The sequence below is a fragment of the Helicobacter ailurogastricus genome (assembly GCF_001282945.1).
GTDB lineage: Bacteria > Campylobacterota > Campylobacteria > Campylobacterales > Helicobacteraceae > Helicobacter > Helicobacter ailurogastricus.
On the sequence record NZ_CDMG01000002.1, the window covers coordinates 512917 to 570587 of the forward strand.

Sequence of the window (57671 nt, forward strand, 5' to 3'; positions counted from 1 at the left end):
CTCAAAGTTGTCGCCCTCAAAAAGAAAAAGTTGCATCTGAAAGATGAAATTTACCGCATGATCCAAGAACATAGGGGTGCGCATTAGCTACAAGTTTTTGAGAATTTTATAAGCTTCCATCACTTCCAAAAAGCGTTGCTTACGGATGTTGTGGTGGGGGGATTTCGTGGAGGGGGCTGTGTCGGGGTGGTAGAGCTTGGCTAGCTCTAGATACCGGCGCTTGATCTCTTCTTTAGAGTGCATCACACCCAAGCCTAGCGTGCGCAAGGCCTTTAAAATCAATTCTTCTTGCCTTGTGAGAAAAAGTTTTTGTGTGGGGTAGATGAACTGGATATAAGCGTGCTTGAAGTGCGGGTTTTTTAAGGACATCAAAACTTGCAAAGCATCCAGATGGGCGTGGGTTTCGTGTAAAAAGCCTCTTTTGTTAGACGGGTCTTTAAAGGGGGTTTCTAGCAAAATGAAAGGGGCAAACAGGCCGTGTAAAAATTCCCTAGCTAAAAAATGTGTGTAGTAAAACACCAAGCGCGAGTGCATGTAGATGGCTTGGATTTCTACTTTTGGCACAAGGGCTAAGAGGGGTTTGGCCCTGATTTTAGGGGTGTAACTCTCTTTAAAAACAACGGGCAAATGGGCGTTGCTTAGGATTTTCTCTAGCAAGAGGTTAAACATATCAGGGGAGTTAAAGGGGTGCAAAGCGTATTTGGCATAGAGCAAGCGGTTGAGCAAATAGGCTTTCTTAAGACTCGTTTTTTCAAGCAAAATCAAGGTGTGCTTAAATTTTACATGCTCGGGGAAGTGTTTTTTAAGGTAAATGCTCGTTTTGGCGTATAAAAAGGGATCCAAGCACACCTCGATGAACTGGCTAGTCGCAGAGGTTTTTTGAGGAGCTGGGAGGGTTTTGGCGGCTTTGGTTTTGATTTGCATGGCGTATTATAGCATGTTTTTTTTGGGGTGTATTGTGTGGAAAGTCCCCCTCTTGTGCTCGTAACGCACCACAAACACCGCCACCACTAAAGCCAAAAATTGCGAAAGCGGGTAGGCGATCCAAATCCCCTTAAGCCCATAAAAACGACTGAGAATCGGTAACAACAGCGCAATGAACACAATCGTTTCGCAAATGGTGATGAGAAACGAGCTTTTGGTGCGCTGTATGGACTGGAAAAAGACCGCACAAAAAAGATTGACCCCCAAGAAAATATGCCCCAAATAATAAACATCCATGGCACTTTTGGTGTCTGCTAAAAAGGCGGTATCCTCTAACAGGCGTTTTTTGTCTATATAGAGTTTAATGAGGCAGGTATCAAAGAAATAAAAGACGATGTAGAGCACTATGCCCACGCATAGAGCCATTCTAAGCCCAAAGTCAAAAGCGGCACGCACCCGATCGAGTTGCCCCGCCCCATAGCTAAAACTTGCGATCGGCTGTATCCCCTGCCCGATTGAGAGTAAAGTTGTCCAAAAAACGATCCCATTGTACATGATGATCGCATAAATCGACACCCCCCGCTCCCCCACCGTGTGCATGATCGTCCAGTTAAAGAGTAACATCACCACAGCAGCACTAAGCTCGGACACGCTTTGGGGCACGCCGCTTTTAGCCGAGGACACCACGCTTGCCCAGTTGAAGCGCCGCACAAAGTGCAACTGCCCTTTTTTTAAGAGAAAATGCGAGAGCAACACAAAGAAACCCACCGCATGCCCCACTACAGTGGCGATCGCGCTCCCGTGTATGCCGATCTCAAAGACATAGAGCAAGAGGTAATTAAAAAGGATATTTGTGAGCGAGCCAACCAGCATGGCAACCATCGCCAAAATGGGGCGTTTGTCATTCACCACAAAGACATCGGCTAGGGGGTGCAAGACCATAAAAACCGCCCCCATTAAAATCATTTTGAGGTAAATAGATGCCATCGGCAAGAGCAAATCAGAGCTGCCCAACATTTTAGCAATGTGGCTGCTAAAGGGCACAAGCGACCAGCTGATGAGCGTGATGCTAATGGCGACAAAATAAAAAACAGAGCTAAAGACCAAACGGGCGCGCTTGGCTTGGCTTTTGCCCAAAAAGTATGAGGCAATCGAAGCCGCTCCCAAACCAAAAAGCAGTTCAAAGGCGATGAGTGTAGGGAAAATGGGCCAGCACACCCCGATGGCAGCGAGGGCATTTTTGCCCAGCTTGTTGCCGACAAAGATGCCATCGATCGTTGAGTAGGTCGATAGCGAGATCATGGAAAAGGCGAGGGGGATAAAATAATAGAAAAAAAGCCTAGGGACTGGCGTGGCTTTTAAATCAATGGACACACGCCCCCCCTTATGCGCTCCCTAGCGTTTAGAGAATTGTGGGCTGCGGCGCGCCTTGCGTTTGCCATATTTTTTCCGCTCTACCACGCGAGAATCCCTTGTCAAAAGCCCTTTGGGTTTTAAAATTGCCCTAAAGGCACTATCGTAGAGATTCAAGGCTTTAGAAATGCCATGCCTTAAAGCTTCGGCTTGTGCGCTGTAGCCGCCCCCAAAGACCACCGCCTTCACACTCACCAAGCCCTCTTGTTTGGTAAGCACTAAAGGCTGCATCACTTTCATTTTAATGGACTCATGCCCACCTAGCCAAGTGTTTAAGTCCATGCCATTGATGTCTAATTGCCCATCCCCGTGCGTGAGCCAAACTTTGGCAATCGCACTCTTTCTTTTGCCTGTGGCGTAAATTTTTGTCATCTATTTAGTCCTTCTTGCCCACTTGAGCCGTGTGGGGGTGTTTTTCATCTTTATAGACTTTCAGCTTTTTAATCATCGCACGCCCGAGCTTTGTCTTAGGCAACATGCCCCGCACCGCCAAATAAAAGAGCTTTTCTGGGTTTTTCTCCAGCATCTCCTCTAAAGTCTTGCTCTTAGTGCTGCCAAAATAGCCCGAGTGTGTAAAATATTCTTTGTCCTTGAGCTTGTTTAGCCCTGAAAACTTCACATGGCTGGCATTGACAACCACCACAAAATCCCCACAATCCACATTGGGGGTGTAGTAGGGGCGGTGCTTGCCCCTAAGCAAAGTGGCTGCTCGTGTAACCAAACGCCCAAAAATTTGGTCTTTTGCATCCAGCACGACCCAATCGCGCTTGATGTCTGTAACTTTCATTGACTGCGTGGTGTTCATCTACTTTCCTTTTTACAGATCAAAAGTCGCCATTTTAGCCACTAAAGCTGAATTAAGCCTGAATTTAAGCTATTTTGAAGTTATCTTTTAAAGAGGCGCATTTGGTAGGACAGAGCCCTTTGACTCTCTGCATCTAGGCTATAACGCTTGTCGTAAGCGTTTTGCACCGCGATTTTTAAAATGTCTCTCTGGTCTTGGTACATTTCATCCTCCCAAATGTCTAGCACAATTTGATAAAGTTGGATGTTTTGCACCAAGAGCTCAAACACACGCATGCGATCTTTTAAATACAAGTGTTCGTCTAGGGCGTAATCTGCCACATTGACACAAATGCGCTCAAAGACCCTAGAAGCTAAACGCCCGCTTAAAATGCCCTCAAGGTAGTTTTTGGCTTTTTCTAGTTGCGCTTGCAAATTACACCGATCCGAAAAAAGCAACACAGACAAGATTAAAATATAAACATTTAGGCGTTTGCCTAAAGAACGGGTCTGCCATTTAATGAGCCATTTTCTGACTTTGGATATTTGGTTGGTTGTGGTTTGCATGCACTGCCTTTTTTGTCTATTTTAGCACTTTATTGCTAGGCTTAATGGGTGTGGATAAAGTGTGGGTTTCTTGTGTTAGACTATGGTTTTTGAGTTTAATTTCACTGGGGGCACTCTGTTGAGGTTTTTTTTAGTGCTGTGGGCCTGTCTTTGTTGTCTTGGGGCGCAAGAAAATACACAAATCCAACACTTGCAAGCAGAGGCGGCGCATTTAGAACACAAGCTCCAAACGAGCGACAACATTTGGCTTAAAAAATTCAGCAATTTTGAGAGTTACGAGCAAATTTATGAGGAAATCCAAACCATACAGCACCAAATCAAAGCCCTAAAGCACAAAAAGAACGGCGACACTTTAAAAATCAGCACTCTAAACCACACCTTGCAAGCCCTAAAATACCAAGAGGCGCTGTTAGAGCAATATAAAATGAACCCCTTTAAAGAGTTGGTCGAAAAGCCCAACATCGCCAATATCCCAAGCATCACAAACCCCATTGCCATCGTTACAGGGATCTCTTTTATCAAGCAAATCAAAGCCAAATACACCACCATGAAGCACCACAAAAAGAGCTTGCGCGAAGTGCTGGACTTGATTAATCAAGAGTTAGAAGTTTTGATGCAGTTAGAAAAATTGCAAAAAGAAGGCGATCAAGAACAAGAGGGTTTAGCCAAGAAGATTTACCAAGAACAAGTCAAAAAAATCGAATTACAGGGGGCGCAAAATCTTTTAAAAACGAGCATGGATGTCTATGCTAAGGACATTGAAGAGGCCGAATCGAACATTAAATCCCAAATCAAAGACCAAATTTTTAAATTAATTTATGTGGTTTTAATCGCCCTTGTCAGCATTGTTTTGGCGTGGGTGTTGAAAGTGATTAGCCACAAATACATCCACAGCAACGAGCGCGCCTACACCATCAACAAGGCGATTAACTTTGTCAATGCTAATGTGGTGGTGTTGATTTTTCTTTTTGCTTATTTAGAAAATGTGTCCTATCTTGTAACCGTGCTGGGTTTTGCCAGTGCCGGGATCGCCATCGCCATGCGCGATTTGTTCATGAGCGTGCTGGGGTGGTTTACGATCTTAATTGAGGGCAATATCCATGTGGGCGATCGCATTAAGGTGATGAAAGATGGGCACACTTATGTGGGCGATGTGCTGGACATCTCCGCCCTTTACACCACGATCTTAGAGGATGTGACGCTCACAAGTTACAAAGAAAACAACTGCCGCGCGGGGCGCATCATTTTTATCCCCAACAACTACATTTTTAGCAATTTGCTTTGCAATTACAGCCACTTTGGCATGAAGACCGTTTGGGATGGGATTGCCTTTTGCATCACCTTCGACTCCAACTATAAAAAAGCCATGCAAATCGCCCTAGATATCGCCAACACCCACGCCAAACAATACACCGAGATGACCTACAAGCAAATGAGCAACATGCGCACCAAGTACTCCCTGCGCAGCACCAGCGCAAACCCGAGGGTGTTTATGATCTTAGAGCAAGAGGGCATCCACATCAGCGTGTGGTACCAAACCAACGCTTATGCCACGCTTGCGCTAAAATCTAAGATTTCTAGTGATATTATCGAGGCGCTTTTAAAAGAGCCAGACATTTTTGTCGCTTACAGCACAACTAAATTTGTGCAAGGCGGGGGCGATGGGTTTGGGAACAAAAACAGCGTTTTTGAAAACAAGGATTTACGCCATGAAACAAAAAGTCTATTTTAAAACCTTTGGTTGCCGCACCAATTTATTTGACACACAGGTCATGTTGGCACACTTAAAGGATTTTGAGCACACCAATAGCGAGGAGTTGGCCGACATTGTGGTGCTAAACTCTTGTACGGTAACAAACGATGCGGATTACAGCGCAAGGGCTTACGCTAAGAAAATGCACGCTTTGAATAAAAAGGTCTATTTTACAGGTTGCGGGGCCAACAAAGAGGGGCGCAAACTCTTAGAAAATAAGCAAGTGAGCGGGGTTTTTGGGCACGACCACAAGGCACAAATCAACCGCCTCTTAAGCCAAGAGGGGTTTTTTTATGAGGATAAACAAACAGAGCTAGAAAGCACGCTTTTAACAAACTTTGTAGGCAAAACTAGGGCTTTTGTGAAAATCCAAGAGGGGTGCGATTTTAAATGCAGTTATTGCATCATCCCTTTGGTGCGCGGCAAGTCGCGCAGTCTAGAGCGCACACACATTTTAAAACAAATCGATTTGCTCGCCCAAGCGGGGATTTTAGAAGTGGTTTTAACCGGGACCAATGTGGGCAGCTTCGGGCTAGATAGGGGCGATAGCCTAGCCAAACTCGTTAAAGAGATCGCCAAAACCCCCATAAAACGGGTGCGTATTGGCAGCCTAGAGCCCGCCCAAATCGATGCCGAATTTTTAGAGCTCTTAGATCACCCCATTTTAGAGAAGCACTTACACATCGCGCTGCAACACAGCCATGACACCATGCTACGCTGGATGCGCCGGCGCAACCGCACACACACAGACATGGCCCTTTTGGAAAAGGTCGCTTCTAAGGGTTTTGCCATCGGCACGGATTTTATCGTAGGACACCCCCATGAGGACGAAAATATTTGGCAAGAGGCGTTAGACAACTTTAAAAAACTCCCCCTAACCCACATCCACCCTTTCATTTACAGCGTGCGATCAGGTACACCATCAAGCAAAATGCCAAACCGGGTCAATGGCAACATTGCCAAAGAGCGTTTAAACCAAATCAAAAATTGTGTGCAAAATAATAACCTAGCCTTTAGGCAGAGTTTAAAGGCACAGGGCGTGGCCTTAGAGGTGTTGGTCGAGGGGTTTAAGGGGGGGGTTTATTTAGGGCACGATCAATTCTTTAACCCCGTGCGCTTGAGCTCCCAAGAGGATTTAAGCGGGCGGTGGGTGGTGCTGACAGATTATGAGGTGCGCGCTGATGCTAGCTTTGCGGCGTTATAAAAAGGCCATCATTGGCGGCCTTGCGCTCTTGGTGGGGGTGATCTTTGTGGTCTTTCTCTTTTTCAAAGAACCCACGAGCCTAGTGAGTATCCAAGATTTTAATGCCCTGCTACGCACTGAAAAAATCCAAAGCATTAAAATCGATAGCCGTTACATTTACCTAAAAACCCGCTTTAAAATCTACAAAACTGCGCGGCTAGGCTGGAGCGATTCCATGCAATTTCCCACAAATATTCCCATTGAGGTACTGCAAGAGGACAACACCACGCAACAACTCTTAAACTTAGTGATCATCTTTTTCTTTTTGGTGTTGTTGGCCGTGATTTTGCGTTTCGCGTGGAACAGAAAAGCCCTATTGCAACCCTCTTTAGACACCGTCCAAAGATCGCAAAGCGCGCCACAGCCCCCGTTGCACGCCACTTTGCCGCGTGTGCGCTTTAAAGATGTGGCGGGCACAAAAGAGGTCAAAGAGGAATTGTACGAGATTGTGGATTATTTGAAAAACCCAAAAAAATACCAAGATTTAAAAATCAAGTTGCCTAAAGGCGTGCTCTTGGTAGGGCCCCCCGGGGTGGGTAAAACGATGATCGCTAAAGCCTTGGCCTCTGAAGCCAAAGTGCCTTTCTTTTATCACAGCGGGAGCGCGTTTGTGCAAATTTATGTGGGGGTGGGGGCTAAAAGGGTGCGCGAGCTCTTTGCTAAGGCCAAAGCCTTTAGCCCCTCGATTGTGTTTATCGATGAAATCGATGCTGTGGGTAAGGCTAGAGGACACCAGCGCAACGATGAGAGGGAGGCCACGCTTAACCAGCTTTTAACCGAAATGGATGGCTTTGAGGAGAGCGCACAGGTGATTGTGATTGGGGCAACCAATAAAATCGATGTGATGGATGAGGCGCTCTTAAGAAGCGGGCGGTTTGATCGGCGCATTTTCATCTCTTTGCCGGATTTAGAGGAGAGGGTGCAGATTTTAGAATCCTATTTGCAGGACAAACAGCACAGCCTAGATTGCAAGGAGGTGGCCAAAATTTGTGTGGGTTTTAGCGGAGCAATGCTCTCTTCTTTAGTCAATGAGAGCGCGCTCAATGCGCTCAGGCGCAACAGCGCACAAATCACCATGCAAGACATTTTAGAGGTCAAGGATAAGATCGCCTTTGGCAAAAAGAAAAATGTAACCTTGAGCGAACAAGAAAAAAATTTATACGCCCTTTACCAAAGCGCAAAGGCTTTAAGCGCGTATTGGCTAGAAGTGGAGTTTGATAAAGTGCTGTTGTTTGGGGAGTTTTTGGTGGCAAGCGATCGGCGCATTTTAAGCAAAAGCGAGATGAACAACAGCATCAAGGTGCATTTAAGCGGGATGATTGTCTTAGACCTTTTCTTTAAGGAAAGCTACACTTTGGCAAAAGATGACCTAAAATACGCTTTAGAGACCGCTAAAAAGATGTGTGAAGAGTACGGCATGGGGCATAAATTCATCGGGGATCGCGCCGATGTGGAAGCACTGCTGAGTGCCCTCTACACCGAGCAACGGGAGTTTTTAGGCAATTTTAAAGCACAGGTGCAGGCAATGGCGCAGGCCCTGTTAGACAAAGAGAAGTTAAGCAAAGCCCAAATCCAAGAGATTTTGCGCTCTTTTGTGTGATGGTCTATTTTAGTGGCTTTGGCTTTTGTGAGGAAAGTGGCCTTTTTTCGTGGATTTTAGAAAATAGCGGGGTCTATGACATGGCCGGCTTTAGCTATGGCGCGCTCAAAGCGTTAGATCACGCCTACAAGCAAGTGCAGGCGGGGCGCAGAGTACAAAAGTTGATCTTAATCTCCCCGTGCATGCTCGCCTTTAAATCCACAGCCTTTAAACGCCTGCAAATCTTGAGCTACAAAAAAGACCCCAAAGCCTATATGCAAGCTTTTTTGAAAAACATAGGCTGGGATGCATTGTTGCAACAAGACCCGAGCTTAAAAAAGTGTGTGCATCTGGGCAGTTTAGAGGCCTTAGAGGAATTGCTTTTTTCGCCCCTAGCTTCTGAAAAATTGGCATTTTTGCAATCTAAAGGCGTGGTTATCGAGGTGTTTTTAGGTTTAAAAGACCCGCTCTTAGAGCCCCAAACTGCTTTAGAGTTTTTTAAACCCTATGCCTGTGTGTGGCAGTTTAAGCAAGTGGGCCACTTCTTGCGCTAGCAAAATTAAAAGCCCTCAGAAAGGCTAATTGCGTTATAATGAAGCCTTAGCTTTTGTAGCACGGCCGTGGAGCGTTTATGAACTTGGATGTGAAACTGGGGTTTAAAGCGAAAATCATTTCGGCGTTGGCGGTGTTGCTTGTGCTTGTATTTAGTACAGCAATCGTGATCATCGGGGTAAAAGTCCGCGACAACCTCACCAAGAAAGCGCGCGACTCCCTAACCAAAGACACCAGAGTTCTGTCCGTGACCATTAAAGAGTGGGACAAGCATGTCCGCACCATTTTGCGCCAGACCGCTCGCTCTTTTGAGGCTTTCGATTTAAAAGATTCGAGGCAGATTCAAAGAATCATTGAGGTTGTGCATGATAATTTGGTTTCGGCGGATTTGTATGTCGCCTTTGAAAATGGGAGCATCATTAAATTACGCGGGGAAATCCCCGCCGGCTACGACCCAAGAACGCGCGCTTGGTACAAAAACGCCAAGGCCAAAGGGGGTATCTTTGTATCTAAACCCTATGTGGATGCTTACACCAAAAAAAATGTGGTGACTTACTCCCTTCCCTTGTACCAAGACAAAGTGTTTAAGGGAGTTTTGGGCTTAGATATAAATTTGGATAAACTCTTAGAGACCATCATCGGGGCTTATTTTACCAAACAGCGGGTGCATTTATTAGACAATCGTGGCGTGGTTTTAGGTTCGTCTGTCTATTCTGAAGGGAGCGAGTACCACGCCGACGACCCCGAGTTGCGCCAACAAATTTTGAGCACCCATAGTGGCTTTCGCCAAAAATGGAGCAAAGAAGGGGTGAAATTTTATGTCTATGACACCATCGATCGTTTGGGTTGGAAAGTGGTTTCTGTTGTCTTTAAAAAAGATGTGTTTAGGGACTTCTATAATCTCCAATCGACAATGTCTATCGTCGCTGTGATTGCCTTGCTATTGATCACCTTTATTCTCTTTGGGGTGATTGAGATCTTGTGTCGCCCGCTCATACAACTGCGCGACCTGATCGTCCAATTGGTCTCGGACAATGGAGACTTGACCAAGCGCTTAGAGGTCAAGGGCAAGGATGAAATTGCCTCGATCTCGGCCAACATCAACCTTTTGTTAGACAAAATACAGGGCATGGTGTCTAACATTAAACAACTCAGCACCCAAAACAATCAAATAGCCAACACCCTTTATGCCAACTTTAACGATGTGGAGGAACACTCCAAAAAGGGCAAGGATTTTATCCAAGCAGCCCTAGAAAATGGGGACAACATCATCGACAACATCTTAAAGGGCGTGGAGAATGCAGACAAAAACAACCAAAATCTCTTGCAAACCGACAACACTTTAGAGGAAATCCGCTCCCAAATCCAAGCCTTTAGCAAGAATTTAGCCGACAACGCCCAGCTGGCTGTGGAGTTTTCTAACCGCTTGGACCAAACTTCTAAAAACACCGAAAACATCAAGGCAGTTTTAACTTTAATTGTAGATATCGCGGGGCAAACAAATTTATTGGCCCTGAATGCGGCCATCGAGGCCGCGCGCGCGGGCGAGCACGGGCGAGGCTTTGCGGTGGTGGCCGATGAAGTGAGAAAGCTAGCTGAGAAAACCCAAAACAGCCTAGCCCAGATCAACAACACCATTAACGAAGTGGTGAAAAGTGTGGGCGACATCAGCACAGATTTGCACACCAACGCCCAAGAGATATTAAAAACTTCTGAGCTCACCCATTCTTTACAAGAAATGGTCGATGCCAATGTGGAAAATATCCGAAGCGTGATCAACGCCACAAGTGCGGATGTCAAGGAGTTTAAGGAAATTGCCAACACCACTAAAATGCTGGTGCAAATCATTGAAGAGATCAACAACATTGCCGTGATGAATTATACAAGTGTGCAGAATGTGCAGGGAGCTAGCGATTCCTTAAACGAAGTGGCGCGGGTGCTCGATGTCGAAGTGGCTAAATTTAAGGTCTAGTGTGCGTTTTGCGCTGGGTTTGGCTGTGCTTTTAGCCTTAGCGGGGTGTGAAAACAAACAAGAAAAACCCAAAGAGAGTGCCCCGCCCGTTTGGCACTTTTTGGATCAAAACCACCAAGAATTGCAATTAAAAGGCACAGGCGAGTCTTTAGAAATTTTAGCCAAAGCCTCCATGCCCGCCTTGATCATGATCTTAGATTTGAGCCCCAAAAACACCGCCTACATCCCGCTTTTTAACCACCTGCAAGCGCAGTTTAAAGAGGTGCATTTTTTGGCTCTTTTAAATAAAGCCTACACCCAAGAGCAAATAGACAACTACGCCAAGACCCACAAACCGCATTTTGCGCTCTTTAACCCTATGGATCAATCCCCCTTTGCAGTGGCGTTTAAAAATCGTGCTTGGTCCTTGCCCTATTTTTTGCTCTACGACAAACAGGGGCACTTGGTGCAAACCTACAGGGGGGTAATCTTAGAGGAAATGCTGGCAAAAGACTTGCAAGATTTAATAGAGACAGAGAGAAAATAATGTTTAACTTTTTCAAAAAGACGATTCAAAATGTCGCCTCTTTGCTTAAATCTAAGGACGCGACCTTTAGCAAAGAAGAGATGGAGGAAATCTTAATCGGCTTTGATGTGCAATTTGATCTAGTCGAAAAGCTCTTAGAACATCTGCCCGATCAAATCAAGCGCAACCACCTAGAAGTCGCCCTCATGCGTTTTTTACGCAAAGAGAGTTATTACGACCAAGTGCGCTTAAAGCCCTTAGACACCAAACCCTTGGTTTCTTTAATCTTGGGGGTCAATGGGGCGGGCAAGACCACCACCATCGCTAAACTCGCTAAACAGCACCTATTAAACAAACAAAAAGTCTTGCTCGGCGCGGGGGACACCTTTAGGGCTGCTGCGGTCAAACAACTCCAACTTTGGGGGGAGAAGTTGCAATTAGAGGTGATTAGCGCGGGGCAAAATAGCGATCCTAGCGCGCTCGCTTTCAACACCATTGAGGCGGGGATTGCTAGAGGGGCAGATCAGATCATCATAGACACCGCCGGCAGACTACATAACCAAACCAATCTCAAAAATGAGTTGTTAAAAATCTCAAGGGTGTGTAGCAAGGCACTAAACAACGCCCCCTACTATAAAATCCTAATACTAGATGGCACGCAGGGCAGCTCGGCCCTAGAGCAGGCTAAGATTTTTCACGAGAGTTTAGAGTTAGATGGGGTGATTGTTACGAAGTTGGATGGCACGAGCAAGGGGGGGTGTATCTTAAGCATTCTTTATGAGTTGCAACTGCCTATTTTATATCTAGGCGTGGGAGAAAAAGAAAACGACTTGATCGCTTTTGAGGAAATGGAGTATGTCAAAAGCCTTTTAGATGCAATCTTTAAAGATGGCAAAGAAGACTAGGGTCTTTGAGTGCCAACATTGCGGATTTGTCAGCCCTAAGTGGCTGGGTAAGTGCAATAATTGCCAGCAATGGGAAAGTTTTGTTGAACTGAGTAGCCCACAAAAAGAGAGTCTCAAACCCTTTAAAAACACGCCCACACTTTCAGCGGTTTCGATCACTAAAGTAGAACAGGAGAGCATTAGCACCTTTAGCTCCACCCAAAAGGAATTAGACATTGTGCTAGGCGGGGGGATTGTGCCCGGGGGGTTGTATCTCATTGGGGGAGCTCCCGGGGTGGGTAAAAGCACGCTGTTATTAAAAGTGGCAGGCGGGCTAGCGGGCACGGGTTTAAGCGTGCTGTATGTGAGCGGGGAGGAGAGCGCGGGGCAGATTCGCCTAAGAGCCGATCGCTTGCAATGCGTGCAAGAAAAGCTGTATCTACTCAATGAAATTGATTTAGACACGATCAAGGCACATTTACTCGGGCAGACCTACGCCGTGTGTGTGATCGACTCGGTCCAAACCCTTTATTCCAGTGCCATTAGCTCGGCTCCCGGCTCGATCTCTCAAGTGCGCGAGATCACCTTTGATCTGATGCGCCTAGCCAAACAAGAGCAAATTGCCATTTTTATCATCGGGCACATCACCAAAGAGGGCTCAATCGCCGGCCCTAGGGTTTTAGAGCACATGGTCGATTCTGTGCTTTACTTTGAAGGCGATCCTAGTCGAGAACTTAGGATTTTAAGGAGTTTTAAAAACCGCTTTGGGGCAACCAGCGAAGTGGGGATTTTTGAAATGCATCAAGAGGGCTTGATGAGCGCTAAAGAGGCTTCTAAACTCTTTTTCTCTCAAAAGCAAAGCCTAGCGGGCAGTGCGTTAAGTGTGGTGCTTGAGGGCTCAAGGGCGTTGATTTTAGAAATCCAAGCCTTAGTGTGTGAAAGCTCTTTAGCCAACCCTAAGAGATTAGCCACGAGCTTTGACACCAACCGCCTGCACATGCTCTTAGCCTTGCTAGAAAAAAAGCTAGAAATCCCCTTAAACCGCTACGATGTGTTTATTAATGTTTCTGGGGGGATTAAAATCAGCGAAACGAGCGCAGATTTAGCTGTGATCGCCAGCATACTATCGAGCTTTAGAAACCGCCCGATCAGCAATAAAACCGCCTTCATCGGGGAGGTGGGCTTAACCGGCTCGGTGCAAGAAGTGCCGAATTTAAATGTGCGCTTAAAAGAAATGGAGAATTACGGCTTTTTAAAGGCGATTGTGCCTAAAAAACCTAGTTTAAACACGCCCATCGCCTGCTACGAAGCCAAGGATGTCGCCCAAATCATTGAGTGGATGTAGGAGATTTTGTTTTTTAGAGTAGAATTTGGCTTATTCTTTAAGGAGCTGGCATGCGCTGTTTGGCAAGAGTGGATTTAGACCTAGTCAATGGAGAAAGCGATCAAGAGAGCCAAACCTTTACACTTGGCAACGATGAATACACTTTGATCTTGCAACGCCTTAAAAAGGGCTACTATGTCAGCGCACAGGTTTTTAGGCGTGAGGTCATGGGGATGTATTCTGTCAGCTGTTTAGCCCGGGTGGATTTAGACGGGAGCTATGTTTCTACAGAACAGCAAGATTTTAGCCCCAATAATTATAGTGGCGACAAACTCACTTTATTTGTGCAAAACACGTTCAGCAATCAAGTGAGCGCACAGGTTTTAAGCCATAAGGAGGAGTGAGCCGCATGGCACAAGCAGAAATAGAAAAAGTGGAGTGGAGCACGGAGCAGAAAGCAGAGTTTTTAGAGTTGTTGCAAGAGTTTGTAGATTTGGTGGATAAAGTCGTGGGGGAGTGGGAGGCGCAGGGGAAGCACGAGAACTCCAAGTCTTTCTTAAAGAGGGAGCGCGATGCGCTTGAAAAGAGACTAGATACTTTTGCGCAGGGGTGGGGATATGAGTGTTGCATCAGTATTCCTGGTCTTTATAAACCTCATGACAAGACACCTCCTTCAGGGATTGGCTTTTTTCGCAAAGAGGTTTTAGGAAAAGAATTTATCAATACTGAAAAAGCAAACCTTGAGTATGGCTTCGATATTTGGGTTGGCTATAATTGGCATGGACATGTGGTGGGAGTTGTGCCCCCAAAAGGATTTATCTGTTGTATAGGTTTATCTGGTGGAAAAAACAAGAAAAACTGCAAAAAATGCCAAGCGTATGCCGAGATTTTTTCTAGCGACGAGAATTATTTTTACCATTACGACAATTTGGAGAAGTTTAAGGCGGAGATTGTAGAGGAGTTTCTTAAGTGTGTCGGTAAGCTTAATGAAATCCCCAAAGAATATTTTATACCCATCAGTGATCCACACACCCCCCAAGACAAACACAAAGGAGCGATCATGACCGATAAAATCCCCCTAAACCAAATCCTCTTTGGACCTCCGGGCACGGGCAAGACTTATAACACCATTGATAAGGCGTTAGAGATTTTGGGTTTTACAGGCGATCGAGCTATCATAGAGAAGCTTAAGAGATTAGAAGAACAGGGGGATTTTAAGAAACAAATTCCTCAAGAGGACAGCAAGGAAGATAAAAGAGCCCGCGCTAAACTCTTGTTTGATCATTACAAGGATCAAGGGCGCATTGACTTTGTCACCTTCCACCAAAGCTATGGCTATGAGGAATTTGTGGAGGGGATCAAGCCAGAGATGGATAGTAAACAAGAGGACAGTGGGCAGGTGCGTTATAAAGTTGAGGACGGGATTTTTAAGAGAATGTGCCAAAAGGCGCAAGAGACTTTAGGGTGCCCAGATGCACCTAGAGAAAAAGCACGGGTAGATACAAATTACTGGCACGCTTTGTTAAAAGCCTTTTTGGTTTCCTTAAGTCAAGAACAGAGGGCTAAGGGGAAGTGTTATATTGAGCTTTACCAAGGTGTGCAAAAAGAACTTACATGGACACAAACAGAGAAAGGGCTTAGATTTGCCACCACTTATAACCAAGAAAAAGGACCGGCCTTTGTTGAGGAGAGCGCGTTAAAAGGCTTGTATTTGGAGGACAAGGTAAGGAGAATTGAAAAACCTAAAGACTTACAGGTGTCCAACACTTCCTATCATTACGCACTTCTTAAAAAGCTCACTACATTTGAAGTAGATTACCTTAAAGCCCAAAACCTAACGACACCACCCATTGAAATTGTGTCACCCCAACCAAACCCCAAAGCCCCCGCCAAGCAACCTTATATCCTCATCATTGACGAGATCAATCGGGGCAATATCTCTAAGATTTTTGGGGAGCTCATCACGCTGATCGAGCCTAGCAAACGCATAGGGCGGGAGGAGGAATTGCGGGTGACTCTGCCCTATGACAAAAAGATTCCTTTTGGGGTGCCCGATAATCTTTACATCATCGGCACGATGAACACCGCCGATCGCTCTATCGCCCTGCTAGACACCGCTTTGCGCCGTAGATTTACCTTTGAGGAAATCATGCCTAACCCAAAATTGCTTGACATAAATTGTGCGGGCGTTAATTTGTCAGCCCTCTTAGAAGCGATGAATACACGCATAGAGTTTTTGCTCGACCAAAACCACACCATCGGACATAGTTACTTTTTGGGGTTAAAAGACCTAGAGAGTTTGCAAGATTGTTTTAAAAACAAAATCATCCCGCTTTTGCAAGAGTATTTTTATGACGACCACGCCAAAGTCAATGCGGTGTTGAATGATAATACAATGTTATTGTCTAAAACAATGCACGGATTTAAGAAAGAGAATGAAGCCCTAGTCAATACGGATATAGCGCGATCCCTTAAGGATTTTGTGGATTCCGATAAAAAAGTCTATCAAATCAAACCGGGTCCATGGCAAGTTGCTATGTTTGAAAAAATATACAACGATCAGGTGGAGGTAAAAGATGGAGAGGATAAGGAATCGATAGAGGATAACAATATATCCACGGAATCTAACGCACCAACCCCTAACCCATGAAAACCACGCCCACGCTGTATTTAGCCGAATATCAAGAATTCAACCGAGCGGACATCGAGGAGCGTCTAGGGGCGCAAAAGGAGAAAGCCCCCAAAATATGGGAGGCCATTTTAGACTTCGCCCACCAAGAGGGCAACCACGCCTTTTTGAGGTTTAAAAATAAGCACACCCTCAAAACCCAAAATTATGTGGGCTTGATCCAAATTCAGGGCTTTTGCATTGAGATACTGCCTAAGATTTGCGGGCGGGATTTAAAAAAAGAGGATTTAAAGAAACATTGCGCCTGCAAAATAAAAATCCCTAGACTCGATCACACAAAGTTTCAAGATCAAGTAAAAGAGTTTATCAAGCCACAGACCAACCTAGAACCCCTACAAAAGCCTGATTGCCCCCTCTGCCATGCTAAACAGGTTTTGTATAATTGCCTAGTTACTCTCAAAGACGCGCCCTTTAAACAGAGCCAATTTTCTCAGCTCCATAGCGCACATTTGCCCCTGCTAGATGTTTTTATTCAGATGTTTTTAGAGGAATGCACCCAGCTTATCAAACGGGGATTGAAGCGGGATTATTTGAGCGTGTCGCAAAATCGCCCCTTCCTTAAGGGTAAGTTAGAGTTTGCCAACCATCTCAAAACCAACATGATTCACAAAGAACGCTTTTACACGACCAGCGATGAATATAGCCTAGATAACCCGCCCAATCGCCTCATTAAATCCACGCTTGGAATGCTTAAAACCTTGAGCCTGAGTCCTAAGAGCCAAGAAAAGTTAAATGCTGTGCGCTTTGTCTTTGATGAGGTGAATCCTAGCAAAAACATCGATGTAGATTTTGCCAAGAGCGCGCATGCCAGCCGTTTTAAAGAGTATGAAAATCTTTTGGCATGGTGTGATCTTTTCTTGCGTAAAAAGAGCTTAACCCCTTATAGTGGGGCAAGCCATGCCTATGCGTTGCTATTCCCTATGGAAAGACTTTTTGAGTCCTTTGTGGGGTATTGGCTTAAAAAGAGTTGTCAAGGTGAAAATGCGAGCGTGTGCTTACAAGAGCAAAGGAAATTTTTAGCAAAAAATAAGAACTCCCAAAGTTATTTCCCTATGCGCCCGGACATTGTGCTGAGGCAAGAGGAAGCAATCACCATTTTAGACACAAAATGGAAAACCATAAACACACAACAAGACATCACACATGCCGACCTTTACCAAATGTGGGCGTATGCGAGCAAATACGCCACTTGTGCGTCTAATAAAGAGGTGAGTGTGTGGTTGGTTTATCCACAACAAGAAACCCAAAAGATACAAGATTTAACCTTTAAACCTAGAGTTTTTGAGGACAAAGGGATCAAACTTTTGGTGAAATTTTTCCCCTTATCACTTTTGACATTTTAGGTCTTTGGCTAGGGGGTTTTAAAGATAGAGGCTGAATAAATATGCTAAAATGGGGCATTGATTTTTGGCTGTGCGCTAAAATAAGGAGCGAGATTGAAAATTTTAATTGTGGATGACAGTTCGACCATGAGAAGAATCATCAGAAACACCTTGCAACGCTTGGGCTATGAGGACATTTTGGAGGCAGAGCATGGCGTGGAGGCGTGGGGAAAGTTGGACGCTAACGACACCACGGGAGTACTCATCACCGATTGGAACATGCCCGAAATGAATGGGCTAGACTTGGTCAAAAAGGTGCGTGCAGACGGGCGTTTTAAAGATCTGCCCATCATTATGATCACCACAGAGGGGGGCAAGGCGGAGGTCATCACCGCCCTAAAAGCGGGGGTGAATAACTACATTGTTAAACCTTTCACTCCGCAGGTGCTCAAGGAAAAATTAGAGGTCGTGTTGGGGACAAATGACTAAATAGGCCGTCTCTTGCAAGAAGTCTATTTTAAAACGATCATCCTACCCACACGCCACCCCGATCTTTTTGTTGCCTTTTTGCTCGACTTTACACAAGAGGCGATTGAAGAGAGTTTAGCTCCTAACCTGCCCTATGAACATTTTGGTGCAAGCGCGCCCTTGCCTCAAGAGGGCTTTATTGTCTATTCACAGCACGATCCCAAGCCCCTTTTAAAGGCTCTAAAAGAATTTTGTACCGACTTATCCGAGCGTACGGGAGATTTGATCGGCTTTTACCACCACAGTGCACAGCACGAAAATAAAGACTGGATCGAGGCTTACAAGGCGGGCGTGTCGCCCATTGTTTGCGGGGATTTTGCCATTAATCCAAGCTGGGCGGCCGACCCTTTAAGCGCGCCCATTTGTCTAAGCCTTGATCCGAGCCTAGCCTTTGGCACGGGGCACCACGAAAGCACCCGCCTACTCTTACAAGCCTTTAGCCCCCTTGAGCTGAGCGGGCAAGTGGCCCTAGATGTGGGCTGCGGGAGCGGGATTTTAGGGCTCGCCCTAGCCAAAAAGGGCGCAAGGGTGCATTTATGCGACACAGACCCGCTAGCCCTTGAAGAAACCCAAAAGAATTTTGCCAAAAACCACGCCACCTATGAAAAGCTTTGGCTGGGTTCTGTGGCGGGGGAAGACTACGATTTGATCGTGGTGAATATTGTGGCAAGCGTGATTGTAGAGCTTTACCCGGCGATTTTAAAGGCAAGCCACGCCAAAACACAGATTTTTTTATCAGGGATTTTAAACGAGCACACCGAGCGCGTTTTAGAAACATACACAAACGCCTTTAACCTAAAGAAACGCACCCAAGAAAACGAGTGGGTGTGTTTGCATTTATCTAAAAGTTAATTACTGTAAGGAATTCTATGGAAAACAACAAAGGACCGGGCGATCCAAGCCCCAAAAAGCCCATTTTGCAAAATCCCTTGGTCTTGATCGTGGTGTTTATCATCGTGGCGATCGTGGCGATGCGGGTGATGAACAGCGATGATGGCTTTGGGGAACGCTTTTTATCCACAAGCACCAAGAACATTAGCTACCACGAGATGAAAGAGCTCATTGAGAAAAAGGAAGTGGATAGTGTCAGCATCGGGCAGACTTTGATTAAAGCCACGAGCAAAGAGGGCGGAACCAAGACGATTTATGTGGCTAAGAGGGTGCCCGATCTCTCTTTAGTCCCGCTTTTGGATGCGCAAAAAATCAACTACTCTGGTTTTAGCGAGTCTAATTTTTTCACCGAGATTTTAGGCTGGCTCTTGCCCGTGTTGGTGATCTTGGGACTGTGGATGTTCATGGCAAGCCGCATGCAAAAGAACATGGGCGGGGGGATTTTTGGCATGGGCAGCTCTAAAAAGCTCATCAACGCTGAAAAGCCCAAAGTGCGCTTCAACGACATGGCAGGCAATGAAGAGGCCAAAGAAGAGGTGGTCGAGATCGTGGATTTTTTAAAATACCCCGATCGCTACGCCTCTTTGGGGGCGAAAATCCCTAAGGGCGTGCTCTTAGTGGGCCCTCCTGGCACGGGCAAGACTTTACTAGCTAAGGCTGTAGCAGGGGAGGCAAGTGTGCCTTTCTTTTCAATGGGGGGCAGTAGCTTCATTGAAATGTTTGTGGGGCTGGGGGCAAGCCGGGTGCGTGATCTCTTTGACATCGCTAAAAAAGAAGCCCCGAGCATCATTTTTATCGATGAGATCGATGCGATCGGCAAGAGCCGGGCAGCTGGTGGGATGATTAGCGGCAATGATGAAAGGGAGCAAACCTTAAATCAGCTTTTAGCCGAGATGGATGGCTTTGGTTCAGAAAATGCGCCCGTGATCGTGCTTGCCGCCACAAACCGCCCCGAGATTTTAGACCCCGCCCTTTTGCGCCCCGGGCGCTTTGACCGCCAAGTGTTGGTGGATAAACCCGACTTCAATGGCAGGGTGGAGATTTTAAAGGTGCATATCAAGCCCGTGAAACTCGCTAACGATGTGGATTTGCAAGAAATCGCCAAGCTCACCGCTGGGCTGGCCGGGGCGGATTTGGCAAATATCATTAATGAAGCCGCGTTGTTGGCAGGACGCAATAACCAAAAAGAAGTCAAGCAACAGCATTTAAAAGAAGCGGTAGAAAGAGGCATTGCAGGCTTAGAGAAAAAAAGTCGGCGCATTTCGCCCAAAGAGAAAAAGATTGTCGCCTACCACGAGAGCGGACACGCCGTGATCTCCGAGATGACAAAGGGTTCAGCGCGGGTGAATAAAGTATCCATTATCCCAAGGGGCATGGCAGCTTTAGGCTACACGCTAAACACCCCAGAGGAGAATAAATATTTAATGCAAAAACACGAGCTGATCGCCGAGATCGATGTGCTTTTAGGCGGGCGCGCGGCTGAGGATGTGTTTTTACAAGAGATTTCTACGGGGGCAAGCAACGATTTAGAAAGAGCGACCGACATCATCAAGGGCATGGTGAGTTACTATGGCATGAGCGATGTGAGCGGGTTGATGGTGCTAGAAAAACAGCGCAATTCCTTTTTAGGGGGGGGCTTTGGTAGCCCCAGAGAGTTTAGCGAGAAAACCGCCGAGCAAATGGATCACTTCATTAAAACCTTGCTGGAGGAGCGCTACACGCATGTCAAGCAGACCTTAAGCGACTATAAAGAGGCGATTGAGGTGATGGTGGGCGAGTTGTTTGATAAAGAGGTCATCACGGGCGAGCGGGTGCGTGAGATCATCAGCGATTACGAGACAAGCCACAATTTAAAGAGCCGTTTAGTCCCCCTAGAAGAGCACGCAAGCTAGTGAAACCGCTTTATCTCTTCCCCAATCTTTTCACGGCCAGTAGCATTTTTTTGGGCGTGATGGCGATGCTTCACGCTTCGCATGGGGAGTTTATCGTGGCCTGCTGGATGGTGGTGGGCAGTTTAGTTTTAGATGGGCTAGATGGGCGCATTGCTAGGCTTACCAACACCACGAGCAAGTTTGGCCTAGAGTTTGACTCGCTGGCCGATGCCGTGGCTTTTGGGGTGGCCCCTAGTTTGATTGCCTACTTTTATGTGGGGCATTTTTATGGGCGCTGGGGCATGGCAGCTTGTGCCTTGTTTGTGATTTTTGGGGCGATCCGCCTAGCCCGTTTCAATGTTACGACCCAAACCACAGACCCCTATTCTTTCATTGGTATCCCCATTCCTAGCGCGGCGGTGCTGGTGGTGCTGGGGGTGCTGATAGACACCAAATACGGCATTTTGCGGGCGGGTTGGGGCAAATTCTTTTTAGCCTACACCGTGTTTTTAGGGGTGTTGATGGTGAGCAATATCCGCTACCCGAACTTTAAAAAAGTGCAGTGGAATTTAAAACTTTTTGTCTTGTTGCTCTTGCTCTTGCTCTTGCTCTTTGTGCGCCCCTTAGAGGTACTAGGCGCTTTTATGTTTGGTTATCTCTTTTATGGGCTGGCGCGTTGGGTGTTTTTAATGGCTAGGATTGTCTTTAAGCACAAATGACAAAGGCACAGTTTTACATTGAGGGCATGACTTGCAGCGCGTGCTCTAGTGGGATCGAGCGCTCTTTGGGGCGCAAGGCGTACGTCAAAGAAGTGGGGGTGGATTTACTCAGTAAAAAAGCCTTTGTGGTCTATGATGAAAGCCAAGCAAGTTTAGAGGACATTTTTAAGCAAATTTCCAAACTGGGCTACACCGCCCAAAAAAAGCCGCTCAAGGACTTGCTAGAGCCGTCCTTTTTAACCCCCAATCTAAAACTGCTTTTCACCATGTTTAGCGCGCTTGGGGTGCTGTGTCTATCCATGTTTGCCCCGCTTTTGCCCTTGCCTGCTTTGTTAAAGAACCCCTTTAACAATGGTTTAGTGCAACTGGTCTTAACTTTGATCGCCATGCACATGGGGCGCAATTTCTACATCCACGGCTTTAAGGCACTGTTTGCGCGCCAGCCCAATATGGATAGCTTGATCGCGCTTGGAACGAGCGCGGCCTTTGTGTATAGCCTAGTGCTGCTCTTGCGCGCCTACAACCACGCCCTGATAGAGGGCTACTATTTTGAGAGTGTGTGCGTGATTTTGCTCTTTGTGATGGGGGGTAAGCGGGTCGAAGAATCTTCTAAAGACAAAGCCCTAAGGGCGATGCAAGAGCTGATGCAAGAGCACAACAGCTCAGCCCTTAAGGTGGAAAACGGGCAAGATGTAGAGGTGGCGATTGAGAGCCTACGACAGGGCGACATTTTACGAGTCTTGCCAGGAGCTTATGTCCCCGTAGATGGCGTGCTTGTTGAGGGGGCGAGCGAGATAGACGAGTCGATGCTTAGTGGGGAGAGCATGCCCGTGCTCAAAAAAGAGGGCTCTCAGGTGTTTGCGGGCACACTCAACACCAACACCCCCTTTTTAATGCAAGCCACCCACAACAAGGCGCAAAGCACTTTGGCTAAGATTTTAGATTTAATCGCCAAAGCGCAGGGCTCTAAAGCCCCCATTGCAAGGCTGGCCGATAAAGTTGCTGGGGTCTTTGTCCCCACTGTGATCGCCATTGCAAGTTTGGCGTTCATTGTGTGGGTGTTTAAGGGGGGCTTTAAAGAGGCTTTGGAGGTGTTTATCGCCGTGTTGGTGATCTCTTGCCCCTGTGCGCTAGGGCTAGCCACCCCTATGGCGCTCTTGGTGGCGCAAAAAGAGGCGGGCTTATTGGGGCTCTTTTTTAAAGACGCAAAGAGTTTAGAGCGTGCCAAAGACATTAGCCATGTGCTCTTAGACAAGACGGGCACCATCACGCTAGGCAAGCCTGTGGTTAAAGAGGTGCGCCCCGCTGATGGTGTGGAGGTTTTAGACTTGCTTAGTCTATGTGCCAGTTTGGAGGCGCAGAGCGAACATGTCATTGCTAAGGGCATTTTAGAATATGCCAAAGAACAGGGGGCAAGCTTATTAGAGGCGCAAGAAGTGAGGGCGACCCCGGGGCTTGGCTTAAGCGGCACAATTGCTGGGCAACTTTACCAAGCGGGCAGTTTAGAGTTTTTTAAAGACACAAGCGATTTAGGCGACTTTGAGGGGATCGGAGTGTTTTTTGGCACGCCTGCTAAAATCTTGGGGCTGATTGTGTTAGAGGATCGTTTAAAAGAGGGGGCTAAAGAGGCCATCGCAGACATGCATGCCTATGGGTTAAAAACCTTGCTTTTAAGTGGGGATAGAGAGCCAAGCGTGGCAAAAATGGCGGGCGCGCTAAATTTAGATTACAAAGCTGAGGCAAAACCCCAAGACAAGCTAGCCACCCTTGAAGACTTGCAAAAAAGCGGGGCGGTGGTGATGATGGTGGGCGACGGGCTAAATGATGCCCCCGCTTTGGCTAAAAGCGATGTGGGGGTGGTGATGGGGCTAGGCAGCGGGGCGAGTTTGGAGGTGGCAGATATTTTAAGCCTAAATAACCATCCAAGCGCAGCTTTGCAGGCGATCAAGTTAAGCAAGATCACCATTAGAAACATTAAACAAAATTTGTTTTGGGCTTTTTGTTATAATGCGCTGGCAATCCCTCTAGCCTGTGGTGTGGCAGCCCCCTTTATGCTAAATCCTATGCTAGCTAGCCTAGCGATGAGTCTTAGCAGCTTAAGCGTGGTGTTTAACGCCCAAAGGCTTAGGGGCGCACATAAAAAAATCAAAAAGGAAAACGATGCAAGAAGTGCTTAAAGTGAGTGGGATGACCTGCGATCATTGTGTGGATAAAATTGAAAAGTTTATCGGGGAGTTAGAGGGCATCGAACATATTGAAGTGAATTTAGATAAACAAGAAGTGACGGTAACTTTCAACGCCCCCGCCACCAAAGCGCAAATTGAGGAGGCAATCTTAGACGCGGGCTACACCCTCGCGTGAAGCTCTTTTTTAGGCGTTTTGCCCCCTTTTTAAAGGGGCATATAGGCTCGTTTGTGTGGATCGTTTTGGCCTCTCTCATCGTGGCTCTTAGCACGGCGTGGGGGACTTATTTAGTCAAGCCCACTTTAGATGGCATTTTCATTAACAAAGACACACAAATGCTAAGTGTTTTGCCTTTTTTAGTGATTGTGGCCTACTTAGGCAAGAGTGGAGGGGTCTATATCCAAACTTATTTTACCAATTACATAGGCTTAGACATCATTAAAAACCTACGCCATAAAATGCTAGAAACCATGCTCTGTATGGAGATTGGCTTTTTTGAGCGCACTAAAAAAGGCGAATTGATCTCTAGAATCACGAACGACATTGCTTTGGTGCGGGCGAGTTTGTCAAACTACCTAGCCGAGAGCGTGCGCGAGTTTTTAAGCGTGGTGGGTTTAATTTGCGTGGTGATTTACCAAAGCCCCGAACTTTCCATGATAGGGTTGGTGATCATGCCCTTAGCGGCCATCCCCTTAAGCAAAATCATTAAAAAAGTCAAAAAACTTTCCAAAGAAAACCAAGAAACCAACGCCTGCATGACTGCGAGGTTGTCTGAGATTTTTCACAGCGTGGAGGTCATTAAAACTTCTAATGGGGAAGACCTAGAATTACAGGCCTTTCAAAAAGAAAACCAAACCTGTTTTAACTTGAGCCTAAAGAGCATTAAATACGCTGAAATCTCCAGCCCCTTAATGGAGTTTTTAGGCTCGATTGCCATTGCTTTAATCATTTATTTGGGCGGGCTGGAGGTGATTAAAGGGCACATCAGCGTGGGGGCGTTTTTCTCTTTCATCACCGCCCTTTTTATGCTCTACACCCCCTTAAAACGGCTCGTGCGCATCGCCTCAAACTTTCAAGAGGCACTGGTGGCGGGCGAGCGCATTTATGAGATTTTAGAGCGCAAACCCGCTATTTGTGATGGCGCAAACACCCTAGAGGGCCCCATCACCAACATCACTTTTACTCATGTTGATTTGGCTTATAGAGACAACAGCGCCCCAGCGTTGCAGGGCATTAACTTAAACCTACACTCTAACCAAATTGTTGCCCTTCAGGGCAAGAGCGGAAGCGGTAAAAGCTCGCTTGTCAATCTCATCCTGCGTCTACACAAGCCCACGAGCGGACAAATCACCATCAACAACATCCCTCTACAAGATTTGCAACAAAAGAGCCTAAGGGCACAAATCGGCATTGTGACACAAAAGGTCTTTATCTTTAGTGGCTCAGTGGCGGAGAATGTCGCCTATGGTTTAGACATTGACGAGGATAGGGTCATAAAATGCCTAGAGCAGGCGCAGGCGTGGGAGTTTGTGGCGCATTTGGGCGGGTTAAACGCCCTTTTGGAGGAATTTGGGGCAAATTTGAGCGGGGGGCAAAGGCAACGAATTGCCATTGCACGGGCTTTGTATAAAGAGGCGAGCGTGCTGATTTTTGATGAGGCCACCTCCGCCCTAGATCGCGACACAGAGGAAAACATCAAACAAACCATTTACAGCCTTAAAGAAAATCGCCTCATCATCATGATTTCGCACAACCCCGCTAGCCTGCAAATGGCGACTCACATTTACAACCTAGAGGGAGGAAGATTGGTTTAGCCGCCTGCGCTCTCAAATGAAACGCGCTAAATCAAGCAAAAACGCCTGACACACGGGCAATAAGCAAAAAGACTTGATCTAAAACCCCCTAAGCGTTCATGTGTTAGAATGGGCCTTTTGTGGTTAGATTGAATAAGTGAGGAATTTTGTGGTTGTTTTATTTTGCACGGAGCAGTATTACCCTTTACAGACTGGTACGGCGGTGGCGGATTATAATTTGACCCGTGCTTTGAGCCAAGCGGGGCACCAAGTCTTTGTGCTGACAAGCGGTAGTTTTGCCCACCAAAAGCTGACAAGAGAGGGCGCAAAACAGACGATACAAAGCGGCACTATGCAAAGAGAAGCCATACAAATCGCCCCCAATTTGTCCGTGATCGCCTTTAACATTTACGCGGGAGTGGGGGGCTGGCAAGGGGAGTTGCAGGCTTATAAAGACTTTGTGCAAAACTTCGCGTGTGATCTCCTCATCAATGTGACGTTACTCACTTGGAACAGCAATTTAATCATCTCCCTTTTGCCTAGCCTCAAAGCCCATAAAAAGGTTTTGATCAACCACGGCGAGCAGGCCTTTATGAGTTGTTGCTTTGGCTTTAAACGCTTTGTTAAAGACAGCGTGAAGTTTCTTTTAACCACGCTTAAACTCTACCCCAAGGGGATTTATCCGTGGTGGTTTAAAGAACAAGTGAAAAGACACATTAAACATTATGATAGGGTGTTTTTCTTACACAACAAGAGTCATGGCTATGCTTACTTAAAGCCCTTTTGCTCGAGTGTGGGGATTTTGCCTAATGGGGTCTTTGCTAAGGACATTTGCCCGCCTAAGAGCCTTGAGGTGAGCTTAATGGACCAAAACGCCAAAGCGCAACCAGACCCTAAATTGTCCGCTTTGCTCGACACGCCTTATGTCCTCAACGTGTCAAATTACTACCCCGAAAAAGGACAAGACTTTGTTTTGAGGGCCTACTATTTAAGCCAAGCACGCCTGCCTTTAATTTTCATTGGGGCTTTAGACAAAGACCACACCTTAAGCAGACTCAAAGCGTCAAAGGCGCAATTGGATGCAGACTTTGGCTTTAAGGAGGTGTTTTTTTACTACGCTTTGGCTAGAGATGAAGTGTTGGAGGCCTCTAAAAGAGCCACTTTATTTTTACACGCCAGCCACGCTCCCTATGAAGCCTTTCCTATGGTGATTTTAGAGTGCCTGCAATTTGCTACGCCCTTTGTCTGCACCCCCATAGGCAATGTCAAGGAATTGTGCCCCGATCTCATCGCGCACACCCCCCAAGAGATGGCAGAGAAAATAAACACTTTGCTTAACGACCCCGCTCACTACGCTAAAGTTTCTACTGGTTTGCACGAAAAAGTGCAAGCTTTTTGCTACGATCAATTGGTGAAGTTGTTAGAGGAGGTTTGATCGCCCGCATCGGTAGCAACTATTATTGATGTTGTGCTAGACTTCTAAGATCAATGTTTTAAGGAAGATTATGCCAAGTTCAAGTCTTTATGTCAAAAATCGTATCCGAGGTAAAATTTCTTTGCACGAAAGGGGGCAGGGGCGTTGGCGGGTGCATTTTGAGGCCGAGGATGTCGTGGTACAAGCCAAATGCAGCCGCTTAGAAGTGGAGAATTGCCAAATCGATGATGAGATCACCATTATTTTGAAAGTTTTAGAGGTTTTGATTCCCAGTTTCACACAGCGCATCACTTTAGACCCCATGGCCTTCACGGGGAGGATTTTAACCATGAAGCGCGACCCCAAAGAGGAACAAATGGTGCGCGTGGAGGTGGCGGTGAGCGATTGTAGCGTGGATTTTGTGCTCGATCAGGGGCACATCGACCTATACCGCTTCAATGATGGCAAAGAGCTGGTGCTCTTTTGCAAACCCGAGCATGTAACGATCTACTGATCTCCAGCCCCAAAGGGCTTGAAAAGCTTAAAACGACTTTTTCATGTCGATGACATAGCGGAATTGGGCGTTAGAGTGGGTGAGGTCGTGATAAACCCGATCGATGTCTTGACCCGTAACAAGCTCGATTTCAGGATAAATGTTGTGCAAAATGGAAAAGTCTAGCATTTCTTGGGTTTCTTTAATCCCTCCGATCAAAGAGCCATAGACTTTTTTATGCCCGTGCCAGATGAGAGCAGAGGCACTTAAAGAGGGGGGGTTGTCTCTTGGGGGCAAGCCCACAATGGCAAGCTCGCCTCCATAGGCGAGCACATTTAAGTAATCTGCCATGTTGTAGGGCGTGGGGATGGTTGAGAGGATTAAATCTAAATTTGCCCCCTTAGCATCCTTCACATCGCTATAATAGTGCTTTGCGCCCATTTTTAACGCCATTTCCTTTTTGGCCTCAGAGCGCCCAATCACACTCACCTCTGCGCCCATCGCTAAGGCGTATTTTAAGCCCATGTGCCCCAAGCCACCAAAGCCTGCAATCCCCACCTTAGTGCCGGCTTTGACTTTGGAAAATTTTAAAGGCGAGTAGGTGGTGATGCCCGCACAAAAGAGGGGGGCGATCTTGTCTAGGGGCGCATCGTGGGGGATGCGGATGATGTAGTCCTCATCCACGACAATGCAATTAGAATAGCCCCCCATATGTGGCTCGCCATTGTGGAAGTGATCGGGGCAATCGTAGGTGTACACCGCTTTTTTACAAAATTGTTCGTAGTGATCGTGGCAGGGGGCGCATTCTTTACAAGAATTGACAAAGCAACCCACGCCCACTTTATCCCCCACTCTGAATTTGCGCGCGTGCGCGCCCACTTCTTTAACCACACCTGCGATCTCGTGTCCGGGGATCATGGGGTAAATGCCATCGTGCCATTCGCTGTAAGCAGAATGTACATCGCTGTGGCAAATCCCACAATAATGAATGTCGATCAAAACATCTTTTTCGCCTAAAGCGTGGCGGGTGAAATCATGGGGTTGGAACTTGCCCTCTTTGGAGTGAATCGCAAAACCTTTAGCCTCAATGCGTTGCATAAAAATCCTTTGTGTTGGAATGAGGGCACATTCTAGCACAATAAAAGGCAATGGGCGCATTTGCTTAAACAAAGTTTGCTTTTAGAAAAAAGCACTATAATAGAAAATTTGCAACAAACGAAAAGGAACGCCATGACAATTGTACGACTTACCCGCAGTGGGCGCAAGAAAAAGCCCTTTTACCGCATTGTGGTGACAGACTCGCGCAAACGCCGCGATGGGGGTTGGATCGAGTCCATCGGGTATTACAACCCTTTAAGCAACCCTAAGGTGGTACAAATCGATCACGAGAGATTGAGCTACTGGAAAAGTGTGGGGGCTAAAATGAGCGAGAGAGTGGAAAAGCTCTCTAAACAATAAGCCCAAAATCTTTTTAAGGGGGTGGTCGCCATGCAAGAGCCAAACCCACAAGAGGGCCCATTGCAAGAGAGCCACAAGGGAGAGGGTGTTACGGGAGAAAACTCTATGGGAGAAAACCCTATGGGTTTTCCCATAGAAAACTTTGTCGTCGAGTATTGTAAAAAGATCGTGTCTTATCCGCAGGTGTTGCGGGTGCAAGTGCGCCTCATTGAGCCGGGAATTAAAGAAGTTTGCATTTGCGCTAACCCGCTGGATATGGGGCGAGTGATTGGCAAAGACGGCAAAATGGTGAGCGCGATCAAGGCCTTCATCTCTGGAGTCAAGGCCAAAGATGGCTTTGGTTATAAAATCGTGGTCGTGGCTTCTGAAAACCCCTATGTCCTCTGATCTCTTAGTGGTCGGGCTGTTGGGACGGGCTGTGGGCTTAAAGGGTGGCCTCAAGCTCAACTTGCAAAGCAATTGTTTAGAGTGCCTAACTCAAGGTGCGAGCGTGCAAGTTTATAGCTCCCTCAAACCCGCCCAAACTTACACCATCCGCGCTTATGTTTCTAAAACCTCTTGGCTTTTTTTAGAGGGTGTGGCCACGAAAGAACAGGCTTTAGAGCTTACAGGTTGCACTCTAGCGATGAGCGAGGCAGAAACCTTAAAACATTGCCGCCTCAAAGAGGGGGAATTTTTGGTCTCTCAGCTCATTGGGCTAGAAGTTGTGGATAGTGGGGAGGTTTTGGGCGTGATCTTAGGCGTGGAAACTTTGGCGGGCATGGATTATTTGCGGGTACAAGCCCCCGCTAAAGTTTTTTTAATCCCCTACATCCCCCGTTATGTCCTTAGCACGGATTTAAACAATAAGCGCATTGAAACCAAGGACGCTTTGGGGCTTTTAGAGGAAAGCTAGTGCGCTTTAGTGTCCTTAGCCTTTTCCCTAACCTATTGTCCTTTTACTTTGAGGACTCCATTTTAAAAAGGGCCTTAGTGCAAGGCATTTTTAGCCTTGATTTAGTGGATATGCGCCCCTTTTCACCCCATAAATTTAAAAGAGCGGACTTCCCCTTAGTGGGTGGGGGGGCGGGGCAAATTTTAGACCCCTACATGGTCGAAAGCGCCCTAGAGAGCCTAGAAAGCGGGCATGTCATTTTTTTAAGCCCTGTGGGCAAACCCTACACCCAACAAGATGCCAAGAGGCTTGCCACCTACCGACATCTGATCTTGGTCTGTGGGCGTTACGATGGCTTTGATGAGCGCTTGATCGAAGCGCACGCCGATGAGGTCTTTAGTGTAGGCGATTTCGTGCTTACAGGCGGGGAGTTGCCCGCCCTATGTGTGTGCGATAGCGTGGCGCGGCTTTTAAAGGGGACTTTAGGCAACGCCCACTCGCTCGAGAATGAAAGTTTTAGCCAAAATCTCTTAGAAGCCCCGAATTTTGCCAACACCTATGACCTAGCAAAAAAACCCAGTTGTACGCAACTGCCCGTAATTTCAGAGTATTCAAAGGGAAACCATGCTAGAATAGGCGCGATTATGCACGATTTATCTATCCAGAGGACTAAATATTTTCGTCCCCCTTTTTATTGTTTAGATAGGTCTTTGCAAAATTTCTGCCAAAACAACAAGAAAGGTCCATCCAAATGAAAAACCGCTATTTGCAGTCTTTTGAAGACACTCAAATCAAGGCACAACCTCCCCGCTTTAAAGCTGGCGACACTCTGCGCTTAGGGATTCGCATCCAAGAAGGCGATAAAATGCGTACCCAAAACTTTGAGGGTGTTTGCATTAGTCTGCGGGGCAGTGGGGTTGGCAAGACCTTTTGTGTCCGCAAAGTGGGCGCAAATGGCGTGGGTGTGGAGCGGATTTTTCCTCTTTATTCGGCAAGCTTGGCGAGCATTGAGGTTTTAAGAGTGGGGCGTGTGCGCCGCGCCAAACTCTACTACTTGCGCCACAGAAAAGGCAAGGCCGCCCGCATCAAAGAAGTGCGTAAATTAGAAAAGGGTAAAGAAGTGGGGGTATAGCCCCCACTTCGGGGGTTAGCCCCACCTTTGGGCATAGCCCATCTTTGGTATAGTCTCACCTCTGCGTGTAGTCTCACTTGTAAGCATAGTCTCACCTCCGAGTCTCGTTTCACTTGTGGGTGTAAGCCTCGTTTTTGAGGTTTAGCCTTTCACTTTTTGGTTAGCGCCTCTATGCTCTCTTTATCTTTTTTAAATTGGCTCCTTAAAAATTTAAACATAACCCACCAAGAAGACACACCCGCATTTAGCCTAAAATCTATTTTAACCCCCCCTATGGGTGTTTAGTTAGGACCTAAAAGGTTTTAGAGTGCGCCTTAAAAGCCCTAAAACCCCCTAAGGGGTTAGTGCTTTTTAAAACTTCTTCTTGCTCGTGTCCTCTAAAATGTCGCTAGCGATGTGTTCGATCTCTTGGCTGATGTTTAAGCAATTTTTGGCAATGTCTAAGTTGTGCGTCAAGCTCGCATCAAATTCCCCCATCGCTTTGTTGATGTCTAGCACCGCAGAGGCTTGGGCTTTAATGGCAGTCGAGTTGTCGGCAATGCTTTGGAGCAATACATTGATGTTGCTTTCAATCTCGCTCAAAGACTTTTGCGTGCGCTCGGCTAATTTTCTCACTTCATCGGCCACGACCGCAAAGCCTCGCCCGTGCTCGCCCGCTCGGGCGGCTTCAATGGCGGCGTTTAGGGCCAATAAGTTTGTTTGATCGGCGATGTCTCTGATGATCTCCACAATGCTCTTAATGTCTTGGCTTTGGGCGATCATCTCATCGCTCTTGGCGCTCACATCGGTGATGTTTTGCGTGATGCCCTCAATGTTTTGTGTGGCTTGTTTGATCTCAGTCGATTGCTTGGTCGAGCTAGAGGAGAGCTTTTCCATGCTCTCTTTTAAATCTGAAGCCTTGGTGTTGAGCTGGTTAGCAAAAGCCAAAGAGGTGTTTAACATGTCGATGATCTCAGAACCTAGCTGGTTGATAGAAACTTCAATCTCCCCGCTTGCACCTTTAATTTGGGGCGTGAAGTCTAAGTTTTGGTAGGCATGCACCACCGATAAAATTTTATTCAAATCCGCGCCCACTTTTTTCTCTAGGGTATCGACCATCGAGTGTGTCACCTTGATGAGCTCTAAGAGTTTAGGCGTGTTAGCCTTGTTTTGCGCTTCTTTGGCGACAATGATGCCTTGTTGGACATCTAGGGCTAATTGTGTGGTCTCCACAACGGCGGCATTGTCGTCGCGGAAAACTTGTTGTATCTTCGTGATGTTGGCATTGATGGAGTTAAGCATCCAGCCTATTTCATCTCTTTGGCTAGAATGGTAGATTTCCAACTGGACATTTTCTTCGTGATTAAGTAGTCTAAAAAAGCTGTTGAGCGTGGCGACCACTTTATGCACACGTGCCACGATTTGCTTTTTGATGTAAAGATTCATCACAACGATGGCAATCAGCAAGGCGATGAGGCCGATGACAGCAATTATAAATTGCACATGGTGCACACGGCTATAGACCTGCTTTTTTTCGATGGCCGAGCCCACCACCCAATTGTGATTCATAAGTTCGCCATAGGGTTTAAAGGCATACAAGGATAAAATGATGTCCTCTTTCAACACATCGGAGTAAAAGGAGGTGATGAGTTTATCTCCCGGGCGTGCATTTCTTCTAAAATCCACGATAGATTGCGCCTCTTTGGCTTGCATGATTTTTCTGAAAGGCTGGCCTTGTAAGCTGTGGTCGCGGTTAATGGCAAAAATGCGATCGCCAGAGCCCAATAAAAATCCATTTTCTCCATTATCTCTAGGGAAATAGTGCTCTTGGATGTAATCAAAACTCACAAAGAGGCCGACAACGGCTCTTAAATGATGCAGATCATCAAAAATGGGGGCAGCTAGGGTGAAACCAAAGTATCTAGTTCCACCGGGTAAAGTCGCAAAGTTACTGCTACTGCGACCCATGCTTTGTGTGCGAATCACTTGAGAGACAATGGTGGGGTTAAAAACATCGATGACTCCATTACGCACGATCAAGCTTTGATCGGATTGCTGGGCCACTTCATAACTAGAAGAGGGTTGATTGTTTTTAAGCAACACCAAAAACGCGCCCCGCACAAACTGGTTGTGCGCGCACAATTTGCGGATATTGTCTATGATTCCTTTTCCATCTGAGTTTTTAAGAAAATCGTAACCATCCCCTGAAAAATAGTCGGCGTAGTTCCTTAAAGTTTCTTTAACATTTTGCAATTCTAAAGAAATTTTTGTGGCTTGGCTTATGGCCCGGACACCCACCGTGTCGTTTGCATTTTTCACCAACACACTGCTCATCTCATTGATGTAGTATGCACTCAAGACTAAAAACGACAAAACTAAAATCGTAGAAATGGCCAAAGCTGTTTTGGCACCCAGTTTTAACTTGCGAAAAAACCCCATAGGACCTCCATCTTTAATCTTTGTGTGGCATGCTTTCGATATAAACACTTTGAGAGGGGAAAGCAAAACTTAAGCCGCAACTTTCCACCACTTCCATGATTTTTAATATGACATCTTCTTTAATGGCGAGCCACTCCCCCCACACCACGCTTTTAGAGAAGCAATAAATAAAAATGTTGATCGAGCTGTCTCCAAAGCTGTCTAAATAGACAAAGAGATTCGACTTATACCCCATTAAATCGTTGAAAGACACGATGTGTTGGCGGTCCATGATGTAGTCGTGGTGTTCATGATCTGAGATGCCGTCTAAATCGCTGTCTTTGGCAATGTAGGGGTGTTGCTCGAGCATTTGGCGGATACCAGCCACGCATTTTTGTAGGGATTCTCTGGGCGAGTCGTAAGTTACACCTATGATCATTTTAATGCGCCGCCCCATTTTGCGCCGATTCCAGTTGCGAATCGACTTGCCCGCCAGCTCAGAGTTGGGTACAAAGAAAAGGGCGTTGTCAAACCCTCTAATTGTGGTGCGTCTAAGCCCCATTTCCACAACCGTACCCTCTACATCGCCACACACAATCCAATCACCCTGGTTAAAAGAATTGTCTAAAAGCAAAATCACAGAAGCAAAGAAATTTGCCAAGACATCTTTAACGGCCAGCGCCACCGCCAAACCTCCGATGCCAAGAGAGGCAATGATGGTCGAGATGTTAAAACCTATCTGTTTAAGCACCCCTAAAATGGTGAGGACAAAAATAAAGAAGTAGGCGATCTTTAAAATCAGGTTGATGACTTCTTTGCGAAAGCCATTTTTCTTAGAAGCTAAAGTGGCCAAGATCGCTGCTCCATAGGCTTTAAACAGCGCAATCACCAGCCACGCCACGAGCGAAATGTAAATCACGCCCAAATACATGTCAAATTTAGCGGGGGCGGGGTGGGGGTAGTAAAGAATGTCTATGGAGATGTCGAAGCTGTAAATGAACAAGAAGGTCGAAATGGGGGCTAGAATGCTGTCGCGGATTTTTGCTTGGATGTTGATGTTGGCACTTTTACGGCTAAAGCGCACGCAATAATCAAGAGCCTTGACAAAGAGCGCTGTAACAACTTGACGCAAAGCGAGCAAAAACACCAAGAGCCCTAAAGAGAGCAAGATTTTGGCGTTTTGTAAGCCATTCGTGTTAGGGAAAATGTGGTTAATGGCCCCGGCAATGCGCTCTAAAACCCATTGCATGTTGATGTTAAAAACAATGTTTCTCGCCAAAACTTCCTTGGGATTCTTTTGGATATAGCGCAGCACATCGGTGTAGGTCTTTAATCTGATTTGGTATTGATCTAGGGCGGTCTGCAACTCGTGTTGTTTGACTTCATCTAGGTGCTTGGGGATGGTGTAGGTCTTGGCCGCGAAATCTTCTAATTTGACCAAGTAAGATGTGCTGATGCCTTTCACATCTTTTTCTTGACTAAAAAGGTCTGTGGAGGTGCGCATTTTTTCCAAAAAGCCGTACATCTGCATCTCGACTTCTAAATTTTTGAGCTTAAAGGTGTTGGCTAGGTAGGTGTAAATGTCGTTGTTCTTGCTGCTCTTGATCAAGGCCTTTTGCAAGACTCCTTGTTCTCTTTGGTTTTGATCGATGTCTATGCCTATCTTTTCTTGAGGGTTTAAAAGTTTTAGAGCGAAAGTGTGCATGAGTTCGTTTTTTTGGTCGCTATATAGAGAAACTTCGGTGTGCTTGTCTGGGTCTTTTTGGTAGCGGATGATGGCTTGGTTTAATTGGTTGATCTGCTTAAGCAACAAGTGCAAATCAATTAAATCTAAGTCCCCTCCCTCGTGGGTTTCAGCCCGCCCCAAACCCATAAAAATCACAAGAAAAAGTAAAACGATAAAACGCATTGTTATCCTAATACACATTGTTTAAAAGCCATTCCTCTGTGTTTATAAGAGGCAAATTGATCCAAGCTAGCCGCGCTGGGCGAGAGCATGCCAATGTCGCCCTGCCGTAAATTTTTTCTGATTTCTTGTACGGCGATGTCGATTTTACGGCACAAGTGGGCGGGGATATTGCGCTCTTGTGCCATTTGCATGATCGCAGGCGCGCTCACTCCGATCACATACACTTCAGCCTGCAATTTAGAGAGCGTCCCAAACAAAGGCTCTAAATCCACGCCCTTTGTGTCGCCTCCCAAGATCAAATGGATGTAGTTGTCTTGGAAGCACTCTAGGGCCTTTAAGGTTGCATCCACATTGGTGGCCTTGCTATCATCCACCCAAGTGTAGCCCTCTTTGTCTGTAAAAATTTCAATGCGGTGCGGCTGAATGACATAGCTATTGAGCAAGTCATAATCGGCCACGCCGGCGTGTAACTTGGCCGCGCTCAAAGCCAAGAGCGCATCGAGCAAAAAGGGCTCTTTAAAGCGCAATTTAGAAATGTCTAGCCCCATTTTTTGCGCCAAGTTTTGAGAGTTTTTATAAAAGAGCAGTTGCGCCTTTGTGCCCTGCACGATGGGGTGATCTTTTAGGGATTCGTGTATAAAGGCGTGGGTGTGTGCGCCCATTAAACTTAGAGGCTTTAACTTGGCCGCGACGTAGTTTTCATAGTTGCCATGCCAACTTAAATGGTCCTCAGCTAGGGGCAGTAAGATATAAGTTTGCGGGCTTAGGTGGTTGGTGTAGTGCAAAGTAAAGGAGCTGGTTTCAAGTACCCAAGTGTAGGGGGGATCTTTTTTTTGGCTTTGGGTGTAGAGTTGGATCAAAGGCGTGCCAATGTTGCCCCCCACTTGGGCGTTTTTAAACAAGAGCCCTAGCATTTCTGTGGTCGTGGTCTTGCCATTGGTCCCGCTGATAAAAATCGTGGTGGGTAGGGGGTCTTTTCTATTGCTCTGCCAAAGCCGCTGGATGTAGTCGTATTCGCTGCAAAGGTGCTTGCTGGCCACCACTAGGGGGTGGTTAAAGGGAATACCCGGGCTTACAATCTCCAAACTAGAGGTGTAGGGGTTAAACATCTTAGAGGGCAACCATTTCTGCTGGTTAGTGTCTAAAGAGGGGGTCAGCACATGGTCGTCATAAACGCAGTAAGGGACATTCTTGCTGTGTAAATAGGTGGCAAAAGCCCGATTAGTTTGGCCGTATCCAAGTAAAGAGATCATCCAACACCTTCAAGTCAAATATTTTTGTTTAGGATAACACACTAGGCTAACTCCAAGCAAATTTAGCGCACTTTTAAACTAAGCAACGCCACAATATTACTCAAAAGCGCAATGATCCAAAAACGCAGGATGATTTTATTCTCCGGCCAGCCCTTGGATTCAAAATGGTGGTGCAAGGGAGCCATGCGGAAAATGCGCTTTTTACGGGTCTTGTAGCTTGTGATTTGCAAGATCACCGAGCCAGCCTCTAGCACAAACACAGACCCCATTAAGATCAAAAGAATTTCGTTGTTTGTGATGATCGCCATGTAAGCGATGAAACCCCCGATTGCTAAACTCCCACTATCGCCCATGAACACCTCAGCCGGAAAAGAGTTAAACCACAAAAAGCCCAAGAGCGCGCCCACTAAAGCCATGGCCACCACCATGACCTCTCCGCTGTGGCTCACCTTTGGGTAGAGCAAATATTTACTAAACTCGGCATTGCCCACGACATAGATGAACACGCTAAGGCCCACAATCACGCAAATGCTAGGCACAGTCGCCAAGCCATCCAAGCCATCGGTTAAATTCACGGCGTTAGAGGTGGAGAGGAAAACCAACATCCAAAAGCCCACGAGCAAAAAAGCATGCCCTTCAAAGGAAAAAATGGGGTTCTTTAAAAAGGGGAAGTAAAGGCTTTTGACCTCCACAAGCCCTGCAAGGGCTAGAGTGATGAGAAAAGAGAGCAGGGCGAGCATGCCAAATTTGTAGCGAGAAGTTACGCCGGCATTGCTTTTGCGGCTGATTTTTGTGTAGTCATCTTGCATCCCAATGAGCCCAAAGCCCACGAGCGTCACCAAGCCCAACAGCACAAAGAGATTGTCTAGCCGAGCGGTTAAGAGTGAAGCGGCTAAAGTGGTGGCGATGAAAACCACCCCGCCCATTGTGGGGGTGTTTTGTTTGTTTTGGTGAGGGATATAAACAGAGATGGGCTGGTTTGCTTTCTTTGCTTTAGCCCACGCGATGAATTTAGGCATCGCAAAAACGCAACCAAAGAAACCTAAGAAAAACGCCAAACCTGAGCGGAAAGTCAAATACTGAAAAAGGTTGATGTGCAAGAGCGGATAAAGATAGTAGAGCATCGCCAAACTTTAGGGTAAATTAGGGCAAAATTATAGCATAAAGGCACTTTTACACCAAGTTAAAGGAAATCAAGCTAGAATTGGAGCCTTATAGTCGTTTCAAGGAGTTTTAGCGTGCGGTTTGTGAGGGGCTTTAAAGCGCATTTTTTGTTGTCTATGGCGGGGCTTGCCGTGTTGCTCACGGGCTGCGTGCTGGTGCGTTTTTTTAATAAAAACTTCAACCACAGCCAATACCAAATTGTGCGGGTGGTCTTAGATGGGCAGACTTTTGATTTTAAAGACTTGATCGCAGAAGCCCAGCAGCCCCAGTCTCCAACCCCAGCCCCAAACCCCAGCCCTAGCCTTAAAAATCCACCTAAAGATAAACTCGAGCTCTTGCAAGAGGAGCTAGAGCAACGCATTAAAAACCTAGACACCAAAGACCTGCCCCCCGATGCTTCCATGATTAAAACCGACATGAAACACCTAGAAAGCGACATCCAGCGCAACAAATCCCTAAAGCCCCCCGTTTTGATTAAAAGCCCGATGGGGCACATTGAATTTGACCAAAGACAGCTGAGGGCTTATGGCATGATTTACTGTAATAAGTACTTTTTTAGCTATACCTTTAGAGACGATGACCACGTCGTTTTAGACGATAAGGGCATTGCGCGAAAAGTTTGTGGAAACGAGAAGCTCATGGCATTTGAATTGGCGTTTTACAACCATTTAACGGGCGTTTTCAACATCACGCGGGGCAAGAACTCGCTTTTATTTGAAAGCCCTAAAATGAAAATCTACATGCAACACTGATGCAGACTTTATTAAACACTCCCACTTCTAAGCACCAAATCAAGGGCTCGGTATTTTTAGGCTTTTTAGTGCCCGTGTGCGATTTTGCCACCACTTTAAAGCAACTGCAAAAAGAGCACTTCAAAGCCCGCCACATTGTCTATGCCTACCGCCGTCTAGAGGACAACACGATTAAGGAGGCGTTGCATGAGGATAGAGAGCCAAGAAACAGCACCAAGCCCTTATTAGACATGTTGCGTAGAGAGGATTTGATCGATGTGGCTGTTTTTGTGGTGCGCTACTTTGGGGGGGTGCTTTTGGGCGTGGGCGGGCTGATGAAAGCCTATGGGCTGGCTTTGCAGCTTTGCCTAGAGCAGGCTAAATTAGAGCCCTTTGTTGTGCCCATGCAAGTTTGCGAGTGGGTGGGCTTGGGCGCGCTGGAGGCTTTAAAGGCGCGGGGGTTAAAGTATGGCGTGCAAGTGGTGGTGAAAGAATGCCAAAGCACGGGGGCGTGGGTGGATTTAATCGGCGCGCCCCATCTTTTAGAAAAAGCATTAGGACATTGACATGCAAACTCTGTATTTGTGGCTTAAAATCGTACATATCGTGGCTGTCATCTCGTGGATGGCGGCTTTGCTTTATTTACCCCGCTTGTTTGTTTATCATAGAGAAAACCACGACAAGCCCGATTTTGTGGCGGTGGTGCGGGTGCAAGAGGGGCGCTTGTTTAACGCCATTGCCATGCCCGCTATGGTTTTAAGCGTCCTTAGTGGCCTTGGTTTGTTTTATGTCTCAGGCGGGCTAGAGTTGTTTCACTATGGCTGGGTGCATTTAAAACTGCTCTTCGTGCTTTTGCTCTTGCATTTTCATTTTATGTGCCGTAAGTGGATGCGCGCGCTCAAAAATGAGGGGACCTATAAAAGCTCGCGCTTTTTTAGGGTGATGAATGAAGTCCCCACAGTGTGCATGGCCGTGATTGTCTTTGCCGTGGTGGGGAAATTCTTTTAATGGCAAAGCACGCAGACAAGCAACAGCAAATCATTGGCATGTTCGACTCCATTGCCAAGACCTACGACACCGCAAATAAGGTCGTCAGCTTCAAGCAAGATCATAAATGGCGCAAAGAGAGCGTGCAAGAAGCCCTGCGCCATGTCTATGCCTTTAGGGGGGATTTACAGGGGTTAAATGTCGCCGACATTGCTTGCGGGACGGCAGATATGCTCTTGTGTATCCTAGAAAACATTGCGCAGTTTAGGGGGAGTGTAGCGGAAGTGTGCGGGATCGACCCTTCTACTGAAATGCTGCGTCTAGCCGAGCAAAAGATCGCCACAAATCCCATCAGCCAAAACGCCCGCATCCGCCTAGATTGCTTGGAAGCCAAAAATTTACGCACCCTAGCCGATCACAGCATAGACTTGCTCTCCATCGCCTATGGTTTGCGTAATGTTGTGGAGCGCCTACAGGCACTCGAAGAGTTTAGCCGTGTGTTGAAAAAAGGGGGGGTGTTGTTGGTGTTGGATTTCATGCGCCAAGACAAGCGGGGGATTTTAGGCCATTTAGCGCACCTCTACACTTCTAAGATTTTGCCCTTTGTGGGGATGCTCATCAGCCGCAACTACAAAGCCTATGCCTATTTGCCCGATTCCATTGAAAAGTTTATCAGTGCAGACGAGCTAGAAGAGGAGATCAACAGCGTGGGGCTAGAGGTCGTGGGCAAGAGCCACTACATGTATAAGAGCGTGTCGGGCATTTTTGCGGTGAAACTCTAATGCACTTATTCTTGTTGCAAATGGCAGGGTTTGATTGGGAGTTTATCCAAAAGAGCGTGCGCCAAATGCCCCCTAGCGCTGTGGTGGTTTTGCCCGAGTATGTGCTCACCCCCTTTTTCTTAGAGCTTTTAAACCTCACCCCTGAGAAAATCGACAGCTACAGCCAAGCCCGCTTAGAGCAACTGCAAACCTTGAGCCTCAAACACCAAATCACCATCAGCGCGCCCCTTGTTTTGCTCAAAGAGCAAAAGCTCTTTAAACAAATCGCTCTAATCAGCCCACAGGACACGCAATTTTACCACCAGCAAAGGTTGGTGCATTTTGAGCACTGGGCAGAGGCGCAATTTTTTGCAAATCCACAGCCTGCGAGCTTTAAAATCCCCCCGACTCTAGACATTGAGGGGATTAAAATTGCCCCGCTCTTTGGCTATGAAATGCACTTTGATGGGCTGTGGATGGCTTTGCAAGAGGCGGGGGTTGAGGTGGTTTTAATGAGCACAGCCAGCACCTTTGAGTCGTTTGAGCGTTGGCGTTGCATCTTAAGGGCGCGGGCATTTTGTAATTCTATGTTGGTGGCGCGGGCCAATCGCATTGGCATGGTGCGGGAGAATCAAAATGTCCCTTGGCGTTTTTACGGCGATAGCCTCATCGCCCTACCTAATGGCAACATTGCCAGCAGTTTAGAGGGGGATTTGGGGGTTTTGCACTTAGAAGTGCAAAAGGCGTATTTGCAGGCGTGGGCCAAGGAGTGGGGCTTTCGCTCCCAAAATTAAGGAGAAACCATGATTGATAAAAAACGATTGCTTAGTGATTTTGAGGGGGTGCGCTCCAATTTAGCCCAGCGTTTTTTAGACCCCACGCTCTTAGACAAACTCAAAGATCAACTCATCGCCTACAAAGCCCAAAAACAAGAGTTAGAGCAAGCCCAAGAGTTTCAAAACAAGAGCTCTAAGCTTTTCTTCACCCACAAAGACGACCCCATCAAGGCGCAAGAGTTAAAAAGCGCGCTGGAGGCCAATAAGGCCAAGATTGCAGACCTAACCGCCCACACAAACAAGCTCGAAGAAGAGCTAGATGGCTTGTTGCAATCCATCCCCAATCTCTTAGACCCCATCACGCCCTTTGGCAAAGATGAAAGCGAAAATGTAGAAATTAAAAAAGTTTTAACCCCCAAAACCTTTGGCTTTGTCCCCAAAGAGCACCATGAGCTCGCGCAAGAAAATGGCTGGATTGAGTTTGAGCGGGGGGTAAAGATCGCTCAAAGTCGTTTTAGCGTGCTAAGAAAAGAGGGCGCGCTTTTGAGTCGGGCTTTGCTTAATTTTATGCTCGATCACAACCACGCGGCGGGTTTTGAGATTGTATCCCCTCCCATTTTAGCCAACGCCAAAACTCTTTTTGGCACGGGACAACTGCCAAAATTTGCCGAGGATTTATTCAAGGTGCAAGAGGAGGATTTGTATTTGATCCCCACCTCTGAAGTGAGTTTGACGAATTTATACGCCGATGAGATTTTAGCGCACGAAGAATTGCCCATTTTAATGACCGCTTGCACCCCCTGCTTTCGCAAAGAGGCGGGCAGTGCGGGCAAGGACACGCGCGGCATCATCCGCCAACACCAGTTTGACAAAGTTGAATTGGTGGCGATCACGCACCCAAAAGAAAGCGATGCCATGCAGGCCAAAATGTTAGAAACAGCCAGCGGGATTTTAAAAGCCCTAGAGTTGCCCCATAGATTTGTACAACTTTGCAGCGGAGACATTGGCTTTAGCGCGAGCAACACGGTGGATATTGAGGTGTGGTTGCCCGGGCAAAATTGTTATAGAGAGATCAGCTCTGTAAGCAACACGCGAGATTTTCAAGCAAGACGCGCCAAAATCCGCTACAAAGAGAATAAAAAGAACGCTTTAGTGCATACCCTCAATGGCTCGTCTTTGGCGGTGGGGCGCACCTTAGTGGCCCTTATGGAAAACCACCAAGAGAAAGACGGGAGCATTAAAATCCCTGAAGTGTTGTGGCCCTACTTGCCCCACAAGCTCTAAAGGTTTGGCATGGTCGATGAGAATCAAGACAGAAAGGCAGCCGATCAACAAAATGGCTTTGAGGGCGATGAGCTCAGCCCCGATAACCACAATAAATTTACCACCTTTGTTGGCAATTTTAAGACTTTCTTTAACAAAGATCGCCTTCTAGCCAACATTAAAAACCCCAAAGAGTTTTTAGGCAATTTACGCAGCCGCCCCAAACTCTTCTTCTCTATTTTGGGCGGGGTAGGGATCGTCGTTTTAATCGTTGTGGGCACGATCCTTGCCAGTTTTTTTGCCCATGAAGAGCACTACGAAGAAAAATTGGGCAAAAACACACAAGACCAGATCAATAAACTTGTCCGAGCCAAGACGGGGGAGGGTGTCGTTTTAGACAACTTGCCCACTTTAAGGGACAACAACAGCCACATCCCCCTAAGCAATGAAGAAGAAGTCAATGCCTTGATCCAAAAGGCCGACATTTTATACAACCACGGAAACACGGAAGAGGCCTTAAAGATTTTTAGCGACATTTCCCTCACCTCCAGCAGCATTGCTAACCACAATCTAGGCGTGATTAGGATGCGCAAACACGACTATATAGGAGCACTCAAGGCTTTTGACAACGCTTTGGCATCTAAAAGCGATGCGAGTGTGAACGCCATTAATGCAATGGCCACTGCCTTTTACCTTAACAACATGGACCTTTATACCCGCTATTTAAGGACCGCACAAACACATGTCCAAGAGCTCAAAGACCAGCCCATTTATTCCTATGTCTATGCACTGACACTCTACTACGGCGGACATTACTTTGAAACCTTATCTGCGCTGACCAACCCCCAATCAAACTTATTTAAAACAAATAGGTTACGCTTGGCGGCTAAAATGTACTTGCTCTTTGGAGATGAGGTCCATGCGGCTGAGTATTTAAGCGCGATCGCCACTCCTGAAGATAAAAAGGCTTTAGGTCTGCTCTATGCGCGCTTAGGCGATTACGACCAAGCGATCCAAAACCTACAAGACTACGCCATTAGCCATCCCGAAGACGACGAATCGTTCTTGGCGTTAGAGCTCATCGCACTTAAGATGGGAGATTTTAGTGGGGCGCACAATCTTTTAGGTGTCCTCTTGCGCAACATTAACAAAAACCCACACAAAGAAAAAATTTTAACAGACACATACAGACTTGAGCCAGTTTTAAACCACCACTTTTTTGACATCAACACCATCCGCAAGGGGTTTTGGGAAACGAATTTTGGAGAAGGGCTAGGCCTGCCCATCGAGCGGGTGTTGTTTTACTACGCCCCCTATCGGTTGATTGATGTCAAAAACGCTTTGGGCTCGATCCAAAAAGGCGTGTTTTTTGTAGATAGCAGTGGGAAACAGGATTTTGATGGGGCGGCTAATTTTTTAGAGCACGGCAAGGATGTGAGCGTTGGCGACCAACACATGATTGCTGGGATCAGGCATTTAAAATTTTCACACCTACGGCTAGCCCTCAAAGAATTTAAACTCTCTTTAGAGGCCAACCCTAACAGCTCTATGGCGCACTACAACACGGGTTTAATCTATGCCCAACTGGATAACTTCCACGATGCCAGTTTCCACTTTATGAAAGCCTACCGCCTAAACCCCCACAATGTCCTAGCCGGAGCACTGGGTGTCTTGGCCATGCGCCTTGATTACCGCAATCCTAAGACCTTTCTTAAACAGGTAACAACAGGCTTTGATGCCCAACAATTTTCTAACAAAACCAACCAAGCTTTTTTAAGCTCCTTGATCGCCTATTTAAACGATGCGCCCAACGATGATTTGACTTGGATTCGAGGAGCCAAGCAACCCCTAGCCATTTATTACGCTTTGGGTGTAGCCTATGCCAACCGCGCCAAAGATAAACAACGCCTAGCACAAAACTTTGCCGCTCTAAAGAAAATGTACCCCAACAACATGCTCACGAATGTGTTTTATGAAATAGCACTCAAATACCGTGCTAATATCCGCCAAATGCTTGGAGTCTATGCCTTCCTCACCAACAAAAAAACCAATTTTGAAGAGCTCATACACGGCCCGCTCTTGGCCCGCAAAATGTATATTTATATGGGCTCTGTCACGGGGCTCTTAAACCACGAGGAAGAGGAGCTCAACACCCGCTTGAGTGCGTCAAACAATCAAGAGATGAGCATAGATTTGCTGCGCATGCTCGGCTTGCTCCATATTTTCCAAAAGCAATATGAAAAATCCGTGGGGATTTATAATTTTCTCATCGATAAAATAGGCGATCACGAAATGGAGGTTTATGAACTCGCCAGCGTGGCCTATATTGCCCTAAAACGCTTTGACAATGCCGCCTTGTTGTTAGAGATTGGCAAGACCATGGATCCGGACAATTACGAGGTGCGCTATGGCTTGGGGTTACTCTACCAACGGGTGGGCAATTTAAAAGCCAGTTTGAGTAATTTTGGTGCCATTAAATCCCACGATTTCCACTCGTATTATTTTGATTTTCTTTTAAACACGCCCACAAACGCCCAAGATTTTCCATGAACGCCCAAGCCCTATTAGCCAGTTTAAACCCTGCCCAGCAAGAAGCCGCGCGCCACATTAAGGGGCCGCTTTTAATTTTAGCCGGGGCGGGCAGTGGCAAGACAAGAACCTTAACCACCCGCCTAGCCTATCTCATTGGCTGTGTTGGCATCCCCCCTGAAAACACACTGACTCTAACTTTCGCCAACAAAGCCGCCCGCGAAATGCGTCAAAGGGCCATGGATCTTCTAGGCAGACAGCACACTTCTTACAAACCAACGCTGTGTACTTTCCACAGCTTTGGCCATGCTCTTTTAAGAGAACACCACGCCCTTTTGGATCTGCCACCTGATTTTCAAGTGGTTACCCAAGAGACCATGGGCGCGAAGTTACCCGAAATCTTAGGCAAACCCTTAGAGGAGCGCACCATCAAGGGCATGTTTAAAAAGTTTTCACAGGTAAAAAACCAATGTGTCCCGCTTAAAAGTTGTTGGGAGAGCGTCCAATGGGCCTTTGTGCTCTACAACGCCTTTTTAAGGCAAAATGGACTTGTGGATTTTGATGATTTAATCGCACTGCCTTACGCACTCCTTGAAAAAAATCTAGCGCTCGCCAAGAGTTTGGGCCAAAGGTATGCTTATATTTCTGTAGATGAATACCAAGACACCAACCCTCTACAATTTAAATTGCTCCAAAAACTTTGTGGTACGCACCAAAATTTATGTGTGGTCGGAGATGACGACCAAAGCATTTACGGCTTTAGGGGGGCGGATGTACGCAATATCTTGGCCTTTGAACACCACTTTAAAGGAGCAAAAGTCATCAAGTTAGAGCAAAATTACCGCTCCACGCAAAACATCCTAGAGTGTGCGAACCAACTCATTAAACACAACCGCCAACGCCACAACAAGACCCTTTTTAGCGATAAAGCCAAAGCCCCTAGCCAAAAGCTGAAATTTTTACACTTTGCCAATGCGGATGCAGAAAATATTTTTCTTGTCCAGCAAATTCAAGACTGCCTAAATCGAGGCATCGCTCCCCAAAACATCGCCATTTTATACCGCCTGCACTGCCTAGCTAAAAAAATCCATGAGGGGCTAAAGGGTGCCCATATTTTGCATGAGATTTTGCGCCCAGATGACAATCCCCTAGAGAACTACACCCCTCCACCAGAGGGCATAAGGGGGGTGCAGTGCATGAGCGTGCACACTTCTAAGGGGCTTGAGTTTAGCGTGGTCTTTTTAGTGGGTTTTGAAGAGGACTTTTTCCCCTATGGAGGCGTGGAGGACATTGAAGAAGAGCGACGGCTGTGCTATGTCGCCATCACCCGTGCCAAAGAAGAGCTTTATATTTGCAGTGCCAAAGAACGCTGTTACTTCGACAAAATTTACACCCGTTTAGAGCCTTCATCTTTCTTAGAAGAAGCGCAGTTGCACCTACAGGCAGAATCTTGAGACTTCTATTTCTCATCTTGCTTTTTATTCCCCTGTGCGCGCAAGGGATTTTAGAGGAGGCGATTGCAGAGGCTTACACCAACTTTTATGCCAAATACCCGCTTAAAGTCCAAGCCGTGCAGGTCAGCCTTGCTAGTGGCAGCCCAGCCGTGCTAGAGCAGATTTTAAAACAAACCAAAAAAACGCAAGATCTTAATTTGCAGTGGCGCACTCCGCAATTTTTAAGCCAAGAGGGGTTGTTGAACTTGAGCCTACAAAATAAAAGCGTGTGGGTGAAGTACAAAATCAAGGCGAGCATACAAGTCTATAAAAGCAAGACCATGCTAAGAAAAGACCAAAATTTAGACCAAAGCAACACCTATCAAGTGAGCATCCCCTTTACCCGCTTTTTTGCCATGCCCATCGATTCGTCCTACATCAACAATTCTAGCGCGAGAAGTTTTTTAGCGGCCAACACGCTTTTAAGCATAGATAAGATCGGGGCGCAGATTTTAGTCTATAAACACGAGATTTTTCACGCCACGCTCAAAGAGGGGGCCATCTCTTTAGAAACCTCTTTACAAGCTTTAGAAAATGGGGTTTTAAACCAAGTGATTCAAGCGTTGAATGTGCAGAGTAAAAAGGTCGTGCAAGTGAAAATCACGGGGTTTTTAAAGGGAGAGGTGCTGTGAAGTTGGTTTTGGGGGTGAGTGGGGCGAGTGGGGTTAATTTGGCGTGGTGTTTTATTGAGAATTTGCCCCATGACATCGAGCTGTTTATCGTGTTGAGCGCGCACGCTAAAAAAGTGGCCCTTGCTGAAATGGGGCTGCATTTTATTAAAAAACTAAAAACGCTCAAGCGCCCCTACACCCTCTACAAACACCATGAAATCGATGCCCCCATCGCCTCAGGTAGTTTTGGCATAGACGCGATGGCCGTGATTCCAGCAAGCCTGAACACCTTTAGCAAAATTGCACACGGCATTTGCGATGACTTATTAACCCGTTGCGCCTCAGTGGTGCTTAAAGAGCAAAAAAAGCTTTTGATCGCCCCTAGAGAATTGCCCTTGCACGCCATCGCCCTTGAAAATCTATTGAAGCTGGCACAAGCAGGGGCCATCATCGCCCCACCCTTTCTCACCTACTACACTAAACCCAAAGACCTAGAGAGCATGGAGCTGTTCTTAGTGGGTAAGTGGTTTGACTCTTTAGGGATTGGAAATGACTTATATCAAAGATGGGGGCTTTGATGCCGCTTGCGCTCTATCCGGGGACATTCGACCCGATCACAAATGGACATTTAGACATCATTAAAAAAGGGGCAGACTTATTTGACCCTCTAATTGTGGCTGTGGCTAAGTCGCACGCCAAAAACCCCATGTTTAGCCTGCAAGAACGCCTAGAAATGCTAAGGCTTGCCACAAACTCCATAGAAAATGTCAAGTGTTTGGCCTTTGAGGGGCTTTTGTGCGATTTAGCCAAGTCTTACCATTGTCGGTGGATCATTAGGGGGCTTAGGGCGGTGAGCGATTTTGAATTTGAGTTTCAAATGGGCTATGCGAATAAGTCTTTAAACCCCGAGTTAGAGACGCTTTATTTTATGCCCGCCTTGCAAAACGCCTTCATCAGCTCTTCAGTGGTGCGCTCTATTTTGAGCCACAACGGGCAAATCGCCCACTTGGTCCCACCCCTTGTTTTAGAATTTATTGCCAAGAGGTTCCCATGTTTATTGCCCTAGAGGGGATAGACACGAGCGGTAAAAGCACGCAAATTGCCCTGCTAAAAGAAGTCTCCCCCCACGCTCTTTTCACTAAAGAGCCGGGGGGCACGCCACTAGGGCAAGCTTTACGCCAAAAGGTCTTACACGAGCATTTAAGCCCCTCTGCACAATTCTTGCTTTTCTTAGCCGATCGGGCATTGCACTTAGAAGAGGTGTTAAAACCCAACACGCATAGACTCGTCTTTAGCGACCGCTCTTTGATCTCAGGGCTTGCCTACGCCCCCTACCCTTTAGAGCAAGCCTTAGAGCTACACAGAGCGCATGGCTTGCTAGAGGTGTTGCCCGATCGCGTCTTTGTGTTTGAGCTTAAATCCCAAGCCTTAAAAGAGCGCCTACAAGCCAAGAGCAAAGACAAGATAGAGGTTAGGGGTTTAGAGTTTTTAGAGCGCACCCAAGAGAGAATCTTGCAAGCCTGCCAACTCTTAAGGGTTTGCACCCACATTTTAGACGCAACCCTAAGCCCGCAAAGCTTAAACAGAAGCATTTTAGAGCACTTAAGCGGCGATGATTAGCTTTGCTAGGGCTGTTTGTTGCAAGCATCGGGATAACCGGTGTTGCAGGCCCTTTGGTAATATTGCATCGCCATTTCTTTATCCTGCTGTACGCCAACCCCTTTTTCATACATTTCTGCCAAACTATTATTCCCCATAGCATCTCCCATATTGGCCGCTTTTTGGTAATATTCTAGGGCTTTTTGATAACTTCTTGGCACGCCTGCTCCATCGCGATAGATCATCCCCAAACAAACATACCCCGAAGAGCTCCCCATGTCCACGGCTCTTTGGCAATATTCTAAGGCTTTGTCAGCACCGCTATCGCTTTTATCAAGGATGTTGAAGGCCAAAATAAAATAGGCATCGGCAATCCCTGTTTGCGCGACTTTAAGCAGATAATCTGTGTGGTCTGTATCCGCACTTGAGAGCTCCCTATTCCACAAATCCATGGCCGTTCTGATATTTCTAGTGGTCCCCTGTCCGTGCATCAACATGACCCACAAGTAAAAACATGCACCGTAGTTTTTGCTGCAACCTTCGCGGAAGTATTGCAGGGCCATTGTGTAGTCTTTGTGTTGGTAGGCTTGCAACCCAGCGGCATAATTCTGACTGGCCTGATCGCGCTCGGCTTGGGTGCGCACATTGGCTTGGAGGCTAGAAAAAACAAACACACCGGCCACCAACACGGCTGTAAATCGTTGAAGAATTTTATAAATCATCATTGTTATTCCTTAATAAATTGGTGAGGGTTTAATTTGCTGGCATCGGCTGCGCACGCCAAAGCCACGCCATCAAGCACCATTGAAGAAGACAATCCAAAGCGAGGGGAGGTCAATAAATGCGCTTGTCTGGCTAACCCTTTTTGCGATAATAAACAGACTCTCCCAAAAGCGCTTAAGGAGAGTTTATAAGAGAGAGAGAGAGAGAGATGGCAAAAACATCCATAAGCACCCTTAAATTAAAATCGCCCCCCATTCTAGTATAAAAATGCCTCATTCGTGCAAACACATTGTCTAAACTTTGTTGTCGCCTTTTTTAATTATTTTTCAATCCCCCTGCACGCCCATAAAATGATCCCCAAGAGCCTTATAAAACAAAGACCTTAACCCCCTTTAACTGCCCTATTTTTGATCACAAAATACGCCGTGGGGATGATAAAGAGGGTCAAAACCACGCTGGTGATCATCCCGCCGAGCATGGGCGCGGCGATGGAGTGCATGATCTCTGAGCCCACGCCATGCGAGTACATGATAGGCACGAGCGAAACTAAGATGCTAAAAAAAGTCATTAATTTGGGGCGCACCCTTTGCACCGCCCCGTGCATGATCGCCTCTTTGAGTTTTGCGCTTGTGTGTTGCTCTTGTTTTAAGAAGTTTTGGTAAGCGTCCTCTAAATAAATGATCATCACAATCGCCGTTTCACTCGCCACGCCCAAAAGAGCTAAAAAGCCCACCAGTGCGGCGATGCTCAAATTCAAGCCCCAAAGTTTCATAAAGACAAGGCCGCCTAAAAAGGCAAAGGGTAGGCTGAAGAAACAAAGTAAAGAGTTTGTGGGGCTTTTGAGTGCAAAGACAATTAAAAGAAAGATGATAAAAATACTCATGGGCACGATGTATTTTAAGGTCGCGAAGGCTTCGTCTAAATATTGGCTCTCACCCGAAAACTCGTAATAATACCCGCTAGGCAGGCGCAAACTCTCTAGGGCTTTGATAGCCGCCTCGCGGTAACTCTCAGAGCTCACCCCATTTTTAGGCACGATGTAAATAAAATGCACATTCAAGCCTTTTTCGCTTTTAAGCACCGCAGGGGCGTTTTCATAATAGACGTTGGCAAACTCTCTTAAGGGCACATAGCTAGAGGGGGTTTTGATGTAGAGATTTTGCAAAGATTCTATATTGTTGCGCTGGGTGTCTTTAAGCCGTACAGAGATGGGGTAACTTTCCACACCATCAATTAAAGTTGTGATGCTTGCCCCGCCCATACCAAAGCTCACCATGTTTAAAACCGCCTCTTTGGTGAGGTTGTATTGCGCCAATTTTTCGGGGCGCAAATCCACATTCAAATAGTAGCCATTGTTGGATTTCTCGGCAAAGACAGACAGACTTTGGGGCAGGGTTTTGAGCTTTTGCTCCATTTTAATCGCCAGTTCTTGGAGTAGATAGGGGTCTTTGCCATAAAGTTTAATGCCAAGCGGGGTGCGAATCCCCGTTAAGAGCATGTCAATGCGCCCTCTAATGGGGTAGGTCCAAGAATTGACCAAGCCTTTTAATTGCAGGGTCTGCTCTAGCTTGTCTCTTAGTTGCTTGTAGGTGATTTTTTCGGGCCACTCAGCTTTGGGTTTTAGCTCAATGTAGGTTTCTAGCATAGAAAGGGCTGCGCTGTCCGTGCTGCTATTGGCGCGCCCGGCCTTGCCAAAGACTTGTTTGACTTCAGGGATGGCCTTAATGCGCTTGTTGGTTTCCTCTAGGTATTTTTTAGCCGTGTCTATGCCTACGGCGTTGGTTGTAACGGGCATGTACATCACCACGCCCTCATTAATCGCCGGGATAAACTCCCAGTTGAGTTTTTTATACACAAAATAAAGCCCGCCTAAACCCACCACGCTAAGGGCTAAAAACACCCATCTAAAGCGCAAGACAAAGCGCAAGCACACCCCATAAATCTTAATAAAAAAGGCGTTAATGGGGTTTTTACTCTCCTCTATGATCTTGCCCTTGATGAAAAAGAGCATTAAAATCGGCACGACACTGATAGAAAGCAGGGCCCCCACGAGCATGGCAAAGGTCTTTGTGTAGGCCAGCGGAGAGAAAAGCCGTTTTTCCTGCCCGCTTAAGTCAAAAATAGGCAAGAAAGACACCACGATGATCATGAGGGCAAAGAAAATCGCGGGGCCGACTTGTTTTACCCCCGCAATGATGGCTTCTTGGCGTTCTTGGTCGTTTTCTATGTTGGCGTGGCTTAGGTGTTTGTGGGCGTTCTCCACCATCACAATCGCCGCATCCACCATCGCCCCGATGGCAATGGCAATCCCGCCCAAACTCATGATGCTTGCCTCAATGTTAAAAAAGTGCATGAGTAAAAAGCTTAGGCACACGCAAAGGGGCAAAGTGATGATCACCACCAACGCACTTCTAAAGTGCAAGAGAAACAAGGCGATCACAGCAAGCACGATCACGCTTTCCTCTATGAGTGTGTGGATGAGGTTATCCACGCCCTTTTCAATCAACTCGCTTCGATCATACACGGGCACGATTTTTACATCGGGGTTGCCCTCTTGCAAGCGGGCGATTTTGGCTTTGATGCGCTCTAAAATGCGGTAGGTGTCGGCGTGGTAGCGCACCATCACAATCCCGCCCACCACTTCTTGTGTGCCATTTAAATTTGCCACGGAGCGGCGGGGCTTGGGGGTTAAATTCAGTGTGGCGACATCTTTAAGCTTAATGGGCGTTAAGTTGGGCGTTTTAAGCACAATTTCGCCCAAATCCTTTAGGCTTTTGGTGTAGCCCTTGGCGTGGATGATCTTTTCAAACCCGTTTTCTAAAATGATTCCCCCGCCCGTGTCCTCGTTGGATTTTTTAATGGCATTCACCACATCCTGCACACTCAAATCGTATTTAACTAAAGCATCGTTGTCTAGGGTAACTTCGTAGTTTTTCTCAAAGCCCCCCACGCTGGCAACCTCGCTCACCCCATCCACGCCCAAAAGCGCGTAGCGGTAGTAAAAATCTTGCAAAGTTTTAAGCTCGGCTAGGCTTTTAGTCTTGCTTGTTAAGGCATATTGGTAAGCCCAGCCAATGGAGGTCGAGTCGCTGCCCATCTCCACCTTCACCCCAGCGGGCAACTTCACCCGCGCCATCTGCTCGCTCACCCGATCGCGGGCAAAATACAAATCCACGCCGTCTTTAAAGATGATATACACCAACCCCGTTTCATAGCTAGAAATCCCCCGCACGGTTTCAATGTCAGCAATCCCCATAAAGTTAGCCACCAAAGGATAGACCGCTTGCTCTTGCACCACCTGCGGGCTTTGGTTAGGATAACTCACTTGCACGACCACCTGCGTGGGCGATAAGTCGGGTAGAGCATCCAAACGGGTGTTTTTCATCGCCCATAGAGACACTAAAAAGAGCAAGAAAGTCACCATCAACACAACTAACTTATTTTTAAGGCTTAAAGAGATGAGCGCGTTAATCATCACTCATCCCCATTGTTGATCGCATCCGCATCCAAAATAAAGAGCGCATTTTTAGCGACTTCATCGCCCGCTTTCAAGCCCTCTAAAACCTGATAACTCCCATCGCTCAAGCGTTTAGCCTTGATCTCTGTGATGTCAAACGAGTCGTCATCTTTTTTAAACACCACTGCCCGCCCGTTTTTAATCAACACCGCCTCTTTAGGCAAGATAAGCATTTTTTGCGTGGGTTGGTAAATCGTAACCTTAGCAAACATGTTGGGGAAAAAAAGATTACTGGGGTTTTTTAAAATGAAGCGGGCCTCAAGCATTTTATCTTGTGCGCCCACAAGGGGGTTGATGTTAGAAAACTCTAAATCAAACACCCCGGGCACGCCCTCGATCTTGATCTGCGCTTTAGACAAGTGGCGCACAAAATCCAAATCCTCTTGATTGACCCGCACCAAGACATATAGGGCTTTTAAATCAATGATTTGAAACACCAAAGCCCCACTTTTAATAAATTCTCCCTCATTGATGTTCTTAGTAAAAACTACGCCGCTAAATGGGCTTAGCATTTCTACGCTGTTTTGCACTTTTTTAGTTTGCATGATTTTATTGATCTCGCCCGCTCCCACGCCAAGCAAGCGCAACTTTTCTTGCATTTGCGCGACTTGTCTATTAAAGTGCAAGGAAGAGAGCAACTCGCTTTGCACGGAGATCAAAGCAGGGGAGTAAATGCTAAAGAGTTTATCCCCTGCTTTCACGCTTTGGTAGGTGCGATTGACATAGAGTTTTTCCACGAAGCCGTCAAAGCGCAGATTGTAAGAATACACTTTGCGCTCATCGGCCTGCAAAGTGGCGTAATACCGCCTAAAGGGGGCAAACTCTTTAAGTTGCACCGCCACGCTACCCACTGCTTGCAAATGCGCCAAGCCCAATAAAAGCCCAAAAATCCACTTTTTCATTTCAGCCCTTTGAGGTTTTCTAGCGCAAGATAGGTGGTGGCTAAAGTGCTTTGGGTTTCTAGTTGTAGTAATTTCGTGTTGATGGTGTCGTTAAAGGCGTTGTAATAGCTGTTATAATCGCCCTGCGAGGAGGGCAAATTGTCCTTGTAGATTTGCACGATGTGCTCGCTGGCTTGTAAAATTTGCTCGATGTTGGCTAAATTCTTTTGCAATTGTGTGAGTTTTTTAATCAATTTGCGGGCATTGTGTTGCACGCTGTTTTTGGTGTTTTCTAAGGCATTTAGCGCCACTAAATGCTCTTGTTTGCGTTGTTGTAGGGTGTTGCTTTGTTTGCCATAAATGGGCAAGGGGATGGCCACGCCGATGGTGAACATGTCAAAGATTTTGGAGCGGAAGAGATAGTTAGCGGTCACATTGATATCTTCTAAAAAACTCTTTTTGGCTAAAGTGATGTTTTTTAAGGCTTGGCCATCTTGCAAGCTGGCGATTTTAATCGTGCGGTTGGTGTCCATGATTTCTTGCATCTCATGCTCGGGCTTGAAAGCCACGGGGCTGGGCGCTAGGCTTAATAAATCAACTTGGTTAAAAGTAAATTCACTGATGTTGATTTTATTATCCGCTAGGCTGTCTTGCAAGTCGTTTTGCTTGATTTCCCATTGCGCTTTAATCACTTCTAACTTGGCAATGGCGATTTGATCGGGGCTGCTCGAGTGCTCGGCCCTATATAACAAGCTGTCTAAATTGCCTAAAGCGTCTTTAAGCAAAGCTAATTTTTGGGTGTTTTTATAGACATTGACGGCGTTGGTTAAAATATTGATCGCGATTTGTTGTTTCAGTTGCTCTAATTCTAAAATCTTTTTTTGGCGCTCGATTTGCACCACTTGCTTTTGCGTGTGCCTTTTGCCGGTCACATCAAACTTTTGGCTAAGCCCCACGCTGATGCTTTGCATAAAGCTCGAATCTAAGATGAAAAAGTTATTGACATCGGCGTTGTTGTAACCCACATACAAGATGGGGTTGTCCCAACGGCTCACCGCCTGCGCCTGCGCTTGTAAGCTGTCTATTTGTGCTTGCAAACTCGCGATCTTGGCGTTTTTAACAAGATATTTTTTATAAACAACTTGTAAATCCAGCGGCGCACTCTGCAAGGCCACGCCCTGCAAAGCCAACAACAAAGCAACAATGAGCGCGCGCATTAGATATCCACGCTGCCTTTGCCCTTATAAATGTGCCCGTCCTTGGTTTTCACCTCCACTTTAACTTGCCAAGTCCCATTCATGGGCAAATTCACAGAGCCCTCATACACCCCATCTTTCTCTTTTAACTTGGCGCTTTCGTGCATGGCTGGCATGCCCGGCATTTCAGGCATGCTAAATTTTACTTTCACCTGAGCCCCTTTTAAAGCCTTGCCGTGCAAGCTAGGGGTGATGCTAAACTTATTGTCGCCATTGACAAATTTATTAGCAGACTTTAGAGCAATGTCGGCCTCTTTGGTTTTAAACTTCAACTCGTAGGCGTTTAGGCTCAAAGCCAAAGCCCCCGCTAAGAATAAAAAGGCAAATTTTTTCATGGTTTCTCCTTGATTTAAAATGCCCCATTCTAGGCAAGGATTGTGTAAAATTTGTGTAAATGTGCTAAAGTTTTAAAAATTTTTTGAAAGGATGGATGCATGCATTATAGAGTAGAGCATGACACTATGGGTGAAGTCAAAGTAGAAGATAGCAAATATTGGGGGGCGCAAACCCAAAGGAGTTTTGAGAATTTTAAAATCGGCGTGGAAAAAATGCCCCCCGAGCTCATCGCCGCTTTTGCCAAACTTAAACGCTCTCTAGCCAAAGTCAATCAAGACTTAGGCAAGTTGGACGCGAAAAAGGCGGGCGCGATCATGCAAGCTTGCGAGGACATTTTAGCGGGCAAGTTAGAAGGGATGTTTCCTTTAGCCATATGGCAAACGGGCAGCGGGACACAGACGAATATGAACATGAACGAGGTCATCGCCAACCGCGCGACCGAGATTTTGGGGGCGGATTTTAGAAAAGAAAAATTGATCCACCCCAACGACCATGTCAATATGTCCCAAAGCTCGAACGACACTTTCCCCACCGCCATGCACATTGTGGCCGTGTTGGAGCTCACCCAAACACTCTTGCCCGCCCTAGATGTCCTGCACACCACTTTGCACGCCAAAAGTGAGGCATTTAAGGACATCATTAAAATCGGGCGCACCCACCTACAAGACGCGACCCCTTTAACTTTGGGCCAAGAGTTTAGCGGGTATGTCAGCATGCTCGAGCACTCTAAGGCGCAGATTTTAGAGAGTTTGGAGGGCTTAAGAGAGCTAGCCATCGGCGGAACTGCTGTGGGCACAGGCTTAAACGCCCACCCGCAATTATCTGAAAAGGTGGCTGAGGAGCTGACCCGCTTTACGGGGCAAACATTCAAAAGCGCGCCTAATAAATTCCACGCCCTCACCAGCCACGATGCGATCACTTTCGCCCACGGGGCATTAAAAGGACTGGCGGCTAATTTAATGAAAATTGCCAACGACATCCGCTGGCTTGCCAGCGGCCCGCGCTGTGGTTTGGGCGAATTACACATCCCAGAAAACGAACCGGGCAGCTCTATCATGCCCGGTAAAGTCAACCCCACCCAATGCGAAGCCTTAACAATGGTGGTCGTGCAAGTGATGGGCAACGATGCGGCGGTGGGCTTTGCGGCCTCTCAGGGCAATTTTGAGCTCAATGTCTTTAAGCCCGTCATCATCTATAACTTTTTACAGAGCGTGAAGCTCTTAGCCGATGGGATGTTTAGCTTCAACGAACATTGCGCGAGCGGCATCGAGCCCAATAAAGACAAAATCGACTACTATTTGCACCACTCTTTAATGTTGGTTACCGCCCTTAACCCACACATCGGCTATGAAAACGCAGCTAAAGTCGCCAAAAACGCCCATAAGAAAGGCATCAGTCTCAAAGAATCCGCCCTAGAATTAGGGCTTTTGAGTGAAAAAGACTTTGATTCTTGGGTCGTCCCCGCTCATATGATCGCCCCAAAGGCGTAGGGCGTCTTAAAAAGTTTTACTTAAACCCCCTAGCTGGGGGGTTGGTTGCGGGGCTATCAAAGATCGAGTGTAAAAAACATCGTTGTGATTTGTTAAACCAACAAGCGCGAATGCGCTTTAGCGCCCAATCGCCCAAACCCAAACCATTCGTGGTTTTAGAAGTTGATCACATAATTAATGAACGCCGCCACATTGCGTCTAAACCTAATGGCATCTTTGCTATTAACTTTGAGAAACCGCCCCACTGTATAAGTCCCTTTGTTGGTGTAGTAAGGATCGTTGATGATAGGGATACGCACCCCCATTTCAATGCCTTGGTGTTTATTGACATTAAATCTAAAACCTACATTAACGATCACTTGCACGAAGTTGGGCGCATAGGTGGATTTGAGGCCGGGATAGTATTGGTTATTGATGCTCGCCTGCTTGTCAAAAAACTGATTTAGCGTAACACATCCACTAGGTTGGCCGTGTTGATAGACACCGGCCCAGTGGCAATACTTGTCCTTGCCCATCGACCAAGAGCTCCCCCCAACCATCGCTCCCGCAAAGACCCCAAACGAACTCTCATCGTTATCATAGAAGTTGTAGAGCATATCCAACCCCCCTCCATAAAAGAAATTACCGACCTTTAAATTGGCCACAACAAAATCGGGATCGGAGTTACGGCTACTCATAGAATTGGCCTGTCCTCCTTGCCCGCTAAAAAATCCATAAAAACGCAATCCAAAACGACTTTCTTGCCCAAAAAACATTTTAAACCCCACTTGGACATCTCCCCCATAGAGATTGCCCCGGTAGAGATTGTTGGCGTTGGTTGTGATGCCAGGCATCCCCGGGATTGTGTATTGCGTTGATGTGAATTGTGCAAAACTACCGGAAGCATACGAATACTGAAAGCCACCCTCTATGAACACGCCGTTTTTCTCTGCACTTAGTGGGGCAGAAAAAGCACCAATCCCTAAAACAAGAGCACTAAGTGAAAATAGAAAATTGGGTTTTCGTTTAGACACCATCATTTAATCCTCGGATTTACTTTGCAAAATCCTTGCCAATCCAAGGGCAAAAATTAGCGCAAAAATCTTTAAGATGGATAATGACACAAAAGAGCCCATATTTTGTTTAAAA

At 46.6% G+C, this 57671-nt stretch carries 54 protein-coding genes and 1 pseudogene (1 of these 55 running past the window's edge); 39 read left to right on the forward strand and 16 right to left on the reverse strand.

Going from position 1 to position 57671, the window contains the following annotated elements:
• A protein-coding gene (locus HAL07_RS02635) for an HP1242/YdcH family protein (protein ID WP_053941362.1) crosses the window boundary here: on the forward strand, positions 1-87 show its end. 129 nt of this gene lie to the left of the window's left edge; 87 of the gene's 216 nt are visible here — the last part of the coding sequence; the start codon falls outside the window, past its left edge; the stop codon is at positions 85-87.
• On the opposite strand, the gene HAL07_RS02640 is transcribed toward HAL07_RS02635, so the two are convergent.
• From HAL07_RS02640 to HAL07_RS02660, 5 genes are all read right to left on the reverse strand, one after another.
• The gene (locus HAL07_RS02640; protein ID WP_238374467.1) at positions 88-924 is read right to left on the reverse strand and encodes a J domain-containing protein; all 837 of its coding nucleotides are present in this window, start codon (positions 922-924) and stop codon (positions 88-90) included.
• Positions 925-930: 6 nt separating this feature from the next.
• Positions 931-2298, reverse strand: a complete 1368-nt coding sequence (locus HAL07_RS02645; RefSeq protein ID WP_104707983.1) for an MATE family efflux transporter — start codon at positions 2296-2298, stop codon at positions 931-933.
• Between the two features lie 21 nt (positions 2299-2319).
• Positions 2320-2709: a 30S ribosomal protein S9 gene (rpsI, locus tag HAL07_RS02650; protein WP_053941165.1), complete on the reverse strand. Its 390-nt coding sequence runs from the start codon at positions 2707-2709 to the stop codon at positions 2320-2322.
• A gap of 4 nt (positions 2710-2713) precedes the next feature.
• Positions 2714-3142: a 50S ribosomal protein L13 gene (rplM, locus tag HAL07_RS02655; RefSeq protein ID WP_053944985.1), complete on the reverse strand. Its 429-nt coding sequence runs from the start codon at positions 3140-3142 to the stop codon at positions 2714-2716.
• Positions 3143-3222: 80 nt separating this feature from the next.
• Positions 3223-3687, reverse strand: a complete 465-nt coding sequence (locus tag HAL07_RS02660; protein WP_053941163.1) for a hypothetical protein — start codon at positions 3685-3687, stop codon at positions 3223-3225.
• Between the two features lie 82 nt (positions 3688-3769).
• Between HAL07_RS02660 and HAL07_RS02665 the strand changes: the two genes are divergently transcribed.
• The 20 genes from HAL07_RS02665 to HAL07_RS02760 all read left to right on the forward strand — a co-directional run bounded on the left by HAL07_RS02665 (position 3770) and on the right by HAL07_RS02760 (position 27424).
• Positions 3770-5419 (forward strand): mechanosensitive ion channel domain-containing protein, encoded by a 1650-nt coding sequence (locus HAL07_RS02665; protein ID WP_053941162.1) that lies wholly within the window; start codon positions 3770-3772, stop codon positions 5417-5419.
• Positions 5397-6644 (forward strand): tRNA (N(6)-L-threonylcarbamoyladenosine(37)-C(2))-methylthiotransferase MtaB, encoded by a 1248-nt coding sequence (gene mtaB / locus HAL07_RS02670; protein WP_053944986.1) that lies wholly within the window; start codon positions 5397-5399, stop codon positions 6642-6644. Before HAL07_RS02665 ends, mtaB begins: the two co-directional genes overlap by 23 nt.
• Entirely contained in the window at positions 6622-8283 is a 1662-nt protein-coding gene (locus HAL07_RS02675; RefSeq protein ID WP_231624637.1) for an AAA family ATPase, read from the forward strand. Before mtaB ends, HAL07_RS02675 begins: the two co-directional genes overlap by 23 nt.
• Positions 8283-8816 (forward strand): pimelyl-ACP methyl ester esterase BioV, encoded by a 534-nt coding sequence (bioV, locus tag HAL07_RS02680; protein WP_053944987.1) that lies wholly within the window; start codon positions 8283-8285, stop codon positions 8814-8816. The genes HAL07_RS02675 and bioV overlap by 1 nt, the downstream gene beginning before the upstream one ends.
• A 77-nt stretch (positions 8817-8893) precedes the next feature.
• The gene (locus tag HAL07_RS02685) at positions 8894-10786 is read left to right on the forward strand and encodes a methyl-accepting chemotaxis protein (protein ID WP_082355783.1); all 1893 of its coding nucleotides are present in this window, start codon (positions 8894-8896) and stop codon (positions 10784-10786) included.
• Position 10787: 1 nt separating this feature from the next.
• Positions 10788-11312 (forward strand): TlpA family protein disulfide reductase, encoded by a 525-nt coding sequence (locus HAL07_RS02690; RefSeq protein ID WP_231624638.1) that lies wholly within the window; start codon positions 10788-10790, stop codon positions 11310-11312.
• Positions 11312-12196 (forward strand): signal recognition particle-docking protein FtsY, encoded by an 885-nt coding sequence (gene ftsY / locus HAL07_RS02695; RefSeq protein WP_053944988.1) that lies wholly within the window; start codon positions 11312-11314, stop codon positions 12194-12196. Before HAL07_RS02690 ends, ftsY begins: the two co-directional genes overlap by 1 nt.
• On the forward strand, positions 12180-13520 hold the full coding sequence (gene radA, locus HAL07_RS02700; RefSeq protein ID WP_053945055.1) for a DNA repair protein RadA: 1341 nt from the start codon (positions 12180-12182) through the stop codon (positions 13518-13520). Before ftsY ends, radA begins: the two co-directional genes overlap by 17 nt.
• A 50-nt stretch (positions 13521-13570) precedes the next feature.
• Entirely contained in the window at positions 13571-13903 is a 333-nt protein-coding gene (locus HAL07_RS02705) for a hypothetical protein (RefSeq protein ID WP_053944989.1), read from the forward strand.
• 5 nt (positions 13904-13908) lie between these two features.
• On the forward strand, positions 13909-16149 hold the full coding sequence (locus HAL07_RS02710; protein ID WP_238374468.1) for an AAA family ATPase: 2241 nt from the start codon (positions 13909-13911) through the stop codon (positions 16147-16149).
• A complete protein-coding gene (locus HAL07_RS02715; RefSeq protein WP_053944991.1) occupies positions 16146-17531 on the forward strand; it encodes an McrC family protein in 1386 nt (461 codons plus the stop codon). The genes HAL07_RS02710 and HAL07_RS02715 overlap by 4 nt, the downstream gene beginning before the upstream one ends.
• Before the next feature lie 93 nt (positions 17532-17624).
• Positions 17625-17999, forward strand: a complete 375-nt coding sequence (locus HAL07_RS02720) for a chemotaxis response regulator CheY (protein ID WP_053941155.1) — start codon at positions 17625-17627, stop codon at positions 17997-17999.
• A gap of 12 nt (positions 18000-18011) precedes the next feature.
• The gene (gene prmA / locus HAL07_RS02725; RefSeq protein WP_053944992.1) at positions 18012-18890 is read left to right on the forward strand and encodes a 50S ribosomal protein L11 methyltransferase; all 879 of its coding nucleotides are present in this window, start codon (positions 18012-18014) and stop codon (positions 18888-18890) included.
• Positions 18891-18907: 17 nt separating this feature from the next.
• Positions 18908-20821, forward strand: a complete 1914-nt coding sequence (ftsH, locus tag HAL07_RS02730) for an ATP-dependent zinc metalloprotease FtsH (protein WP_053941153.1) — start codon at positions 18908-18910, stop codon at positions 20819-20821.
• Entirely contained in the window at positions 20821-21519 is a 699-nt protein-coding gene (gene pssA, locus HAL07_RS02735) for a CDP-diacylglycerol--serine O-phosphatidyltransferase (protein WP_053944993.1), read from the forward strand. Before ftsH ends, pssA begins: the two co-directional genes overlap by 1 nt.
• Entirely contained in the window at positions 21516-23696 is a 2181-nt protein-coding gene (locus tag HAL07_RS02740) for a heavy metal translocating P-type ATPase (protein WP_053944994.1), read from the forward strand. Before pssA ends, HAL07_RS02740 begins: the two co-directional genes overlap by 4 nt.
• Positions 23680-23880 (forward strand): copper-binding metallochaperone CopP, encoded by a 201-nt coding sequence (gene copP, locus HAL07_RS02745; RefSeq protein WP_053944995.1) that lies wholly within the window; start codon positions 23680-23682, stop codon positions 23878-23880. The genes HAL07_RS02740 and copP overlap by 17 nt, the downstream gene beginning before the upstream one ends.
• Positions 23877-25517: an ABC transporter ATP-binding protein gene (locus tag HAL07_RS02750; RefSeq protein WP_053944996.1), complete on the forward strand. Its 1641-nt coding sequence runs from the start codon at positions 23877-23879 to the stop codon at positions 25515-25517. The genes copP and HAL07_RS02750 overlap by 4 nt, the downstream gene beginning before the upstream one ends.
• 148 nt (positions 25518-25665) lie before the next feature.
• The gene (locus HAL07_RS08150; RefSeq protein ID WP_238374469.1) at positions 25666-26931 is read left to right on the forward strand and encodes a glycosyltransferase family 4 protein; all 1266 of its coding nucleotides are present in this window, start codon (positions 25666-25668) and stop codon (positions 26929-26931) included.
• Positions 26932-27001: 70 nt separating this feature from the next.
• A complete protein-coding gene (locus tag HAL07_RS02760; RefSeq protein ID WP_053944997.1) occupies positions 27002-27424 on the forward strand; it encodes a hypothetical protein in 423 nt (140 codons plus the stop codon).
• A 27-nt stretch (positions 27425-27451) separates the two neighbouring features.
• Here the strand turns inward: HAL07_RS02760 and HAL07_RS02765 are convergent, their stop codons facing one another.
• Positions 27452-28501, reverse strand: a complete 1050-nt coding sequence (locus HAL07_RS02765; protein WP_053941147.1) for an NAD(P)-dependent alcohol dehydrogenase — start codon at positions 28499-28501, stop codon at positions 27452-27454.
• Positions 28502-28633: 132 nt separating this feature from the next.
• Between HAL07_RS02765 and rpsP the strand changes: the two genes are divergently transcribed.
• The 5 genes from rpsP (at position 28634) to rplS (ending at position 30867) form a co-directional block, all read left to right on the forward strand.
• Complete coding sequence (gene rpsP / locus HAL07_RS02770; RefSeq protein ID WP_053945057.1) at positions 28634-28861, forward strand: 30S ribosomal protein S16; 228 nt, start codon at positions 28634-28636, stop codon at positions 28859-28861.
• Between the two features lie 105 nt (positions 28862-28966).
• On the forward strand, positions 28967-29248 hold the full coding sequence (locus HAL07_RS02775; protein ID WP_082355810.1) for a KH domain-containing protein: 282 nt from the start codon (positions 28967-28969) through the stop codon (positions 29246-29248).
• The gene (gene rimM, locus HAL07_RS02780) at positions 29193-29756 is read left to right on the forward strand and encodes a ribosome maturation factor RimM (RefSeq protein ID WP_238374470.1); all 564 of its coding nucleotides are present in this window, start codon (positions 29193-29195) and stop codon (positions 29754-29756) included. The genes HAL07_RS02775 and rimM overlap by 56 nt, the downstream gene beginning before the upstream one ends.
• Positions 29756-30490 (forward strand): tRNA (guanosine(37)-N1)-methyltransferase TrmD, encoded by a 735-nt coding sequence (gene trmD, locus HAL07_RS02785; protein WP_053945000.1) that lies wholly within the window; start codon positions 29756-29758, stop codon positions 30488-30490. The genes rimM and trmD overlap by 1 nt, the downstream gene beginning before the upstream one ends.
• On the forward strand, positions 30487-30867 hold the full coding sequence (rplS, locus tag HAL07_RS02790) for a 50S ribosomal protein L19 (RefSeq protein ID WP_053941822.1): 381 nt from the start codon (positions 30487-30489) through the stop codon (positions 30865-30867). The genes trmD and rplS overlap by 4 nt, the downstream gene beginning before the upstream one ends.
• 351 nt (positions 30868-31218) lie before the next feature.
• Here rplS and HAL07_RS08385 read toward each other — a convergent pair.
• The 4 genes and pseudogenes from HAL07_RS08385 to mraY all read right to left on the reverse strand — a co-directional run.
• A pseudogene (locus tag HAL07_RS08385) lies at positions 31219-31623 on the reverse strand (methyl-accepting chemotaxis protein); the annotation flags it as partial.
• Positions 31624-33298: 1675 nt separating this feature from the next.
• Positions 33299-35173: a mechanosensitive ion channel family protein gene (locus HAL07_RS02800; RefSeq protein ID WP_082355784.1), complete on the reverse strand. Its 1875-nt coding sequence runs from the start codon at positions 35171-35173 to the stop codon at positions 33299-33301.
• Positions 35174-35175: 2 nt separating this feature from the next.
• The gene (murD, locus tag HAL07_RS02805; protein WP_053945002.1) at positions 35176-36426 is read right to left on the reverse strand and encodes a UDP-N-acetylmuramoyl-L-alanine--D-glutamate ligase; all 1251 of its coding nucleotides are present in this window, start codon (positions 36424-36426) and stop codon (positions 35176-35178) included.
• A gap of 62 nt (positions 36427-36488) precedes the next feature.
• The gene (gene mraY, locus HAL07_RS02810) at positions 36489-37550 is read right to left on the reverse strand and encodes a phospho-N-acetylmuramoyl-pentapeptide-transferase (protein ID WP_053945003.1); all 1062 of its coding nucleotides are present in this window, start codon (positions 37548-37550) and stop codon (positions 36489-36491) included.
• A 114-nt stretch (positions 37551-37664) separates the two neighbouring features.
• On the opposite strand from mraY, the gene HAL07_RS02815 reads away from it, so the two are divergent.
• From HAL07_RS02815 to tmk, 12 genes are read left to right on the forward strand one after another with little or no spacing between them, the layout of a single operon-like run.
• Positions 37665-38342: an META domain-containing protein gene (locus HAL07_RS02815; RefSeq protein WP_238374471.1), complete on the forward strand. Its 678-nt coding sequence runs from the start codon at positions 37665-37667 to the stop codon at positions 38340-38342.
• Positions 38342-38887, forward strand: coding sequence for a YigZ family protein (locus tag HAL07_RS02820; protein WP_053941826.1), 546 nt, complete (start codon positions 38342-38344; stop codon positions 38885-38887). Before HAL07_RS02815 ends, HAL07_RS02820 begins: the two co-directional genes overlap by 1 nt.
• Before the next feature lies 1 nt (position 38888).
• Positions 38889-39329, forward strand: a complete 441-nt coding sequence (gene hemJ / locus HAL07_RS02825) for a protoporphyrinogen oxidase HemJ (protein WP_053941827.1) — start codon at positions 38889-38891, stop codon at positions 39327-39329.
• On the forward strand, positions 39329-40090 hold the full coding sequence (gene ubiE, locus HAL07_RS02830) for a bifunctional demethylmenaquinone methyltransferase/2-methoxy-6-polyprenyl-1,4-benzoquinol methylase UbiE (RefSeq protein ID WP_199767007.1): 762 nt from the start codon (positions 39329-39331) through the stop codon (positions 40088-40090). The genes hemJ and ubiE overlap by 1 nt, the downstream gene beginning before the upstream one ends.
• Positions 40090-40863, forward strand: coding sequence for a carbon-nitrogen hydrolase family protein (locus HAL07_RS02835; protein WP_053945005.1), 774 nt, complete (start codon positions 40090-40092; stop codon positions 40861-40863). The genes ubiE and HAL07_RS02835 overlap by 1 nt, the downstream gene beginning before the upstream one ends.
• Positions 40864-40872: 9 nt before the next feature.
• Complete coding sequence (gene serS, locus HAL07_RS02840; RefSeq protein ID WP_053945006.1) at positions 40873-42129, forward strand: serine--tRNA ligase; 1257 nt, start codon at positions 40873-40875, stop codon at positions 42127-42129.
• Between the two features lie 9 nt (positions 42130-42138).
• Positions 42139-44658, forward strand: coding sequence for a tetratricopeptide repeat protein (locus tag HAL07_RS02845; protein WP_053945007.1), 2520 nt, complete (start codon positions 42139-42141; stop codon positions 44656-44658).
• Entirely contained in the window at positions 44655-46091 is a 1437-nt protein-coding gene (locus tag HAL07_RS02850) for an ATP-dependent helicase (RefSeq protein ID WP_082355785.1), read from the forward strand. The genes HAL07_RS02845 and HAL07_RS02850 overlap by 4 nt, the downstream gene beginning before the upstream one ends.
• Positions 46088-46762 carry a flagellar basal body P-ring formation chaperone FlgA gene (flgA, locus tag HAL07_RS02855; protein ID WP_082346452.1) on the forward strand — a complete coding sequence of 225 codons (675 nt, stop codon included), beginning with the start codon at positions 46088-46090 and terminating at the stop codon, positions 46760-46762. Before HAL07_RS02850 ends, flgA begins: the two co-directional genes overlap by 4 nt.
• Complete coding sequence (locus tag HAL07_RS02860) at positions 46759-47319, forward strand: UbiX family flavin prenyltransferase (protein WP_053945008.1); 561 nt, start codon at positions 46759-46761, stop codon at positions 47317-47319. Before flgA ends, HAL07_RS02860 begins: the two co-directional genes overlap by 4 nt.
• On the forward strand, positions 47316-47807 hold the full coding sequence (gene coaD / locus HAL07_RS02865) for a pantetheine-phosphate adenylyltransferase (RefSeq protein ID WP_199767509.1): 492 nt from the start codon (positions 47316-47318) through the stop codon (positions 47805-47807). The genes HAL07_RS02860 and coaD overlap by 4 nt, the downstream gene beginning before the upstream one ends.
• Complete coding sequence (gene tmk / locus HAL07_RS02870) at positions 47792-48361, forward strand: dTMP kinase (protein WP_053941834.1); 570 nt, start codon at positions 47792-47794, stop codon at positions 48359-48361. The genes coaD and tmk overlap by 16 nt, the downstream gene beginning before the upstream one ends.
• 5 nt (positions 48362-48366) lie before the next feature.
• On the opposite strand, the gene HAL07_RS02875 is transcribed toward tmk, so the two are convergent.
• The 5 genes from HAL07_RS02875 to HAL07_RS02895 form a co-directional block, all read right to left on the reverse strand.
• Positions 48367-49065, reverse strand: coding sequence for a tetratricopeptide repeat protein (locus HAL07_RS02875; protein WP_053945010.1), 699 nt, complete (start codon positions 49063-49065; stop codon positions 48367-48369).
• Positions 49066-49445: 380 nt separating this feature from the next.
• The gene (locus tag HAL07_RS02880) at positions 49446-52538 is read right to left on the reverse strand and encodes an efflux RND transporter permease subunit (protein ID WP_053945011.1); all 3093 of its coding nucleotides are present in this window, start codon (positions 52536-52538) and stop codon (positions 49446-49448) included.
• The gene (locus HAL07_RS02885; RefSeq protein ID WP_053945012.1) at positions 52538-53482 is read right to left on the reverse strand and encodes an HlyD family efflux transporter periplasmic adaptor subunit; all 945 of its coding nucleotides are present in this window, start codon (positions 53480-53482) and stop codon (positions 52538-52540) included. Before HAL07_RS02885 ends, HAL07_RS02880 begins: the two co-directional genes overlap by 1 nt.
• A complete protein-coding gene (gene crdB, locus HAL07_RS02890) occupies positions 53479-54678 on the reverse strand; it encodes a copper resistance outer membrane protein CrdB (RefSeq protein WP_202903466.1) in 1200 nt (399 codons plus the stop codon). The genes HAL07_RS02885 and crdB overlap by 4 nt, the downstream gene beginning before the upstream one ends.
• Positions 54678-55052, reverse strand: a complete 375-nt coding sequence (locus tag HAL07_RS02895) for a FixH family protein (protein WP_053941838.1) — start codon at positions 55050-55052, stop codon at positions 54678-54680. The genes crdB and HAL07_RS02895 overlap by 1 nt, the downstream gene beginning before the upstream one ends.
• A 99-nt stretch (positions 55053-55151) precedes the next feature.
• Here HAL07_RS02895 and fumC point away from each other — a divergent pair, with 99 nt between their 5' ends.
• Positions 55152-56543, forward strand: coding sequence for a class II fumarate hydratase (gene fumC / locus HAL07_RS02900; protein WP_053945013.1), 1392 nt, complete (start codon positions 55152-55154; stop codon positions 56541-56543).
• Positions 56544-56698: 155 nt separating this feature from the next.
• Here the strand turns inward: fumC and HAL07_RS02905 are convergent, their stop codons facing one another.
• Positions 56699-57559, reverse strand: a complete 861-nt coding sequence (locus tag HAL07_RS02905; protein WP_156295919.1) for an outer membrane protein — start codon at positions 57557-57559, stop codon at positions 56699-56701.
• Between the last annotated feature and the right edge of the window lie 112 nt (positions 57560-57671).

Bases quoted from the DNA above. Each gene is read 5' to 3' on its own strand.
- crdB (WP_202903466.1), bottom strand. From the start codon at position 54,678: ATGCGCGCGCTCATTGTTGCTTTGTTGTTGGCTTTGCAGGGCGTGGCC.
- HAL07_RS02665 (WP_053941162.1), top strand. From the start codon at position 3,770: ATGGTTTTTGAGTTTAATTTCACTGGGGGCACTCTGTTGAGGTTTTTT.
- HAL07_RS02675 (WP_231624637.1), top strand. From the start codon at position 6,622: ATGCTAGCTTTGCGGCGTTATAAAAAGGCCATCATTGGCGGCCTTGCG.
- rpsP (WP_053945057.1), top strand. From the start codon at position 28,634: ATGACAATTGTACGACTTACCCGCAGTGGGCGCAAGAAAAAGCCCTTT.
- ubiE (WP_199767007.1), top strand. From the start codon at position 39,329: ATGGCAAAGCACGCAGACAAGCAACAGCAAATCATTGGCATGTTCGAC.
- HAL07_RS02905 (WP_156295919.1), bottom strand. From the start codon at position 57,559: ATGGTGTCTAAACGAAAACCCAATTTTCTATTTTCACTTAGTGCTCTT.
- HAL07_RS02760 (WP_053944997.1), top strand. From the start codon at position 27,002: ATGCCAAGTTCAAGTCTTTATGTCAAAAATCGTATCCGAGGTAAAATT.
- rpsI (WP_053941165.1), bottom strand. From the start codon at position 2,709: ATGACAAAAATTTACGCCACAGGCAAAAGAAAGAGTGCGATTGCCAAA.
- HAL07_RS02660 (WP_053941163.1), bottom strand. From the start codon at position 3,687: ATGCAAACCACAACCAACCAAATATCCAAAGTCAGAAAATGGCTCATT.
- ftsY (WP_053944988.1), top strand. From the start codon at position 11,312: ATGTTTAACTTTTTCAAAAAGACGATTCAAAATGTCGCCTCTTTGCTT.
- radA (WP_053945055.1), top strand. From the start codon at position 12,180: ATGGCAAAGAAGACTAGGGTCTTTGAGTGCCAACATTGCGGATTTGTC.
- rplS (WP_053941822.1), top strand. From the start codon at position 30,487: ATGAAAAACCGCTATTTGCAGTCTTTTGAAGACACTCAAATCAAGGCA.
- HAL07_RS02875 (WP_053945010.1), bottom strand. From the start codon at position 49,065: ATGATGATTTATAAAATTCTTCAACGATTTACAGCCGTGTTGGTGGCC.
- HAL07_RS02775 (WP_082355810.1), top strand. From the start codon at position 28,967: ATGGGAGAAAACCCTATGGGTTTTCCCATAGAAAACTTTGTCGTCGAG.
- rimM (WP_238374470.1), top strand. From the start codon at position 29,193: ATGGCTTTGGTTATAAAATCGTGGTCGTGGCTTCTGAAAACCCCTATG.
- HAL07_RS02880 (WP_053945011.1), bottom strand. From the start codon at position 52,538: ATGATTAACGCGCTCATCTCTTTAAGCCTTAAAAATAAGTTAGTTGTG.
- copP (WP_053944995.1), top strand. From the start codon at position 23,680: ATGCAAGAAGTGCTTAAAGTGAGTGGGATGACCTGCGATCATTGTGTG.
- HAL07_RS02705 (WP_053944989.1), top strand. From the start codon at position 13,571: ATGCGCTGTTTGGCAAGAGTGGATTTAGACCTAGTCAATGGAGAAAGC.
- HAL07_RS02710 (WP_238374468.1), top strand. From the start codon at position 13,909: ATGGCACAAGCAGAAATAGAAAAAGTGGAGTGGAGCACGGAGCAGAAA.
- HAL07_RS02765 (WP_053941147.1), bottom strand. From the start codon at position 28,501: ATGCAACGCATTGAGGCTAAAGGTTTTGCGATTCACTCCAAAGAGGGC.
- HAL07_RS02845 (WP_053945007.1), top strand. From the start codon at position 42,139: ATGGTCGATGAGAATCAAGACAGAAAGGCAGCCGATCAACAAAATGGC.
- HAL07_RS02715 (WP_053944991.1), top strand. From the start codon at position 16,146: ATGAAAACCACGCCCACGCTGTATTTAGCCGAATATCAAGAATTCAAC.
- tmk (WP_053941834.1), top strand. From the start codon at position 47,792: ATGTTTATTGCCCTAGAGGGGATAGACACGAGCGGTAAAAGCACGCAA.
- HAL07_RS02640 (WP_238374467.1), bottom strand. From the start codon at position 924: ATGCAAATCAAAACCAAAGCCGCCAAAACCCTCCCAGCTCCTCAAAAA.
- rplM (WP_053944985.1), bottom strand. From the start codon at position 3,142: ATGAACACCACGCAGTCAATGAAAGTTACAGACATCAAGCGCGATTGG.
- fumC (WP_053945013.1), top strand. From the start codon at position 55,152: ATGCATTATAGAGTAGAGCATGACACTATGGGTGAAGTCAAAGTAGAA.
- HAL07_RS02740 (WP_053944994.1), top strand. From the start codon at position 21,516: ATGACAAAGGCACAGTTTTACATTGAGGGCATGACTTGCAGCGCGTGC.
- HAL07_RS02800 (WP_082355784.1), bottom strand. From the start codon at position 35,173: ATGCGTTTTATCGTTTTACTTTTTCTTGTGATTTTTATGGGTTTGGGG.
- HAL07_RS02885 (WP_053945012.1), bottom strand. From the start codon at position 53,482: ATGAAAAAGTGGATTTTTGGGCTTTTATTGGGCTTGGCGCATTTGCAA.
- mraY (WP_053945003.1), bottom strand. From the start codon at position 37,550: ATGCTCTACTATCTTTATCCGCTCTTGCACATCAACCTTTTTCAGTAT.
- hemJ (WP_053941827.1), top strand. From the start codon at position 38,889: ATGCAAACTCTGTATTTGTGGCTTAAAATCGTACATATCGTGGCTGTC.
- mtaB (WP_053944986.1), top strand. From the start codon at position 5,397: ATGAAACAAAAAGTCTATTTTAAAACCTTTGGTTGCCGCACCAATTTA.
- HAL07_RS02820 (WP_053941826.1), top strand. From the start codon at position 38,342: ATGCAGACTTTATTAAACACTCCCACTTCTAAGCACCAAATCAAGGGC.
- serS (WP_053945006.1), top strand. From the start codon at position 40,873: ATGATTGATAAAAAACGATTGCTTAGTGATTTTGAGGGGGTGCGCTCC.
- HAL07_RS02685 (WP_082355783.1), top strand. From the start codon at position 8,894: ATGAACTTGGATGTGAAACTGGGGTTTAAAGCGAAAATCATTTCGGCG.
- ftsH (WP_053941153.1), top strand. From the start codon at position 18,908: ATGGAAAACAACAAAGGACCGGGCGATCCAAGCCCCAAAAAGCCCATT.
- HAL07_RS02895 (WP_053941838.1), bottom strand. From the start codon at position 55,052: ATGAAAAAATTTGCCTTTTTATTCTTAGCGGGGGCTTTGGCTTTGAGC.
- murD (WP_053945002.1), bottom strand. From the start codon at position 36,426: ATGATCTCTTTACTTGGATACGGCCAAACTAATCGGGCTTTTGCCACC.
- HAL07_RS02835 (WP_053945005.1), top strand. From the start codon at position 40,090: ATGCACTTATTCTTGTTGCAAATGGCAGGGTTTGATTGGGAGTTTATC.
- bioV (WP_053944987.1), top strand. From the start codon at position 8,283: ATGGTCTATTTTAGTGGCTTTGGCTTTTGTGAGGAAAGTGGCCTTTTT.
- HAL07_RS02850 (WP_082355785.1), top strand. From the start codon at position 44,655: ATGAACGCCCAAGCCCTATTAGCCAGTTTAAACCCTGCCCAGCAAGAA.